Here is a 42,105-nt window from a genome sequence, read left to right as displayed (position 1 = left end):
TGTTGTCGACGGGAACCGGGTCGATCGCCGCCTTCGCGACCTCGGCCGCGAACTCCGACACGTTGTAGAGCTTGCCGGCCGACTCACGTCGCTCGGAGATGGCGCCGGGGTTGGCGCGCTCGAGAAGGGTCGCCGTGATCGTGCCCTCGATCATGTCGCCCGAGACGACGACGAAGCCGATGCCGCGCTCTTCGAGATCGGGGATCAGCTCGCGAAGAGCGTCCTCGCCCGCACGCTTCGACAGCGCGACCGGGAGGTATTCGGGCATGGTGGGCGTCGTGCGGATGAAGTGCGCCTGGTGGCTGGTCACGAACACGACGCGCGATCCCGGGCCGAGCAGCGGGAGCGCCGCCTGCAGGACGTTGACCTGGGCATCGCGGTTGAGCGTGAGGGCGTAGTCGTCGGCCATGCCCGACTCCATTCCGCCCGACGCGTTCAGCACCAGGATGTCGAGCTTGCCGAACTCGCGCGCCACCTCCGAGAGCATGAGAGCGACGGATGCGGCATCCGTCAGGTCGGCGCCCACGACGAGGGCACGCACACCCGACGCTTCGCGAAGCTGCGCGGCGAGCTTCTCGGCGCGCGGCGCCTTGTTGCGGTAGTTGATGACGACGTCGGCGCCGGCCTCCGCGAGATAGCGGACGGTGTCGGCGCCGATGCCGCGGGACGACCCCGTGACGAGGGCGGTCTTGCCGCTCAGCGATCCGGGTGCAAGGGGCTCGGACACGGGTGGGACTCCTCGAGGTTCGGGGCACGGAGGCCCTCTCCACACGCGGGAGGGGGCCACGTCGACCCTACCAATCGGGTGCCGTGCCGCGTGGCGTCGGGCGGGCTCGAAGCCTGCTGGGAAACGGATTCCGCGGCGGGCCGCGTGATAGGTTGACGGGCAAAGGGAGGCACGACGTGGAGCTCATCCAGACACTCGAGCAGTACGCCTGGATCGGGTGGCTCGTGCTCATCACGATCTTCCTCGTGATCGAGATGCTCACCCTCGACTTCACCTTCCTGATGCTCGGCATCGGCAGCGTGGCCGGGTTCTTCTCCGATTTGGCGGGCGCGCCCATCTGGCTGCAAGTTGTCGTCGCCGCCGTGGCCGCCGCCCTTCTCCTCTTCTTCCTGCGCCCGCCCCTCCTGCGACGGCTGCGGCGGGGTGAGGATCCCGCCAAGAGCAACGTCGAGGCACTGATCGGCCTGCACGGGCAGGTCGTGTCGACCATCTCCCGCGTCAGCGGCCAGGTGCGATTGAGCAACGGGGATGTCTGGACCGCTCGCACGCGGGCGAACGGCGAGATTCCCCCGGCCACGGCCGTGACCGTGCTCGCCATCGACGGCGCCACCGCCGTCGTGGCACCCACAGACGAGAGCACCACCGAGAGTGAGGACGACGCGTGAGAATCGCTGCGAGCGTTGACGACATGACCGCCGCCATCCCCGCGGTGATCGGATGGCTGCTGGCCATCGCGATCTTCATCTTCGTGCTCGTCGTGATCGTGCGCTCGATCCGGATCATCCCGCAGGCGAGCGCCGGCATCGTCGAGCGGCTGGGCAGGTACCACAAGACCCTCATGCCAGGGCTGAACCTCCTCGTCCCATTCATCGACCGGCTGCGGCCCCTCATCGACATGCGCGAGCAGGTCGTCTCCTTCCCGCCGCAGCCCGTGATCACCGAGGACAACCTCGTTGTCTCGATCGACACCGTCGTCTACTTCCAGGTCACCGACGCGCGCGCTGCCACCTACGAGATCGCCAACTACCTGGGCGCCGTCGAGCAGCTCACGACCACCACGCTGCGCAACGTGGTCGGCGGGCTCAACCTCGAAGAAGCCCTCACCAGCCGCGACAACATCAACGGCCAGCTCCGCGTCGTGCTCGACGAAGCCACGGGCAAGTGGGGCATCCGGGTCGGGCGCGTCGAGCTGAAGGCGATCGATCCGCCGCACAGCATCCAGGACTCCATGGAGAAGCAGATGCGCGCGGAGCGCGACCGACGCGCACTGATCCTCACCGCGGAGGGCACGAAGCAGTCGGCCATCCTCACTGCGGAGGGCCAGCGGCAGGCCGAGATCTTGAAGGCGGAGGGCGACAAGCAGGCCGCGGTCCTTCGCGCGCAGGGCGAGGCCGAGGCCATCGCGATGGTGTTCGGCGCGATTCACGCGGGAGACCCCGACGAGAAGCTCCTCGCGTATCAGTACCTGCAGACCCTGCCGAAAGTGGCGGACAGCCCTTCGAGCAAGCTCTGGATCATCCCCAGCGAGCTCACCGAGGCGCTCAAGGGCATCGCGGGCGGATTCTCGTCGAAGCGCGACATCGACGGCGGGCCCGCTTCTCCCGCTCCGTGAGCGCACACCCCTATCTCTCAGGCGGGCCGCATCCCCGAGTGCTCGCCCATCGCGGGCTGGTCACACCGGATGCCGGGCGCCACGGCATCGCGGAGAACTCGTTCGCGGCCGTCGCCGCCGCGCACGCGGCGGGTGCCGCGTACGTGGAATCAGACTGCCATCGCACGAGCGACGGAGCGATCGTGCTCTTCCACGACGAGAGCCTCGAGCGGATCACGGGAGACGCCCGTCTCGTGGCGGACGTCACCGCCCGCGAGCTCGAAACCCTCATGGAGGGCAGGGGCGGCCTCATCACCCTCGTGCAGGCCCTCGACGCATTCCCCGGCGTACGGTTCAATCTCGACGTCAAGGCCGCCGACGCGGCCGAGCCCGTGGGCCGGCTGATAGCCCCGCACGCCTCCCGCGTGCTCGTGACGAGCTTCTCGGACGTCCGCCGTCGCGCCGCCCTCGACGCGGCTGCGGCGGCGGGAGCCGGCATCCGCCCCGCGACATCGGCAGGCACCCGCACGATCCTCGACGTCGTCGCCGCGGTCTCGCTGCGATCCCGCCGGCTCGCCGCACGGGCGCTGAGCGGAATCGATGCCCTCCAGATTCCCGAGCGTCACGGGCGCCTCCGCCTGCTGAGCCCCCGCCTGCTGGATGTCGCCCACGCGTTCGGCGTGGAGGTGCACGTGTGGACGGTCAACGACGTCGATCGGATGCTCGAGCTCGTCGCGATGGGGGTCGACGGCGTCGTCACCGATCGCTCGGACCTCGCGCTCCGGGCGCTCGGCGTCGCACCCTAACCCGAACTCTCGACCCCTTCGACCGAGCGGCTGTGCATTCACTGGGAAAGAGCGACGAAGCGGCCCCGTTCGGATGATGCGCTCAGGCTAGGACGTTATACCTGGGTAGCGACGAGAGGACCACACAATGGCAGACCGCAGCCTGCGCGGCATCCGACTCGGCGCCCAGAGCTTACAGAGCGAAGAGGGCGTCGTGTTCATGGAGCGCACCCAATACACCTACGCCTGCACGTCGTGCGGGCGCGACACCACCTTGACCTTCGCGGCCGACGCTGAAGCGCCCGAGGCCTGGGAATGCCGCACGTGCGGCGCCGAGGCCGTGCTCCGCGTCGGCGACAAGACGGCGGTTGTCGACCACAGCGAAGACAAGATCCCGCGCACCCACTGGGACATGCTCCTCGAACGGCGTTCGCGCCCCGAGCTCGAAGAGCTCCTCGAGGAGCGTCTCGCCTTCATCCGTGCCCGTCGTGGCGCCGGTGAGGACGTCACCGCCCAGAAGATCGGCGCTTAGCCGACCGCAGCGTTCAGAGACGCCGGCCCCGTTACGGTCGGCGTCTCTTCGCGTCGGCGCACGCGGGCGACGATGCCGACGGCGATCAGCGCGGCCAGGGCGCCCCACCCGAGCAGCAGGTTCACCCAGGGTCCGAGCACGACCGCAGGGGTGAGTCCGGTGCGCAGTTCGACGTCGGTCAGCATGTGTCCCGCCTCGCCCGCGGCGAGTCCGTCGATCGTCGTGCCGTCGGGGGCGATCACCTGGCTGGTGCCCACCGTCGAGATGTTCACGACGGAGCGGCCGGTCTCGATCGCCCGCATCCGTGCGAACGCCAGCTGCTGGAGGTTCTCGTCGGTCTCGCGGAAGTCGGCGTTGTTGGTCTGGAACATGTAGACCTCGGCACCGTCGCGGGCGCCCTCCCAGATGACCGAGTCGTAGATGACATCGAAGCAGATCGCGAGCCCCACGCCGACGCCGTCGAGGTCGAGCAACGGCGGATTGGTGCCCGGGGTGTACTCACGTTGAATGAGGCCGATGAGATCCGGCACCAGCGCCTCGAAGAACCAGCGATCGGGAACGTACTCCCCCATCGGAACCGGGTTGCGCTTGTCGTGCAGCTGAACCGCACCCTGCCCTTCGACCCACAGCATCGAGGTGTTGAAGATGTCGTCGCCGCGGGTCGTGGCGGCGTTGACGATGAGCGGCGCAGCCACCCTCGAGGCCAGCGCATCGAGGGCCTTCGCGGTCGACGCGTTCGACAGCGGGTCGGAGTCGATGCCGCCCTCCGGCCACAGGAGCACGTCGATGTCCTTGCCGAACAGGGGCGCGGAGGCGTTCAGCTGCGCCTGGAGGACCGCGTTGGGCTCGCGGTCGTCGAAGTACCCCGATGGGCCGTTCCCCTGCACGCTGCCGACTCGCAGGGCGCCGGCCGGGGCCGTCTGCCACGCCGGTGTCACGACGAGCAGGAGGGCGAGCGCGGCGGCGGGTAGAACGGTGCGGAGGTCGCGCCAGCGGCGGGCCCGCACCCACTCGATCACGGCGGCGCAGAAGACCACCATGACGAAAGTGAGGCCGGTCACGCCCGCCCACGACGCGAGGTGAGCGAGCGGGCTCTCGGATTGGCTCATGCCGATGCGGGCCCACGGGAAGCCCGTGTATGGCCACGACCCCATGAAGAGCTCGCGCGTGGACCAGAGGCCCCCGACGAGCAGCGGGAGAATGGTCAGCTGCGCCCAGCGTGCCGGGAGCACCCGCGGCATCCATCGATACGCGAGGGTGATGGGGATGGCGCCGAGCCCCATGAACACCGTCTCGAGGCCGGCCAGGGCGAACCAGGGGACGATGCCGAGGTAGCGCGTGATCCAGGCGATGTGCACGAGGTAGAAGCAGACCCCGAAGACGAGCCCCACCGCCAGCGAACCCCACGCGCTCCGCCCGATGAGAGTGACGAGCGAGAGGCCGACGCCGACGAACGCGAGCGGCCAGATCCCCACCGACGGGTAGGCCATGTCGAGAATCGGGCCGGCGGCCGCGGCGACGAGCAGCGCCGCCCACAGCGGGAGCAGCGGCCGCACGGCGGGGGCGGGCGTTTCGGGCACGAGCACCACCCTAAGCGGGCCCGGCTGACACGGCGCTGAGCGCCTCGTCAGACACTGCTGTAGGCGACGATTCCGCGCCGCACGGAGTCGAGCGCGCTCCGCGACGTGCGCGCGAAGTCGGCGTCATCCGCAACGATCGAGAGCTGGTCGAGCAGGTCGATCGTCTGCTTCGCCCAGCGCACGAAGTCGCCCGCGGCCATGTCGGCCTCATCGAGCACGCGGTCGAGGGGAAGGCCGCGCGCCCACGAGCTCATCGCCTGTGCGAGCCCGGCCGACGGGGGCTCCGAGCCCGGCAGGTGGTGGTCCTGTTCGAGGTCGTCGAGCCGCGCCCACAGTTCGAGCGTCTCGTTCAGGGCCGCGCGGAACGGCCCGCGAGGCCACCCCCGCTCCCCCGTGCCGCCGTCGTCGCGCCGGGGCTCGTACACGAGGCAGCAGGCCAGCGCGGCGAGGGACGGCGCATCCAGGCTCTTCCACAGCCCGAGACGAAGCGACTCCGAGACGAGCAGATCGCGCTCGCCGTAGATCCGCCGCATCGTGCGCCCGGCGGGGGTGAGGCTCGTGTCGCCCTGGGCATCGACCGAGACGTAGTCGAGCGCCGCGAGCACCTCGACGACGCGGTCGAAGACCCGCGCCACCGTGCCGGTGCGCTGCTCGATCTGCCGGCGCAGCTTGTCGGCCTGTCGCTTGAGCTTCCAGTAGCGCTCCCCCCAGCGGGCGTGCTGCTCCCGTTCGGGGCATTCATGGCATGGATGCCGCTGCATGCGCTTGCGCAGCGACGCGATCTGGTGCTGCCTGCGCTCACGGGTGGCTTTCGACTGGTTCTGGTCGGCGCGGTTCTGCTTCTCGAGATCGCTCAGCTCGCGACGGATGCCGGAGTACTGGGCGTAGTCGCCGCGATCGCAGGTCATCGCCTTCTCGTAGCCGGCGAGGGACTCCTCGGCGTCGCGCACCTGGCGGGCGATGCCGACGACGGCGCGGTCGGCCTGGAACTGCGCGAACGAGGACTCGAGGATCTCTCGGGAACGCGGGCGACCGAACTGGTCGATGAGGTTGACCGCCATGTTGTAGGTGGGGCGGAAGCTGGAATTCAGCGGGTAGGTGCGGCGGGATGCGAGCGCCGCGACGGCCTGCGGGTCGACGCCCTCGGTCCATTGCACGACGGCGTGACCCTCGACGTCGATCCCTCGGCGCCCGGCGCGGCCGGTGAGCTGCGTGTACTCCCCCGACGTGATCGCCACGCGCGCCTCGCCGTTGAACTTCTCGAGCTTTTCCAGCACGACCGTGCGCGCGGGCATGTTGATGCCCAGCGCGAGGGTCTCGGTCGCGAAGACGGCCTTGACGAGCTTGCGCTGGAAGAGCTCCTCGACAACTTCCTTGAACGCCGGCAGGATGCCCGCGTGGTGCGCGGCGACACCGCGCTCGAGGTTCTCGCGCCACTCCCAGAAGCCCAGCACCGCCAGATCCTCGTCATGCAGGTTGCGGGTCCGCTCCTCCACGAGCGCCCGGATCTCGGCGCGCTCCTCCGGGCTCGTCAGGCGCACGCCCGACCTCCGCACCTGCTCCACCGCCCCCTCGCAGCCGGCCCTGCTGAAGATGAAGAAGATGGCGGGCAGCAGGTTCGCGCGGCGCAGCAGCTCGACGACCTCGGGACGATCGAGGCGCTCAATGCGCTGGGCATTGCTCGGGCGCACCGGGCGACGGCCGCCGCGGTTCGGGCGCCGGGCAGTCTCGTCGAGCTGGCGCCGGCTGGACATGCTCTGCGCACGCCGGTTCTCCTCGAAGTGCTGGCCCTTGAACGAGCGGATGCGCATCAGCTCCTGATTGACCTGCGCCGTGGCCACCCCCGCTCGATCGTCGAAGAGGGGCAACAGGTCGCTGCGCACGAGCACATGCTGCTCGAGGGGCACCGGACGGATCTCCGAGACGATCACGGCGGTGTCGCCGCGCACGGTGTCGAGCCAATCGCCGAACTCCTCGGCGTTCGAGACGGTGGCGCTGAGGGACACGAGCCGCACGGTCTGCGGCAAGTGGATGATGATCTCCTCCCACACCGCCCCGCGGAAGCGGTCGGCGAGATAGTGCACTTCGTCCATCACCACGAAGCGAAGCCCCCGCAGCGCCGAAGAGTCGGCGTAGAGCATGTTGCGGAGCACCTCGGTCGTCATGACCACGATGCGCGCGTTGCCGTTGATGTTCGTGTCGCCCGTGAGCAGGCCCACGTTCTCGTGGCCGTAGACGTCCTGCAGCTCGCGGAACTTCTGGTTCGAGAGCGCCTTGATCGGCGTCGTGTAGAAGGCCTTCTCGCCGTCCTCGAGCATCGCGAGGTGCACGGCGAACTCGCCGACGATGGTTTTGCCGGCGCCCGTCGGGGCGGCCACGAGCACGCTGCGGCCCTCTTCGAGTGCGCGGCACGCCTCGACCTGAAAGGGGTCGAGTTCGAACCGCTGGGATGCCGCGAACGCCGCGGTGACCGGGTGGCGCCGACTCTCGCCGGCGGCGGCGTACCGCTCTGCGGGAGTGGGCAAGCTCACGCGGGGGGTCCGTCGGCCAGGAGCTGGCGCTCGCGCTTGGCCCGGCGGCGGTCGAAGAGCAGAGCCACGCCGACGGCGGCGAAATACAGCACGATCATGATGCCGGCGAGCATCAGCATCGAGACGACGTCGGCGGCCGGAGTGGCGATCGCGGTGAACACAGTGATGACCAGCACGGCGACACGCCACCCCTTGAGGATCGCCTTGCCGCTCATCACGCCGGCGACGTTGAGCAGCACCAGGAAGACCGGCAGCACGAACGAGACCCCGATCACCAGCAGCAGCTTCAGGATGAAGTCGTAGTAGTACGTCGAGTCATAGAACAAGCCGGCATCCTCGGGCACGAACGACGCCATCAGTTCCACGACGTGCGGCATGAGCAGCCAGCCCACGTACGTTCCGGCGAAGAACAGCGGGATCGCGGACCCGAAGAATGCCCACGTGTACTGGGTCTCCTTGCGCGTGAGACCGGGCATCACGAACAGCCACACCTGCGCCAACCAGACCGGCGCCGACAGGATCAGACCCACCGCGACCGAGATGCGGATGCGCAGCTCGAACCCGCTCGTCACGGTGCTGAACATCAAGGTGACGAGGTCCTCATCGCCGCGGGACGCCGAGACCACGCGGATGGGTTCGGTGAGCAGGTGGATGATCGGCTCAGTGACCAGGAACGCCACGACCATGGCGACCACCAGTGCGATGACGGAGATCAGCAGACGCTTGCGCAACTCGACGAGATGCGCGCCGAGCGACATGCGCTTGTCTCGCCGCGGAGCCCCCGGTTGCGGCACCTGCAGCGGATCGGCCGTGGCCACGACCGCCCTACGGCTTGGGTTCGGCGGTGCCGCCGGAGGGCTCCGCCGGTGCGCTCACGGGTGTCGCCGTCGTCGGCGGAGCGGTCGTCGCAGCCGGCGGGGTATCGATGGCCTGCGCCCTGGGCGCCTCGACGGACTGCGCCGCGGTGGCGTCGTCCTCCTTCATGGCCTTCATCTCGCCCTTGAAGACGCGCGCCGACTGGCCCATGCTCTTGGCGAGGGCGGGGAGCTTGGCGGCACCGAACAGCAGCAGGACGACGGCAAGGATGATCAGAAGGTGCGGCCACCCGAATGCGTTGCCCAACATGGTTTCTCCTCCGATTGGCTGGCTTTCATTCTAACGCGGTAACACCGCGTCATCCGGATGCGGCGCCTGCGCGCGGCCGATCGGTACGGCGCCGTTGGTGAACATTGCGTGCTCACGCATACCGCGCGAGCCCGGCCTCGGCCCACTCCACCGCGGCCGCTCGGGCGGCTTCCGGCTCTTCGATGACGACCGCGCCCCCGCGGCGGGCGGCAAGCCGCTTGAGCGCCTGCTCGTCCGCGACGCGGAGTGTCGCGGACGACCTTTCCGGCCCCTCCTCGATCTCGGCGCTGTCGAGGTACTGGCCGAGCAGCGGGGTCAGCACGGTCGGATATGTGACGCGAATGGCGAGGGCACCGCCTTCGCCGGAGAAGACCTGCGTCTGCGGGTCGTCGTGCTGGCCCGACGGGATGTCGGTGACGACGAGGTCGCTGACCCGGTCGAGGTGGAAGGTGCGGATGTCTTCGCGCATGTGGCACCAGCCCCGCAGGTACCACTGTGCGTCGTTGATGAGCACGCGCACCGGGTCGACGGTGCGCGTCGTCGAGGACTTCGCGTCGAGGCGACGGTAGGTGAACGAGACGGCGACGCCGCGATCGAGCGCGTCCATCACGGCGGTGCGCACGCCGTCGACGGGGTCGGCGGTCAGCACGAGCTCGGCGGGCGTCGCTCCGGCGCCACGGGCGAGCTTCGCGATCAAGCCCGAGACGACACCGCGACTGGCCACGCCGGGCAGCGCCTGAGCGAGCTGCAGCCCGGCGAGCAGCGCCGCGGCCTCGCGGGAGGTCAGGCGCGGTGCGCGCTCGAACGCGACGATGTGATCGAGATCGAGCGCGAGCTCATCGTGCTCGTCGAGGAGATCCCAATCGATCCCGAAGAGGTCGTTGTCCATGCCGTTCGGCAGGCCGATCAGGGTGAGTCCCTCGGCCATCGCGCGCATGACTTCGGGCGATACCTCGAAGTCGGCGGCCGCCTGGGCTACCGGCACGGGTCCCTTCTCGATCAGGTAGGGAACCAGCGTCATGACGATGGAGACGCGATCGGAGGCGAGCAGCGGCGTCTTGCGGATCGTCATGGGGCGTCGCTCCCCCGGCCGCCGGCCGAGTGCGCGTCGATGGTGCCGCGCAGACGCGCGATGACCTCGTCGCGGAGCGCGGCAGGCTCCATCACGCGCACCTCGGGTCCGTACGATGCGAGCTCGTCGGCGAGCACATGGATGTCGACGAAGGGCACCCGGACGGTGTCACCGTCGACGCTCCCCCGGCGCAGCCGCAGCGCGGCCTCGGTGTCGGAGCGCACCTCGAGCACCGCGATGTTGCGGCGCGCGACATCCTGCAGCCCGTCCTCGGCGCGAGTTCCCGCGCCCTCCCTGAGCGTGGGGTCGAAGGCCTCGCGAGTCACCTCGACCGCGCCGGCGATGCGAGAGAGCAGGAACGTGCGCTCCTCGTCGATGTCGCGGTCGATGCCGAACACGTGCCACCGGCCCTCGAACTCGATGAGCGCGAGCGGCGCGACCCGGCGCACGCGTGGCGCATCGTCCCCGGGCTTCATGTAGGTGAAGCGCACCACTCGCGACTGCTCGTGCGCGGTCTGCAGCGCAGCGAACGACGGCTCGCGGAGGCTCACCCGAGGGGCGTAGCCGATGATCGGCTCATCGACATCGATGCCGAGCGAGCGGATCTTGCGCAGGGCGCTCGCCGCGTCGACCGACATCGAACTCTCGCTCCACACCGCCCCCGCCAGGTTGAGCACCGCGACCTCGGCCGACGTGAACTCGATGTCTTCGGGGAGCACATAGTCCGTCTTGGGGATGAGGTACCTGGCCTCGCGGAGGTCGTCGGGGTCCGCATGGTCACCAAGGGTCTGGATGGGGACCCCCAGGCGGCGCAACTCGTCCTTGTCGCGCTCGAACATCTTCTCCAGCGCGTCGGCGCTGGCGCCCTCCTGCCGCTTCTCGCGGTATCCCGAGACGCTCGAGAGCACCTGCTCCTTGGTGAGCCCGAATCGGCTCGCCATGAGCGCGACCGTAAGGCTCAGCAGGCGCTCCTCGGGCGGGATCTTCGTGGGCACGACCCCATCCTAGGGCGGGGGCTCGCGCCGGAGGCCGCCCCTACTCGGCGGGCGCGGCATCGACTCCGAGGATGTCGATCACGAAGACGAGCGTCGAGCCGGCCGGGATGCCGGCCTGCTCCTGATCGCCGTAGCCCGCATCCGGCGGGATCACGGCGAGGATCTGCGAACCCACCGTCTGGCCCTCGAGCGCCTGGGCGAATCCTTCGACCACGCCCTCGAGCGAGACGGACTCCGGCGCGCCGCGTTCCCAGGACGAATCGAACGGCTTGCGCGGCTTGCCCGGGTTCGGGTTCTCCCACGTCAGTCCCGTGTAGTGGATGCGCACCGGCGCATCTGCGGTCACGACCTCGCCGTCGCCCTTCTTCAGCAGGCGCACTACGACATCGTCGGGCGGCGTGGCGTCGGGGATGATGACGCCGGGCGTGCCATCGGGTGCCCGAACGACCGTCGGCAGGCCGTGGCCTTCGACGAACTGGTCGGCCCCGTCGGCCTTCGAGAGGTACACCTTGCGCACGTCGACGACGGCGACGGTGGACTGATCCGCGGTGAGTCCCAGCTGTTCGGCCTGGGCCTCGGTGAGTCCGTCGGGGGGAAGCGCCACGACGACCCGGCTGCCCTCGGTGGCGCAGTCCAGGAAGTCGGCGATGCCGGGAAAGGACTGCTCCCACTGCGACAGCGCCGCAACGCGGGACAGGTCGCCGTCGTAGGCGGTGGCAATGAGTTCCTCGCCCGTCTCGCCATCGAAGAGGGTGACATCGAGCACCACCGACTGCGAGGGCGTCACGATCGCATTGCCGTCGCCGGCCACTTCGTCGCGGTACTCCGTGGCGTCGGCGACGAGCGGCGTGTACATCTTGACCTCGGGCCGCTCACCGAACTCGCCCGACACGGTGATCAGATCGAGGGTCTCCGACTCGGCCGTCGCCGAGCGCGTGCACCCGTCCGAGGTCGCGGAACCGGCCGGGGCGCACCCCGCGAGAGTCAGGGCTGCGAGGGCCGAAACGGCGAGGACAGCGGGGATCTTACGCACGGGTGAGAGTCTATTCGGTCGGGTCGGCATCGAAATCCGGTGTCGCCTCGGCGATGGTCTCGGCGCCGGTGACGTCGGCGCCGGATGCCGCGATCCGGGCACCGTCGGCGGCGCGCTGCGCCTCACGAACTCGCTTGCGGAGGTTCTTGTCGGTGATGTCGCGGTCGCCCACCGCTCCCGGAGTCCAGAGCTCGACGTCGTGGTCGCCGTAGCTGCTCTTCGATGCACGGCGCTTGAGCTCGGGAAGCACGGATCCGGGCGCGAGCCGGCGCGCGGTGAGCAGGAAGCCCGTGTGCGCCACCATGCGGTGGTCGGGGCGCACGGCGAGGCCCTCGACGTGCCAGCCGCGCACCATCGTCTCGCTCGCGTCGGGCTCGGTGAAGAGCCCCGTGCCGCGAATGTACTCCGCGACACGCGAGAGCTGGGTGGCGGTGGCGATGTAGCAGAGCACCACTCCGCCTGGCGTCAACGCTTCGGCGACGGCGTCGATGCACTCCCAAGGGGCCAACATGTCGAGCACGACGCGGTCGACGGTGCCGGCGGGTGCCACCGAAGCGAGGTTCTCGACGAGGTCGCCGACCACGATCTCCCACGACGCGGGCGTGACTCCGAGAAAGGTCTCGACGTTGGCGCGCGCGACATCCGCGAACTCCTCGCGACGCTCGAACGAGAGCAAGCGCCCCTCGGGGCCGATCGCGCGCAACAGCCACAGCGCGAGCGCGCCCGAGCCGACACCGGCCTCCACGACCGTGGCGCCGGGAAAGACATCCGCCTGCGCGATGATCTGCGCGGCATCCTTCGGGTAGATGATCGCGGCCCCGCGCGGCATCGACATCACGAAATCGCGGAGGAGCGGCCGCAATGCCAGGTACTCGTGACCCGAGCTGTTGGTGACGACGGAGCCGTCGGGCAGTCCCACCAGGCTCTCGTGCTTGAGCACGCCGTGGTGCGTGTGCAGTTCGCCGCCGGTGCGCAGCGTCACCGTGTGCAGGCGGTTCTTCGGCCCCGTCAGCTGCACGCGGTCGCCGAGGCGGAACGGCCCGCTCGGCCGGGTATCGGCATCCGTCATCTCTTGACTCCCGTGTGCGCGGCGTAGAAGGCCGCGATGTCGTCGACGGTGCGTCCGTCGAGCGTCGGCCAGATCGCGGCCGCCCCCGCTCCTTCGAGCGAGACCATGTGCGGCACGCCGAGGCTCACGGCACCGGAGGCGACCGCCGAGCGGAGCCCGTTCGGCGAGTCCTCGATGGCGACGGCATCGGCCGGGTCCATCCCGAGGGCGGCGCAGGCCTGCAGGTAAGGGTCGGGGAAAGGCTTGGGGCGGGTGGAGTCGTCGCCCGCGACGATGACGTCGAACGCATCGAAATCGATCAGATCGACGACGCTCTGCGCCATGCGACGCAGCGACATGGTGACGAGGGCGGTGCGGATGCCGGCCCGCTTGAGGCTTTCCAGCAGTTCGCGCGCCCCTGGTCGGAACGGCACGCCCTTGATCGCGAGCTGGCGCATGACGTCATCCGTCAGGGTGTCGATGATGTCGTGCACCGCCATGCGCACCCCGGCGGCCTGAAAGATGCGCGCGGCGTCCTCGAGCCCCATGCCCACGAGCTGGAGGCCCTGTTCGTGCGACCACGTGCCGCCGAAGCTCTCGACGAGCGGGAACTCCGCCGCCATCCAGTACGGCTCGGTGTCGACGAGCGTCCCGTCCATGTCCCAGAGCACGGCGCGCGGAGTGGTGGCTGTCACTTCATCAGGGTACCGGCCGGGATGCCTCGGCCCGGCCGGGAGGCCGTGCGCCTATCCTGGAGGGAACCCGCGCGGCGGGAGCTGGAGGTGCAGTGGACGGACTGGGACGCAAGGTGATCGTGGCGGCGTTCGACGGCTGGAACGACGCCGGCGAAGCGGCATCGGCGGCCGTCGCGCAGTTGCGCGACGAGGGCTCCTACGAGCCCGCGTTCTCCGTGGACCCCGAGCTCTACTTCGATTACCAGTACACGCGCCCGAGCATCGCCGCCGACGGCGAAGGCAACCGCGCGCTGCGCTGGCCCGAGGCGACCCTGCACCGGCCGGTCAAGCCCGGCCGAGGGGTTCAGCTGTGGCTGCTGACGGGCGTCGAGCCGGCCCGGGCGTGGCAGGCGTTCGCCGCGGAGTTCATCGACGTCGCGCTGCGGGAGGACATCACCGGTTTCGTCGCGCTCGGCTCGATGATGTCGGACGTTCCGCACACGCGCCCCATCTCGATCTTCGCCGGCAGCGACAACGAGCGGATCCGTGACGACCTGCGACTCGAGAAGAGCACGTACGAGGGCCCCGTCGGCATCCTGAGCGTTCTCGCCCACTCGGCCGAGCGCGCCGGCATCCCCGCATCCACTCTGTGGGCGAGCATCCCGCACTACGTCGCCGGGCACACGCCCTCGCCCAAGGCAACGCTCGCCCTCCTCGATCGCCTCGAGGACATCACCGGCGCGAAGGTCGCCCGCGGCGACCTTGCCACGCAGTCGGCGGCGTGGGAGGCATCCATCGATGCGGCCGCCGCCGACGACGAGGAGATGACGGAGTACATCCGCCAGCTGGAGCGCACCCGCGACACATGGGACTCCCCCGACGCGTCGGGAGACGCGATCGCCCAGGAGTTCGAGCGCTACCTCCGCCGCGGCGGCGACGGTCCGTCGAAGCCCGGCCGCGACGAGCCGCGCCGCTGACCCTTCGACAGGCCCAGGCCCTTCGACAGGTCCAGGCCCTTCGACAGGCTCAGGGACCGACGCCCTGCATGTGTCAGTAGGGCTGCAGCACGCCCACGCTGAGCAGCACGATGAGCAGCGCACCCAGCGCGAGCCGGTAGATGACGAACGGCAGGAAGCTCCCGCGCTTCAGGTACTGCATCAGGAACGCGATCACGGCGAGGCCCACGCCGAACGCGACGACCGTGGCGACCGCCGTATCGATCGGTCCGTACGGACCGCCCGGCTCCTCGAAGCTCTGGATGAGCTCGTAGAAGCCGCTGCCGAAGACCGCCGGCACCGCCAGCAGGAACGCGTACTCCGCCGCTGCCGGGCGCGTGTAGCCGAGCGCGAGGCCGAGCGTCGTGGTGGCGCCCGAGCGCGAGACGCCCGGGATCAGCGCGAGCGCTTGAGCGAAGCCCAGCGCAAGACCGTGCGGATAGGTCAGATCGGTGAGCTCGCGCGTGCGCTTGCCGTACCTGTCGGCCGCGCCGAGCAGCAGGCCGAAAACGATCATGACGACCGCCACGAGCCACAGATTGCGGAAGGTGCCGCGGATGACGTCCTGGAAGAGAAAGCCGAGCACGCCAATCGGGATCGTGCCGATGATGATGAGCCAGCCCATCCGGGCGTCGGGGTCGTTCCGCGGGATCTTGCCAGACAGCGACCGGAACCACGCCCGGATGACCCGCACGATGGTGCCCCAGAAGTACACCAGCACCGCCGTTTCGGTGCCGATCTGGGTTATCGCGGTGAAGGTGGCACCGGGATCCTGTGCCGAGGGCAGGAACTCGCCGATGATGCGCAGGTGCGCACTGGATGAGATCGGCAAGAACTCGGTGAGGCCCTGGACGAGGCCGAGGATGATCGCTTCGATCAACTGCATGGACGGCGCCTTTCGGTGGGACGCGACGGTGCGAGGGGGAATCCGGATGCCGATGGCGCGGCATCCGGGAGGTCAGTAGCTTCGCAGCAGGTCGGTCAGCACGCGCTGCCCGAAGACGAGCGCGTCGATGGGCACGCGCTCATCCACACCATGGAACATACCGGTGAAGTCGAGGTCGGCGGGAAGTCGCAGCGGTGCGAAGCCGTACCCGGTGATGCCGATCACCGAAAGAGCCTTGTTGTCGGTGCCGGCCCCGAGGAGGTACGGAATGACCGGGATCCCGGGGTCGTGACGCCCGAGCGCCTCCACCATCGCATCGACGAGGGAGCCCTCGAACGGCACCTCGAGCCCGACGTCGCGCACGACGATCTCGATTTCGATGTCATCGCCGACGATGCGGCGGATGTCGGCGAGGGCGGCGTCTTCGGTGCCCGGCAGGGTGCGCACGTCGATGAGGGCCTCGGCGGTGTCGGGGATGACGTTGTGCTTGTAGCCGGCACTCAGCCCGGTGGGATTCGTCGTGGTGCGCAGCGTCGACCGGATGAATGCCTCGGCGGCGCCCGTCGTCTGCGCGAGGGCGTCGGGATCGGTCTCGTCGGAGCCGCTGATGCCGGCCAGCCCCGCGAGCAGCGCCTCCGTCGTCGCCGTGAGGCGCACCGGCCACGGCGTGCGGCCGAGCGCGGCGACTGCTTCGGCGAGGCGGGTGATGGCGTTGTCGGGGTGCACACGGCTGCCGTGCCCCGCGCGGCCGCGCGCTCGAAGGCGGATCCAGATGAGGGCCTTCTCGCCGACCTGGAGGAGGTACGCGCGCCGGTCGCCCACGGAGATCGAGTACCCCCCGACCTCGCTGATGGCCTCGGTCGCACCGGCGAACCACTCGGGGCGACCGGACACGACGAGGTGCGATCCCTCCACGCCGCCGTTCTCCTCGTCTGCGAAGAAGACGACGACGATGTCGCGCTCGGGCCGCTCGTCCGCGCGCAGGATGTCGGCGACGGACGTGAGGATCATGGCGTTCATGTTCTTCATGTCCACCGCGCCGCGGCCCCACAGCATCCCGTCGCGTACAACGCCGGCGAAGGGGTCGACGCTCCAGGCCTCGGCCGCCGCGGGCACGACGTCGAGGTGCCCGTGCACGACCAGGGCGGGCTTGCCGGGGTTTCGCCCGGGGATGCGGGCCATGACGTTGGTGCGGCGCGGGATGGGCTCGTAGTACTCCGGCGTGAGCCCGAGGTTTTCAAGGTACGCGCCGACGTACTCCGCCGCTTCGCGCTCGCCCTTCGCGTTTCCGCCGCCGTAGTTGCTCGTGTCGAAGCGGATGAGCTCGGCCGCGACGCGTGCGACCTCGGGAAGTGATGCGAATTCCGCGTCCCGCGCCTCGTCGTTTCGGGGTTCGGCGGGCATGCGCTCCAGGCTACCGGCGTTCGGTCGGACATTCGAAACGTGATAATGTCGTTCTTCGGTTGGGAACAGCCGAGACACCCTTTGCGCGGGTGGCGGAATAGGTAGACGCGCTAGCTTGAGGTGCTAGTGCCCGAAAGGGCGTGGGGGTTCAAGTCCCCCCTCGCGCACAGATGTGATGTCTCAGGACATCGTGAACGGATGAACCCCCGGTTTCGGGGGGTTCATCCGTTTTTGCGTTGGTAGCCGTGGGCGGGGTTGAGGGGTTATCGGCAAGAACGTGTGGATGGGTTCGGGCGTGTCACGAGCGGCCTGGCCATCCGGTGCGGTTCCAGTGTCGCGTCCTTTCGCGCTTAGCGCGGGCGTTTCAAGGCGAACGACGGTGGTGGCAGTTGCGTTGTGATTTTCACCTCGTCCATCACTTGATAGAGGCATCGAGCACGCCCCTTGCTTCAACGAGGTCGTAGATGACCCGCAACCGTTCCATGTTCTCGGACAGAACTCAGTCAGCACATCCGCCCCTGTCCGAACTACGTGCGGGGGCTCGCTTTGCCCCTACGGCCCTCCCCCGCCAGGTACTCCATCGAGCTCGTTGACGAGTTCACCAACCGACGCAGTCTGCCACCGGGACCGGCTCGCGGGTCGCTCGCAGGCAGGTAAGCACGCTGAAGCGCGCCGCCGATGCTAGCCGCACACTTCGTAAGCGATTCGACGATACCCATCCACGGTTCATCGTCATTCGGCACCACCGCCGAGATCGCTGCGACGACGGCGTCGCCCGAGCCGAAGACTGGCACCGCGATCCCGCGTGCATCCGGATGGATAAAGCCGTTCCCCACCACGAAGCCCTGCACCCTGACTTCGTGAAGCACGTGGCGAAGGCGGTCGGGTGAGGCAATGGTGTCATGGGTGAACCGCGCCATGGGTTCCCTGAGAATCTGCTCCTGAAGCTCGCGCTCACCGAAGGCGAGGAGCACGAGCCCGGACGATGAGGCGTGAAGCGGAAGCCGACCGCCGACGGTAGTGATGTTCACAACGGCATCGCGAGTGGAGAGACGTTCGAGGAATATCACTTCCGATCCGCTGAGCACGCCAAGTTGGATGTGCTGCCCTACGACCGCGTGCACCTCTCGCAGATGCGGGACCGCGATCTCGCGGATGCCGAGAGCGCCGGGGGTGCGGCAGGCGAGTTCCCACAAGCGCAAACCGAGCCGGAACGTCTTGTCGTCTCGTCTCTCCACCAGACCGTGGTGCACAAGTTCGCTGAGGAGGCGGTGACACGTGGAAAGCTGCAGGGCCGACCTTCGCGAGACCTCCGCCAGGGTAAGGAAAGGCGACTCAATGTCGAATGCCGCGAGGATGTCGAGATGGCGGCTTAGTGTGGATCGCCCATCGGACCCGTTCGCCATGATGCCTCCCCCGCGTCTTTGCAGGTGAATAGTAGCGCGACATCCTACCGTTCAACGAAATGCTTCGATTGAACGGTAGACCGGCCGAATGTCCCTTCCTAGCGAGTTACGTTTCGGACAGCTTGTCGACGATGACCCGCGGGAGGACCGATGCGACGCTACTCATCACTCTCACGACCCTGGTAGCCCGAGCGCTGGCGCTCGGCGGATGCGCTAGCACCCCGGATGAGCCGACGGCCAGTCAGGGGGACGCTCTCTCCGAGACCTATCAGGTCGGGTATCTCCCGCAGGCACACACTGCCAGCATCGTCAATGCAGTGGAGTCCGGAGCCTTCGAGGAGGCAGTTTCAGATAGCGGGCGACCCCTGCGCCGACATGCCACGGATCGCGCAGCCTTCCCTCTTACAGCATTGCCGCTGTCGCGACTGCGTGGTCGCGACAGCGGCATTGATGTACGTCAGGCGGAAGCGCCAACCCCTGTCTGGACCACACGGTACTCGCGGGCGACGTCGCTAATCGGCGACGGAGCGACGGTCACCCGAACGTGCACCTGCTCATGCGGCTCAATCCACGGCTCGCTTCGTTTACCGCCGCCGTCCTCGCCCCACACCAGCGTGAGCTGGGTGCCGGGCTCTGCCCAGGCCGCATCGACGCTGCCCAGCGACATCTGCGCCCGCTCGTTGTAGCTGTACCCCGGGTAAGTGCCGAACCCGACATGGTTGCCGTCGGCGTCGAGGATTTTGTCGTAGTGGACGCGCGCCGTGGCCGACACAGGGAGGTCGACATGCATCGCCGTCGGCCCATCGTTCACGAGCCGCTGGAAAATGTTGGTGAAGTCCTCCGGGTGCCACAGCAGGGTCACCTTCTTGCGGTGCGGCTGGTCGACAAGCCGCTCCAGCGCCTCACGTCCCACGAACTCGTGGTCGAACTTGACGATGTGGCCGTAATTCAGGTCCCACGGGGTCAGGTAATAGTCCTCGGGATCCGAGGAATAGAAGCTTCCGCCGAGCGACATCCGGGCCGAAGAGCTCTTGGTCGACAGCCATTCCCGATACTCACGCAGGCCGGGGCTGGTGTACACCGCCGAGAACGGCACAGCCCACCAACCGGATTCGATCACGGTACTGAAGTACGCGAGCGACCCGATCTGACGGAGACCGTGCTTCGTGCCAGCCTCCACAAGCGCCTTCTTCACTTTGACGCGGTCATCCCACGGTCCCGACAGCTCGAGACCCGGCACGCCACCCATGCTGTGACGCATGGCGACGACTTCGTGTCCGGCGATGCTGATCGCTCCCGACCGGAAGAACTTGATCTCCGGCAGCGAGCCTCCGTGTAGCTCCTCGAGCAGGTCGTACGCGTTGGGCCCTTCCACCTGGAAGCGGTAGACGTCGCGGCGCTTCTCCGGGTTCAGCACCCAAATGGGGTCGAGCGACACCTTCACATCGAAGTCGCCCTTCTCCCCGTTGAACTGGACCCAGTCGGTCGTCGCCGGGTTGCCCACGAGCAGCAGCTCGTTCTCGGCGATGTAATAGAGAATCGCGTCACCGATCACGTACCCCTCCGGGGAGACGGCGATGAACTGCTTAGCCGCGCCCGGCTTGAAGGTGGCAAAGGAGTTGATGCCCAGGTAAGTGAACAGTGCGAGCGCGCCGGGACCCGTCACCCGCAGGTTGTTCATGTGGTAGCTCTGATCGTGCAGCGCGATGCCCTTTCTCCACGACTGTTGCTCGTCACGCCACGTCGTGAACTCGGGCCTCACCACCTCCGGCGGCATCATGACTCCGAATATGTTGAGCGCGGACTTGGGTGGGTTCTTGAAAAGGCGATCGACGATGCTGGTTTCAGATTCCACGAGGGACTGGAGCGACTGTTGCTCGGCCATAGGCACCTCCATTGGTGAGTTCTAATTGAGAACCCAATCTACCACGGCTCAATCCTTCCTGTCACTCCTCCTCACCATCGAGCTTGTAGTGCATCTCGCGCGCCTTGACTGGTTCTCCGCAGTGATCGCACGTCATAGCAGGCGTGGACCGATGGCCGCAGAGCTTATGGAAGAGCACGACTTCCCTCGCGTCGTCACCGAGCCACTTGTCACCCCACTGCTTCATCGCCAGAAAGATGGGATACAGCTCGAGGCCCGCATCCGTCAACAGGTACTCGTAACGGTCGGGACGTTGCTGATAACGGCGCCGCTCGAGGATGCCGCCCTCGACGAGAGTCTTCAGCGTACGCGCGAGCACCGATCGCGAGAGCCCGAGAACTCGTTGGAAGTCGTCGAATCGACGCACCCGAAAGAATGCCTCCCGAAGCACGAGAGACGCCGCGCCTTGTCGAAGCAGGTCCCCGGTGCGCTGGACGGAGGTTGTACGTGATTCAGGCATGCCGTGAACCTATCAATCGACAGCGGCGAAAGCTGGGCGCCTCGGTCTATTCATGCTCGGATGCCTCGCGTTGAGGCTACGGGTTTGTCACGGTCGGTCCGTGAAGACGATGGTCTGGTTGCCGTGTCGGATGACGCGGTCCTGGGCGTGCCATTGCACGGCGCGGCTCAGGACGGCGCGTTCGACGTAGGCGCCGCGGGATTGCAGGTCGGCGGCATCCATCGCGTGGTTCACGCGCGCGACGTCCTGCTCGATGATCGGGCCCTCGTCCAGGTCCTTGGTCACGTAGTGACTGGTCGCGCCGATGAGCTTCACCCCGCGCTCCTTGGCCTTGCGGTACGGCGCGGCGCCGATGAAGGCGGGCAGGAACGAGTGGTGGATGTTGATCACCGGGACGCCGATCTGGTCGAGGAAGTCCTCGGAGATGATCTGCATGTATCGGGCCAGCACGATGAAGTCGACGTTGTCTTTGAGCAGCTCGAGGATCCGCCCTTCGGCCTCGGATTTGTCCGGCCCCTGGGAGGGGACGTGGAAGAACGGGATGGCGAAGGAGCGGACGTCTTCGGCGGTGTTGGTGTGGTTGGAGATCACCATCGGGATCGTCACCGGCAGCTCGCCACGGCGGTGCCGCCACAGCAGCTCGAGCAGGCAGTGGTCCGAGGTGGACGCGAGGATCGCCATCCGCTTCGGCACGGACTGATCGGTGAGGGTCCACTCCAGGCCCAGCGGCGTGACGGTCTCGGTCAGGTCCGCTTCGATCTCGGGCATCGCCGCGGCCAGGTCGGGACGGTGGAACACCACGCGCTGGAAGAAGTTGCCGCCGTTCGCGTCGTCGGAGTACTGGTCGAGCTGGACGATGTTGCCCTTGCTGCGGGTGATCAGCGCGCTCACCGCCGCCACGATCCCGGGTTTGTCGGGGCCGTGGACGATCAGGCAGGCGTGATCACGCAGAGCTTCGTTGTGCACAGTCATGGGTAAAGCCTGTCAGGACTGGGCGCGGGAGTACTCACGGGCCCAGTCTGCGGTCGCCAGGAGGCCGCCGAACGTGTAGAAGTGCAGCTTGACCGGACCCGCCGTCGTGCCGGCCGGAGCATCCGTGTTCTTGTCGGCGAGCATCGCCGACAGGTCGGTGACGAATTTGTCGGGACCCGCGGTGCCCATCAGGTTCGTGAGGGAGAAGCCGTACTTCTTGACGATCATCGCGTTCGCGCCGATGCCGAAGCGGCGCGCGAAGCCGAGGAGTCGCTTGATTCCCGCGGGACCGGGGGTGCCGATCCGGATCGTGCTGTCGATGCCGCGCGCGCGGACCTGATCGATCCAGGCCAGCACCGGGTCGGTGTCGAACGCGAACTGTGTCAGAATCGTCGCCTTCAGATTCTGCTGGGACAGCGAGAGCGACTTCTCCTCCAGTGCGCGCCAGAGCACTTCGTTCGAGATGTCGGGGTGACCCTCGGGGTACCCGGCGATCGAGACCTCTTTCACGCCGTAGTCCAGCAGCAGCCCGGTGCGGATGACATCGTACGAGTCCTCGTACGGGCCCTCGGGAGTGGTCGGGTCTCCGCCCACGACGAAGACGCTCTCGGTCGCTCCGACATCCTGCAGCCGCGAGAGGAACTCCTCGAGCTGTGCGCGGGAGGCCAGCCGGCGTGCGGAGATGTGCGGGACCGGGACGAAGCCGAGTTCGCGGACGGCCTGGGCGGCCGAAACCCGCATCTCGAGGTCTTCGTTGCCGAGGAACGTGACGTTGATCTTGGTGCCGGCCGGGATGCTGTCTTTGGCCTCCATGAGACCGGGCACGTCCTTGCCCGTCATCTCCAGCGAGAAGCCGTTCAGCAGTTCGAAAGCCGCGGGCTTGTTCGTTGCAGGTGCGATACGCGCCACTTGAGGCTCCTTTCGGTCGTTCAGCGCATCATCACGTCGGACGTGCGCCGCTTCCCCAGCGGCTGACGAGCCGGGAATGGTGAGTTCTCTGAGAGAATGTACTCCGACGTTAGTGGAGGGCAGGCCGGCACAGGAAGTTTCCTTCCGATCAACGGAAGGAGCGCTTTACACCGCGCTGACATTTGTGAGGCTTGGTTCCCCCGGTCAAGGAGGACAAGTGGCTAAATCAGGCGTTCGGGCAGATGAGACGCGCAACACGTGGAAGAGGGTGCTGGAGAAGTACCATGAGAATCGCGGGACGCCCCTCTCAGCGGACTATTGGTCGCCGAAGGACACCTGGTCACGGGACCGCATCCGCGACGTGCAGAACGAAAAGATCAAGGCTGTCGCGCCGTTTCTGTATGAGAACAGCGCCTTCTACCGCGCACGATTCGATCGCCTCGGCCTCGCACCCACCGACATCACATCGGTCGACTCGATGATTCGCAACTGGCCTGTCGTGACCAAGCACGAGATGATGGAGGACGCCACCGCTCATCCGCCCTACGGCACCTACTCCACCGCAGGAGATCGCGAGTGGGACGACCGCGGGTGGATGCTCTTCTCCTCTTCCGGCTCAACGGGCATTCCTCGGGTCTTCCGATACACGCACTTCGACCGCAAATACTGGGAGCAGGCGAATGCGCGAGCCCTCTACTCCGGTGGTCTCCGTCAAGGCGACAGCGCCTTCCCCATGGTGGGCTTCGGTCCGCACGTTTTCGCCTGGGGAGTGCAGTACGCACTAGCCAAGATGGGTCTGCCAGTGATCCCTGGTGGTGGGATGGACGGTACGGCCCGAGCGCGAATCATTGAGCGGTTCCAACCCAAAGTCTTGGTGTGCACGCCCTCCTATGCCCTCTACCTGGGCCGCAGCATGCAATCGATGGGCATGGACCCCGCGGACTCGTCCGTGAAGTGGATCGTTCAGGGCGGTGAGCCCTTCTCGGGCGTCTCCGGGACCCTAGAGCGCATCCAAGACCTGTGGGGCGCGACGTCAGTGGAGTTCTACGGTTGCACGGAGGCCTCGCCTCACTGCGGGGGATACTCGTGTCCCGAATACCAGGCCGGCGACGAGCCGTTCATCCATCTGATGGAGGACATTCAAGTCTGGGAGACAGTCGACCCTGACACCCTGGAACCGGTGGCTGAGGGCGAGCGAGGCATCTCAGTCTGCACGAACCTCAACTCGGAAAGCTCTGCCCAGCTTCGATTCCTGGTGGGTGACTACACGCGGCTGTCATACGAGCCCTGCGGATGTGGGCGTAATCATGTACGCGGGATGGGGTGCATGACAGGCCGATCGGATGACCTCATCAATCTGCGTGGCATCAAGTTCTTCCCGGTGCAGATTGAGGAGGCAGTACGCTCGATCCCCGGTGCCGGGGACGAGTTCCAGATTCGCCTGCAGACTCAGGAAGGTGGACTGGACACCATGATCGTGGTCGTAGAGCACATAGATTCCTCCGTTGCCGAGCGCGTCGCGCAGGAAATCCGGACGCGTTGTGAAGTGCGTTCTACGGTCGAGATCGTCGCGCCGAACACCCTCCCCAAGAGCGAGATGAAGGCCAAGCGAGTCTTCGATGAACGAGTAAAGGATTGATGATGCTCTCTAACACTTTGATTCGCCGCATCGAATGGGGGGACTGCGACCCCGCGGGCATCGTCTTCAATCCCCAGTTTTTCCGATGGTTCGATCACGGGACCACAATGCTGTACGAGGCAGCCGGATGGCCGAAACCACAGATGCTCGCGCATTTCGGCGGGGCGGGGTGTCCGTTGGTCGAGACCCGCGCGACCTTCCGTGCTCCATGTCGGTATGGCGATGACGTCGCCATCAAGACGGAGGTCGCACTCGTGAAGGATCGGAGCTTCGATATCCGTCATACGTTGACGAAGGACAATGTGATGTGCGTGGAAGGGTTTGAGACGCGCGTCTGGACCGTGGCAGACCCGGAACGCGGCCTGAAGTCGGCGCCCGTCCCCGAAGAACTGGCGGCGCGCTTCAAAGGAGACTGAGTCAGCACCTTGACTCGGTGGCGCAGTAGATGATTCTGAGTCGCTTGATCGCTGCGTGAACTGGGGGTCTGCGGCCTAGCCCTCTCTGAGGAGAATCTAGCCATCGACCCGAATGAAGAAGGCCCCCGGTGAGGGGGCCTTCTTGTTCCGGCGCCGACCCGGGCGGGTCAGCCCATCGAGACGCCGAAGAGCGAGCCGAGCGCGTAGGTGATGGCGGCGGCGCCATAGCCGATGAGGAGCTGCCGCAGCGCCCGCCGGAGCGGGGGGCCGCCCGAGAGAAGACCGACCATCGCGCCGGTCGCCAGCAGGGCGATGCCGACGAGCACGAGCGCGAGCACGACGGCGGTGACGCCCGAGAGCCCGAAGATCCACGGGAGGACAGGGACGATCGCGCCCGACGCGAAGAACAGGAAGCTCGACGCGGCCGCACTCCAGGCTCGGCCCACGACGTCGGTCGCGTCGGCGCCCTCGACGATGGGAGCCGGTGCCTTGCCGTCGTGCGCCGCCTCGACCATGCGGCGGGCACTGGCCATCGCCTCGGGGTGCCCCATGCCGCGGGTGCGGTAGACGAGTGCGAGCTCGTTGGCGTCGAGATCGAGGTCGGGCAGCACGTGATAGGCGTACCCGTTCGGTTCGGTCGCCGCGAGCAGCTCCCGCTGCGAGCGCACCGACACGAACTCCCCCGCCCCCATCGACAAGGCCCCGGCGAGCAAACCCGCGATGCCGCTGAAGAGCACGAACTGGGGGACGACGCCCGTCGCCCCGATGCCGAGCACGAGCGCGAGGTTGCTGACGAGTCCGTCGTTGGCGCCGAATACGGCCGCCCGGAACGTTCCCGAGAGCCGCCGGCGGCCGCGCGCGGCGAGCCCGCGGACGACCTCGTGGTGGATCTTCTCGTCTGCGCGCATCGCGGGCGTCGCCGCGTGATCGGTGTCGTAGGGCGAGCGACCCTCCGCCTGCTGAGCGAGGGCAAGCACGAAGATGGTTCCGAAGCGGCGCGCCATCCAGGCGAGGGCGCGCGTGCGGAGGTCGGGCTTCGGCAGGCGGGCCGGCTCGCCGTTCAGCAGCGTCAGCCAGTGCGCCTCGTGCCGACCCTCGGCGGCCGCGAGCTCGAGGAGGATCGACCGCTCCTCCCCGGTCTTGCGAGCGGCGAGCTCGGTGTAGACGCGCGCCTCGGCGCGCTCGTTGACGAGGTAGCGCGCCCAGAGTCGCCGATCGGCGGCGGTGGGTGCGGCGGGCGCGCTCATAGTGCCTCCGGGGACGGCCATGACGAGGGGGGACCCCTCAACGCTACCGACGCGCCTCGTCGCGACCCCACTCGGACCCCGGATTGTCAGTATTTCGGAGCCCCGAAGCACTCGCCATCCGATCATCCGCCCCGCGGTGTCAGTTGAAGTCGCCTCAGGTCGGGCGGATGCGGCACGAGCTGCCACGTCGCGGGTAGGGCGAGCGCCGACGTGTCAGTCGTGGTCGCCTCAGGTCGGGCGGATGCGGCACGAACTGCCACGTCGCCGAGCGACTAAGACCGTACCCGCGCCCGGAGGACGTCGATGCGGGCCTGGAGCTGGGCGACGGTCGCCTGCGCCACCGCCGGTCCCCCGCAGATGCGGCGGAGCTCGGCGTGGACGGCCCCGTGCGGCTCGCCGGCCTGACGCGCATAGAGCCCGACGAGGCTGTTCAGCAGCTGGCGCTGCTCCTTGAGCGTGCGGTGCAGGGCGACCGGCAGCGTGGATGCCTCGGCGGCCGGGTTTTGCGCGGCGCGGTGCTCGCGCGCCTGGCGGTGGCGCGATTGCCGCGCCTGCCGCTGCATGAGCAGGTCGTGCACGTGCTCGGGCTCGAGAAGCCCGGGCAGACCGATGAACTCGAGCTCCTCCTCGGTGCCGGGTTCGGCCAGCTGCCCGAACTCCTTGCCCTCGAACACGACGCGATCGAAATGCGCGAGCGACGAGATCGCCTGGTACGTGAACTCCTCGGTCAGCGCGTCAGAGGTCTGCTCCTCGCGGTTCGCGGCTTCGAGCAGGTCGTCGTCGAGGCCGTCGTCGTCCTTCTCGCCGCGATCGAGGGCGTGGTCGCGCTGGCGTTCGAGCTCGCCGGCGAGGGCGAGGAGGGCCGGCACATTCGGCAGGAAGATGCTCGCGGCCTCACCGCGGCGTCGCGCGCGCACGAAGCGGCCGACGGCCTGCGCGAAGAACAGGGGGGTGGAGGCGGATGTCGCGTACACACCGACCGCGAGACGGGGGACATCGACACCCTCCGACACCATCCGCACGGCCACCATCCACCGCGACGTGGACTCGGAGTACTTCTCGATGCGGGCGGATGCCTCGGCCTCGTCGCTGAGCACGACCGTCGGGCGCTCGCCGGTGATGTCCCGGAGCAGGGCCGCATACGCCCGCGCGTTGGTCTGGTCGGTGGCTATCACGAGGCCGCCCGCGTCGGGCACGTGCGCGCGGATCTCGGTCAGCCTCTGGTCGGCCGAGCGCAGCACCGCCGGCATCCACTCCCCCGCCGGATCCAGCGCGGTGCGCCATGCCTGCGCGTTGACGTCCTTCGTGTTGTCCTGCCCGAGGTGGGCCTCGAGCTCGTCGCCGGCCTTCGTGCGCCAGCGCATCTTGCCGGCATAGACGTGGAAGAGCACGGGGCGCACGACGCCATCGGCGAGCGCGCGCGCGTAGCCGTACGCGTAGTCGGTGCTCGACACCCGGATGCCGTGCTCGTCGGGCAGGTACTCCACGAACGGGATCGGGGCGGTATCGCTTCGGAACGGGGTGCCGGAGAGGAGCAGCCGACGGGTCGCGCGCGCGTACGCCTCGCGCAGAGCGTCGCCCCAGCTGAGCGCGTCGCCGCCGTGATGCACCTCGTCGAGGATCACGAGCGTGCGCTGATCGAGGACCAGTCGCTCGTGCACGGACGGCTTTACCGCCACCTGGGCGTAGGTGACCGCGACGCCGTGGAAGTGCCGGGCGGGCGCGGAGTAGCGGTTGGTGAACGCGGGGTCGAGGCGGATCCCCACGCGCGCCGCGGCATCGGCCCACTGCGCCTTCAGGTGTTCGGTCGGGGCAACGACGACGATGCGATCGATCACCCGACGGCGGATGAGCTCGCTCGCGAGCCGCAGCGCGAACGTGGTCTTGCCCGCGCCCGGGGTCGCGGCGGCCAGGAAGTCGCGGGGTCCGGATCCGATGCCGTCGGGTCCGTCCATCCCGAAGTAGAGGTCGAGTGCTTCGGCTTGCCAGGCGCGCAACCGCTGTGCGGTGCCCCACGGGGCGCGTTGCGGGTACGAAGGCGACAGGTGCTCGGCGGCGAACGATCCGAGATGCGGTGCTGCCTCGGCATCCGCCATGCGCGCCCCCTTCCCGTGCCCGTGCGCCGCGCGACGCACGAGGGTCAACGATAGACGAGGCGGGCGACCCCGGGGTGTCGGACTCCCGCGGTAGTCTCTGAATCGGTCACGAACCGAGGAGTCACATGTCCCTGAACGACACGGATCACGCGCCCGCCGGCGCGGTCGTGCATCCCTGGCGACGCTACGTCGCAGTCGGCGACTCCTTCACCGAGGGGATCGGCGACCCCGAGCCCGGTCTTCCCGACGGCCACCGCGGGTGGGCCGACCGCGTCGCCGAGGTGCTCTCACAGCAGGTCGACGATTTCGCCTACGCGAACCTCGCGGTGCGCGGCAAGCTCATCACGCAGATCGTCGGCGACCAGATCGAACCCGCGCTCGCCCTGAAGCCCGACCTCGTGAGCTTCTCGGCGGGCGGCAACGACGTCATACGTCCCGGCAGCGATCCGGATGCCGTTGCCGACCAATTCGAGGACGCGGTCGTGCGACTGCGCCGCGACGGAGCGACGGTCGTCGTCTTCACGGGCATCGACACGAGATTCACGCCCGTCTTCCGCAACATCCGGGGCAAGGTCGCGATCTACAACGAGAACATCCGCGCCATCGCCGACCGCCAGGACTGCATCGTCGCAGACATGTGGTCGCTCAAAGAGGTGCAAGATATGCGCTTCTTCGATCAGGATCGACTGCACCCCAATCCGCTCGGACATCACGAGATCGCGCGGATGGTGCTGCGCGCGCTGAACGTTCCCAACGACCTGCAGCCCATGCAGCCCGATCCCCTTCCCGCGACGACATGGCGCGAGGCCCGCGGAAGCGATCTCGTGTGGGCCCGGTCGCACCTGGTGCCGTGGGTGCTGCGACGCCTTCGCCACGAATCATCCGGAGACCTCATCAAAGCCAAGCGACCGGAACCCCTGCCGATCGTGACCCTCGCGCCGGGGCAGGATGCCGCGTCCGGGCGCGGCGACGGGGTCTGACCGATCCGCGGCTTCGTGCGCGTGACCGGTCCGCTCAGGCCCGCAGCGCCCACAACGTCACCGCGCTCGCCGCGGCGACGTTGAGCGAATCCACGCCTCCGGCCATCGGGATCGTGACGATCGAGTCCGCGGCCTCGAGGGCGCGCCGACTGAGCCCGTCGCCCTCCGCACCGAACACCACAGCCACGCGCTCGTGCCGCGCGGCGACGAACTCATCGAGCGTGACGGCACCGTCGGCGAGCGCGAGGCCGGCGATGTGCAAGCCCGCGGCGTGCAGCATCTCGCGGGCATCTCGCCACTCGGGCAGCCGCGTCCAGGGCACCTGGAAGACGGTCCCCATGCTCACCCGCACGCTGCGCCGGTAGAGCGGGTCGGCGCAGCGCGGCGTGACGAGCACCGCATCGGCGCCCAGCCCCGCGGCCGCGCGAAAGATCGCCCCGACATTCGTATGGTCGACGATGTCCTCCAGGATGACGACCAGTCGCGCTGCGGCGACGACCTCTGCGACGGGCGGCGATTCGGGCCGGTGCATCGCAGCGAGGGCCCCGCGATGGATCGCATATCCGGTGAGCTCTTCGGCAACCGCGGCGGGCACGACGAAAACGGGCGTCCCTTCGGGCAGCAGGGGCACGACATCCGCCGCCCACTTCTCCTGCACCAGCGCCGACCGCGGCCGGTGGCCGGCCGCGATCGCCCGTTCGATGACCTTGGCCGACTCGGCGATGTACAAACCGCCCGCGGGCTCGAGCACCCGGCGGAGGGCGACGTCGGTGAGGTCGCGGTAGTCCGCGAGCGCGGGGTCCGCGGGATCGTCGATGCGGATGATGCCCATACGGTCTCCCTCCGTCGCTCGTGCCGGTGCGTCCACTCTGCCTCATCGCCCCTCTGCCTTATCGCCCCACTGGCAGTGCCCCGTAACATCCCCGAAAACCGCGAGCCGTAGAATCACCCAGACGCGAGGGGAGACGAATCGGATGACGACCGTCACGCAGCTCGACGCCGAGGCGGCCGCCATGGTGGAGCTCGCCGTCGCCACGCTCGCGGGGCGGAAGATCGCGGTGCTCACCGGCGCAGGCGTCTCGACCGATTCCGGCATCCCCGACTACCGCGGTCATGGTGCACCCGTGCGCACCCCCATGACGGCGCAGCAGTTCCTCGCCGACGAGGCGGCACGCCGGCGCTATTGGGTCGGCAGCCACCTCGGCTGGAAGGCATTCTCTGCGGCGAATCCCAACGGCGGACACGAAGCGCTCGCGACACTCGAGGCACGCCGGATCGTCGCGGGAGTCATCACTCAGAACGTCGACGGCCTGCACCTGCGGGCCGGCAGCAGCCGGGTGGTCGAGCTGCACGGCACGATGCGCCGCGTCTTCTGCACCCACTGCGGCCAGGTCTTCGACCGGCGCGACATCGCCGCCCGCGTGGAAGCAGACAACCCCTGGATCACCGTTCCCGAGAACATCGAGCTGGCACCGGACGGCGATGTGCTTCCGCAGAGCACCGACGGCTTCGTCGTTCCCGTCTGCAGCGTGTGCTCCGGGATGCTGAAGCCCGACGTCGTCTTCTTCGGCGAGTACATCCCCGTGGAGCGCTTCCGCGATGCGGAGGCGCTCGTGCGCGCGAGCGACGCGCTGCTGATCGCCGGATCCTCCCTCGTCGTCAATTCCGGCATCCGGCTCGTCGAGCGCGCTCGCCGCCGCAAGATCCCCGTCGTGATCGTCAACCGCGGAACCACCCGCGCCGATGCGCGCGCGACCGTCAAGATCGACGCGGGCACGACCGAGGTCCTGACGTCCCTGGTCGAGTCGCTTCCCCGCTGAGGGCCCGTAGGCTCGATCCGTGACAACCCTGACGCTCGTTCGCCACGGCCAGACCGATTGGAACCTCGCGCGCCGCATCCAGGGCGCCACCGACGTTCCGCTCAACGACACCGGCCGCGGACAGGCGCGCGACGCGGCGGCAGCACTCCGCCCCGACCTGGCGCCGGATTCGACGGTCGTCGTCGCGAGCGACCTCTCGCGCGCTCGCGAGACCGCCGAGATCATCGCCGCGGAACTCGGGCTCGATGCACCGCGGCTCTACCCCGAGCTGCGCGAACGCGCCTACGGCGAGGCCGAGGGCGTGCTGGTGGAGGAGTTCCCCGAGCGCTTCGGCGGCTGGGACCGCGACAGCATCCCCGGGGCGGAGTCCCGCACGGAGCTGCGCCGGCGCGGCGTCCGCGCCGTCCGCCGCGTGGCGCGCGACGTCCGTCGCGACACCGCGCCGACGGCGGTCTCGGTCATCGCGGTGTCGCACGGCGCGCTGATCGGCGAACTCATCCGGCACGCGAGCGGCGATACGCTCCCGCTGCCCGGAGAGCGGCTCGACAACGGCTCGCTGCACCGGTTCGTCATCGAGCGCGAGAGCATCCGGCTGCTGCGCTACGCGGGTGCCGTCGTCTAGGAGCCCGCGCGACGCAGCAGTGCCCGCGCGTGCCGCAGCACGGGCTCGTCGACCATCCGGCCCTCGAACGCGAACACTCCGCGCTCCCCCTCGGCGGCCGCGAGCACGGCCCGCGCCCACGCGAGATCCTTGTCGGCCGGGCGGTACGCCGCGCGGATCACCTCGACCTGCGAGGGATGGATGCACGCGGTGGCCGCGAAGCCGGATGCCGCGGCGTCGGCCGCCTCGATGGAGAGGCGCTTCGCGTCCGCGATGTCGAGGTGCACGGCGTCGATGGCCACCTTCCCCCGCGCGCCCGCGGCGAGCAGCACCCGGGCCCGTGCCTGCCGGGCGACGTCGCGATAGCGCCCGTTCGGCTTGCGCGACGACGTGCCCCCGAGCGATGCCACGAGATCTTCCGCCCCCCACATCAGCGCCGACACGCGATCGCTCGCGGCGAGCCGCTCGGCCGCTGCGATGCCGCGGGCGGTCTCGCACAGGGCGATGAGCGAGAAGCGCTGGTCGATCGCCTTCAGCGCCTTGACGCCCTCGGCCTTGGCCACCATGACGGTGCGGTAGTCCGTCTGCGACAGCGTCGACAGGTCGGAGGCGAACTCGTCACTGCCCGGGGGGTTGATCCGCACGATCACGCGGGCGGGATCCAGATCCGACTCGATCAGCGCGCCGCGGGCGGCCGCCTTCGCGCCGGCGGCGACGGCGTCCTCGAGATCCAGGATGACGGCATCCGCCCGCTCGAGCGCTTTCGCGAACCGCTCCGGCCGGTCGGCCGGGCAGAACAGGAGGGCCGGCCCCAGGGTGAAATCGCTCACGCGCCCGCCGGCCGATCGGCGTGGGCGTCGGCGCACCACATGAGCGCCACCCGGGTGGCCGTGGCGACGACGGTGCCGTCCTGGTTGCGGCCCGTGTGCCGCATCGTCACGAGCCCTTGACCCGGACGCGAGGACGAGAGCCGCTTCGATTCGATCGTCGTCTCGGTGTACAGGGTGTCGCCCGCGAACAGGGGATGCGGAAAGGTGATGTCCGAGAGCCCGAGCTGCGCGACGAGTGTTCCCTGCGTCAGCTGGGTTACGGATGCGCCGACCATGGTCGCGAGAGTCCACATCGAGTTCATGAGCCGCTGCCCGAACGGCTGGGTGGCCGAGTACGCGGCGTCGAGGTGCAGCGCCTGCGTGTTCATCGTGAGCGCCGAGAAGAGCATGTTGTCGGCCTCGGTGATCGTGCGGCCGGGGCGGTGCACGTAGCGGGCGCCCTCCTCGAACTCCTCGAAGTACAGCCCGCGCTGCACGAACTCGCGATCGGAGCTCGCGCGGGCGGGCTCGGGATCCGGGTCGGGGGTGTGCGGCACGGTCGCCACGCTACCCGTGCAGGCCCAGCGCGCGCGAGATGACGAGCAGCTGCACTTCGTTCGTGCCCTCTCCGATCTCGAGGATCTTCGAGTCGCGGTAGTGGCGCGCGACGGGGTACTCGTTCATGAAGCCGTTGCCGCCGAAGATCTGAGTGGCATCCCGCGAGTTGTCCATCGCGGCGTCGCTCGAGGTCAGCTTGGCGATCGCCGCCTCGACCTTGAACGGCATGCCGGCGTCGCGCAGGCGCGCGGCGTGGTGCCACGCGAGGCGGGCATTGTGCACGCGTGCCTGCATCCGCGCGATCGTGAACTGGATGTGCTGGCGGCTCGAAAGCACCTCGCCGAAGACCGTGCGCTTCTTGGCGTAGTCGATCGCCGCCTCGAGGCATCCCTCGGCTGCGCCCGTCGCGAGCGCCGCGATCGCGATGCGTCCCTCATCGAGGATGTGCAGGAAGTTCGCGAATCCGCGCCCCTCCTCCCCCAGCAGGTTGCCCGCCGGGACGCGCGCGTTCTGGAACGTCAGCGGGTGCGTGTCGGAGGCATTCCACCCGACCTTGTCGTACGCCGGCTCGACCGTGAAGCCGGGCGTGCCGTGCGGCACCATGATGGTCGAGATCTCCTTGCGGCCACCGCTCTCGCCCGTCACCGCCGTGACGGTGACGAAGCGCGTGATCTCGGTGCCGGAGTTCGTGATGAACTGCTTCGACCCGTTGATGACCCACTCGTCGGCGCCCGATGACGACACCTCGCGACGCGCCGTCGTGCGGGTCGCGCCGGCGTCGGACCCGGCCTCCGGCTCCGTGAGCCCGAACGCCGCGAGCGCTCGCCCGGCCAGCAGGTCGGGGAGCAGTTCGCGCTTCTGCTCCTCGGTGCCGAAGCGGAACACCGGCATTGCGCCAAGGCTGACCCCGGCCTCGAGCGTGATCGCGATCGACTGATCGACCCGCCCGAGCGCTTCGATGGCGAGGCAGAGTGCGAAGTAGTCGCCGCCCTGGCCACCGACCTCTTCGGGGAACGGGAGCCCGAAGAGCCCCAGCTCCCCCATCCTGGCGACGACGTCGAGGGGCAGGGTGTGCGTGCGGTCCGCCTCGTAGCTGCGGGGAGCGACGACCTCGTCGGCGAAGTCGCGCACCAGGGCGGCGAGCTCGCGCTCGTCGTCGCTGAGTTCTTCGTACATGGTGGTCTCTCCTGGTTCTCAGTCGATGGATGCCGCGGCGTCGGGTTCGACGCGGGCAAGGAGCTGGTCGCGGCGCACCTGGTCGCCGATGGCGACCTCGATCGACGCGGTGCCGGCGTGCGGAGCGAGCACGGGCTGCTCCATCTTCATGGCCTCGATCGTGACGAGGCGGTCGCCGGGCGCGACGGCTGCGCCGTCGGCGACGTGCACGGCGACGACCGTGCCCGGCATGGGTGCGAAGAGGTCGGGATGCGCCGCCGCGATGTCGCCGTCCAACGCGGCGAGGCGGCGCTCGAGCGCCTCCCGGCGGGTCAGCGGTGTGAGGCGATGGGTGGCGCCGTCGGCGTGCACCCACACGGCGCCGTCGGCGTCGATCGCGACCCGTGCGCCGTCCGCCACGCCCGCGGCGCCGGTCACCAGCTCGCCCGCGTCGGTCGCGAAGCTCTGGGTGGCAGGGCGCGGTGACAGGCCGGGGCGCCAGCCGGACCCCGTCATCCACAGGGCGCTCGCGGGCGGTGTGCGACGGTGAGACATGGCATCCCGTCCGAAACGCGGTGCATCGCGCCGTGTTTCGGACGAAACGGCGTTTCTCACGCACGCCGCCGCCGCCGCGGCCACGGCCGACGCGGTGGGGGCCGGCGCCGTGAACGCCGGCATCCGGTCGATGAGGCCCGTGTCGAGGTCGCCCGCGCGTACGGCGTCATCGGCGGCGAGCGCCCTCAGGAACGAGATGTTCGTGTCGAGGCCGAGGACGACGGTCTGCGCGAGGGCGAGGTCAAGCCTCTCCAGCGCTTCGGCGCGATTCCCGCCGTAGGCGATCACCTTGGCGATCATCGGGTCATAGTCGGAGGTCACCCGGCTTCCGGTCTCGACGGCGGAGTCGGTTCGCACCCCCGGCGCCGGGTGCCAGGCGAGCACGGGTCCGCTGGCCGGCAGGAAGCCCCGCTCGGGGCATTCGGCGTACACCCGCGCCTCGATCGCGTGGCCCGTCAGCCGCACATCCTGCTGCGTGAACCCGAGCGGTCGGCCGGCCGCCACCCTGAGCTGCAGCTCCACCAGGTCGAGGCCCGTGACGAGCTCGGTGACCGGGTGCTCGACCTGCAGGCGCGTGTTCATCTCCATGAAGAAGAACTCCTCCGGACGCGCACCCGCCACGATGAACTCCACGGTGCCGGCGCCGCGGTAGTCGACGCTCGCCGCCGCGGCGCACGCGGCCGCACCCAGTCGCTCGCGCGTGGTGGCGTCGACGATGGGCGACGGAGCCTCTTCGATGACCTTCTGGTGGCGACGCTGCAGCGTGCACTCGCGCTCGCCCAGGTGCAGCACCGTGCCGTCGGCCGCGGCGACGACCTGCACCTCGATGTGCCGCGGGCGCTCTATCAGCCGCTCCAGCAGCAGGGCATCGTCGCCGAAGGCCGAGATCGCCACGCGCCGGGCGGTCGCCAGCGCCTCGGGCAGTTCGGATGCCGCGCGCACCACCTGCATTCCCTTGCCCCCGCCGCCGGCAGAGGGCTTGATCAGCAGCGGATAGCCGACGGCGGCCGCGGCATCCGCGATCTCTTCGTCGGTGAGGCCCGTCGCGTCGATGCCCGGCACTACGGGCACGCCGCTGCGGGACACGTGCGCCTTCGACCGGATCTTGCCGCCCATGACGTCGAGGGCACGCTCCCCCGGTCCGATGAAGACGACGCCGGCGTCGTGGCACGCCCGCGCGAACGCGACGTTCTCGGAGAGGAACCCGTAGCCGGGGTGGATGGCCTGGGCGCCGGCATCGCGAGCGGCGGCGAGGATCGCGTTCGCATCGAGGTACGAGAGCGCGGCGGCCGGGGGGCCGATGCGGTACGCGGCATCCGCTTCTCGCACGTGCGGTGCGTCGGCGTCGGCGTCGCTGTAGACGGCGATCGAGCGGATGTCGAGACGGCGGAGCGTGCGGATGATCCGCCGGGCGATCTCCCCGCGATTGGCGACGAGGACCGTGTCGAAGATCGGGCCCGCGTCGACGATCGGGACCGTGTCGACGATCGGGACCGTGTCGGGCATCGCAACCGGTTCATTCACGTCGCTCACATCCGGAAGACGCCGAAGCGCGGTTCGGGCAGGGGCACGCGCGAGACGACATCGAGAGCGAGCCCGAGCACGTCGCGCGTGTCCAGCGGGTCGATCACGCCGTCATCCCACAGCCGCGCCGTCGCGTAGTACGGGTTGCCCTGGCTCTCGTACTGGTCCCGGATGGGTTCCCGGAACGCGGCCTCGTCGTCGGCCGACCACTCCTCGCCGCGCGCCTCGAGCTGGTCCCGCTTCACCGTGGCGAGCACGGACGCGGCCTGCGGCCCGCCCATCACGGAAATGCGGCTTGCCGGCCAGGTCCACAGGAACCGCGGCGAATACGCCCGCCCGCACATCGAGTAGTTGCCCGCGCCGAACGAGCCGCCGATCACGACGGTGAGCTTCGGCACCCGCGTCGTCGCGACGGCGGTGACCATCTTGGCGCCGTCCTTCGCGATGCCCCCGGCCTCGGCATCCCGCCCCACCATGAACCCCGAGATGTTCTGCAGGAACAGCAGCGGGATGCCGCGCTGGTCGCACAGCTCGATGAAGTGGGCGCCCTTCTGCGCCGACTCGGCGAACAGCACCCCGTTGCTGGCGATGATCCCCACGGGGTGTCCGTGGATGCGCGCGAAGCCGGTCACGAGCGTCTCGCCGTAGAGACGCTTGAACTCGTGCAACTCGCTGCCGTCCACGATCCGCGCGATGACCTCGCGCACATCGTAGGGCTGGTTCACATCGACCGGCACGACACCGTAGAGCTCCGCAGGATCGACCGCGGGCGCCGCGGGGGCCGAGACATCCCAGGCGGGCGCGAGAGGCGGCGGCAGGGTCGCCACGATGTCGCGCACGATCTCGAGGGCGTGCTCGTCGTTCTCGGCGAGATGATCGACGACCCCGGACGTGCGGGCGTGCAGGTCTCCCCCGCCGAGCTCCTCGGGCGTCACGATCTCGCCGATCGCGGCCTTCACGAGCGGCGGCCCGCCGAGGAAGATCGTTCCCTGGTTGCGGACGATGACGGTCTCGTCGCTCATCGCGGGGACGTAGGCGCCCCCGGCCGTGCACGAGCCCAGCACTGCGGCGATCTGCGGGATGCCCTGCGCCGAGAGCTGCGCCTGGTTGTAGAAGATGCGCCCGAAGTGGTCACGGTCGGGGAACACCTCGTCCTGCTTGGGCAGGAACGCTCCCCCGGAGTCCACGAGGTAGATGCACGGGAGGCGGTTCTCGAGGGCCACTTCCTGCGCGCGGAGGTGCTTCTTGACGGTCATCGGCAGATAGGTTCCGCCCTTGACCGTGGCGTCGTTGCACACCACCATCACGTGGCGCCCGTGCACGAGTCCGATGCCGCCGATGACCCCCGCGGCGGGCACCTCGTCGTCGTAGAGCCCGTTCGCCGCGAGCGGGGCGAGTTCGAGGAAGGGGCTGCCCGGATCGAGCAGGCGCTCCACCCGCTCGCGTGGCAGCAGCTTGCCTCGGGCGACGTGGCGCTCGCGCGAGGCCTGGGATCCGCCGAGGGATGCCGCGGCCAGCCGTTCCCGCAGCTCGGTGGCGAGTGCGGCCTGGGCATCGCGTGTGCGCGCGAAGGCCGCGTCGTGCGAGACGCCGCTTGCGAGGGTCGTCATGCTGCTGCGGGTCGGCATCCGGTCTCCGTCGACGTCACGATCTCATCACGCGGCTTGTTAGCCGCGCAGGCACCCGGTTAGTGTTCACTAACTGAGCTCTCAGGTTAGCGAGGATTAACTGAAATGGCAAGTGCCCCCACGGGACGCGAGCGCGCGAAAGCCGACCGGCAGTCCGCCCTGGTCAGGGAGGCGGCCCGCCTCTTCGCCGAACGCGGTTTCTCGGGCGTGAGTCTCGAGGAACTCGGCGCCGCGGTCGGGATCAGCGGCCCCGCCGTCTATCGTCACTTCGCCGGCAAGCAGGCGCTCCTGGGCGCGATCCTGGTGCGGGTCAGCGAGGGGCTGCGCAATGGGGGCAGTGAAGTCGTCGGCGCGGGTGGCACCGCAGAAGAGCGCCTTGCCGGCCTGGTGCGCTTCCACGTCGACTTCGCGCTGACCCAGTCCGACGTCATCCGCGTGCAGGACCGGGAGCTCGCGAACCTCATCGATGAGGACCGGCACGCGGTGCGCCGGCTGCAGCGGGAGTACGTGGAGACCTGGGTGCGCGTTCTCGCGGAGGCGCACCCGGACTCGAACGAGCGGGAGCTCCGCGTGCGGGCCCATGCGTGCTTCGGGCTCATCAACTCCACGCCCTACAGCGTCCGGGGACTCCGCGACGCCCCCGACGAGCAGACCGTCCGCGGGCTGCTCGAGACGATGGCGCTCGCCGCGATCTCGTAGCGAGGCGCACCCCGCCCACCGCCAGTACCCTGGGGCGATGGTGAGCGACGACGAAGAAGCGCGCGGAGCGGATGCCGCCGGCGCCGACGCGGCCGGCGTGGCGTCGCGGCGGGATTTCCTGAAGGCGGGAGGCCTCGCGGCCGCCGGGCTCGTCGTGGGCGGCACGGTGGGGGCGGCGGCCGGCGCGGGCATCGGGCACGCGGCCGGCTACCGGGAGGGCGCGCTCGACTACGGCGCGCTCTCCCCGCGGGAGGTTCCCGGCTTCGACCACGTGGTCGTGCTGATGGGCGAGAACCGCTCCTTCGACAACCTTCTGGGCTGGCTCTACACCCCCGACAACCTGCCCGAGGGCGAGACATTCGACGGCCTCGCGTTCGGGGACTATTCGAACCCCGACCCGAGCGGTCGCCGCGTCTCGGCGCACGTCTACGAGGGGCCGACCGACATCGTGATGGGGCTGCCCAACCCCGATCCCGGCGAAGAGTTCCCGCACGTCAACACCCAGCTCTTCGGCACGGTGGATCCGGCATCCAACGCCGACCTCTGGGTGGAGTCGATGGCTCCCCCGTACAACGCACCCGCAGCCGGGGCGGCCGCGACGATGGAGGGCTTCCTCAAGGACTACTACATCAACATCGAGCGCGCCCGTCAGGGCACTCCCCCCGAGCCGTTCGAAGCGGACGACATCATGGGCGGCTTCTCCCCCGAGATGCTGCCGGTGCTGTCCACCCTCGCGCGGGAGTTCGCGGTCTTCGACGCGTGGTTCGCAGCGGTGCCGTCACAGACGTACTGCAATCGGTCGTTCTTCCACGCGTCGACATCCCACGGGCACGTCACGAACAAGCACGGCGGCGGCTACGACAAGTGGCTCGACGCGCCCGCAGCCCCGACGATCTTCAATCGCCTCGACGAGGCGGGGGTCTCGTGGAAGGTGTATTACGACGAGCAGCAGCTCGTCTCGCTGACGGGCGTCATCCACGCCCCCGTGCTCGAGACGCAGTGGCGCACCAAGCACTTCGGCTTCATGAGCGAGTTCTACGAGGACGCGAAGAACGGCGATCTCCCCGCCTACGCGTTCATCGAGCCGCGGCTGGTGTACAACCACAACGACTTCCATCCGCCGTTCGGAGTGTTCCGCACCAGCCAGGTCGATGGCAGGCCCGTGCTCGATTCTGCCGTCTCGGACGTGCGGGCCGGTGAGGCCCTCGTCGCCGACGTCTACAACGCCGTCCGCAAGAGCGCGACGCCGGACGGATCCAACGCGCTCAATACGCTGCTCCTGATCACCTTCGACGAGCACGGCGGCACCTATGACCACGTGCCGCCGCCCAGCGCCACCCCGCCCGATGCCGACGCCCCGCCGGGAGAGATGGGCTTCGGGTTCGACCGACTGGGAGCGCGCGTGCCGGCAATCGCGGTCTCGGCGTACACGCGCGCCGGGACGATCGTGCACGACGAGATGCACCATGGATCGGTCATCGCGACGCTGTGCCGCCAGCACGGACTGAGGCCGCTGACGCGGCGGGATGCCGGAGCCAACGACCTCTCCCCGGTCATCAACCTGCAAACGCCCCGCGACCCGCGGCTCTGGCCCGACGTTCACCCGATGTACGTGCCGGCGAACCCGGAGGCGAGCAATGCACCGGATCCCAGCCAGCATCCGCATAGGGACAAGCCCCTGAGCCCACCCGGAAAGGGGCTCGTCGGAATGCTCCTCGCGCGGTACGGCGACGGCACAGAGCCCGAGCCGGAGACCTACGCGGACGCGTACCGCGTGCTTCAGCAGCATGGTCTGGGCCTGTTCTACCCGAAGCTCGCGTAGCGCTACTCCGCAGCCGAGGGGGGCGAGTCGTTCCCGGCCCCGAGAAGGGCGTCGCGCGGAAGGTGTCGAGTCGTCTCTTCGATGACGGCTGCCGTGGCGCGGAGGGCTGGAAGGTACTTCTTGAGCTGTGAGACTCGAAAGGCCTCCGTCACGATCGAGAGCGACGCGGCGATGTGTCCCAGATGGAACACCGGCACGGCAATGGCGCTGGCACCTGCCCGCACCTCTTCAAGGCTCTGCGCATAGCCGTCTTGAGCGGCAAGCGTGAGTTCGCGCTCGAGGAGTTCGCGATCCACATGAGTCTCACGCGTCAACCGCTGAAGCGGCTCCGCGAGATAAGCCCGCTTGATCCACTCCGCCTCGAACGCGAGAAGCACCTTTCCGGCAGCGGACGCGTGCAAGGGGAGGCGTGAGCCGACCTTCGACATCCTCGCCGCTTGCCGGTCGCCGTGCGCACGCTCGATGAGAAGGGAGTCGCGACCTTGGCGGACAGATATCAGAACGCTCTGATTCGTTATCGCCGCGAGGTCCTGAACCCGCGGCCTCGCGGCCTCCCGCAGCTGGCGTCCGGCCTTTTGCGCCAGCTCCCACAGTCGAATCCCGACTTGATAACGTCCACTCGACGTGCGCTCCAGCACGCCGAAGGATGCGAGCTCGGCCACCAGGCGATGCGTCGTCGAGATCGGCGTCCCGCTGCGCACGCTGATCTCAGCGAGGGAGAGCGAGCCAGGAGCCGACTCGAACGCCTCGAGGACGCTGATCACTTTCGATGTGACCGTTCGCCCAGGTTCCCTGCTTCCGCCTGCCACCCTGGATCACCTCCCTGCCGGCACCGTGTTCCGGGAGTTCAAGAGGGGCGCGAGAACCGTCGAGAGATCGAACATCGAGTCGACGATATGGTGCGGCGATGCTTCGCCATCGGCGGCTTCGGCCTGCGCCCGACTCGTCATGCCAGTGGTGATCAGAATCGCCAAGGCCCCATGACGTCGTGCCATGCTGCACTCGAGCGTCAGGTCATCACCGACGATCAGGATCTCGTCGGGTTCCGCCGACAGCCGTCGCGCGATCTCCGTCATCGCCGCGTCGGCGGGCTTCCCGACGAGCTCGTAGGGCACGCCGGTCACGTGCTGCAGGCCGACAGCGATGAAGCCGGAGACGCCGACATTGAGCCGACCGCGAGATGCGAAGGCCGGAGCGTCGGAGGTGCAATACAGGGCCGCGCCTCCGTGGAGCGCTTCTGCGGCGGCCTGGATCTTCGCGCGCCCGAACTCGGTGTCCCAGCCCACGACCACGGCCGCGACGTCCTCCGCCTTCCGCGAAATCGCCGATTCGACATCCATCACGTCGATGCCCGCGGCGAGCAGCGGCCCTGTCACGCCCGTGCCGCCGAATGCCAGAACGCGGCCACCCGGATGCCGGTCGCGCAAGACCTGGGCGGCAACGATCGCGGGGGTGAGGACCTCATCGTCACGGACATCCAGCCCCACCCGGCGGAGTTCATCGGCGATGGCGGTGGGAGTGCGAGAGCTGCCGTTGGTGAATACGACGATCGGAATCTCGGCCGCGCGAAGCTCTCGGAGCAGTTCTGCTGCTCCGGGGAGGGCTGTGCCGGACTCCCCGCTGGGCTTGTCGGAGAGCACCAGGCATCCGTCGACATCGAACATGATGCCCTTGATCTGCTCCACGGCCGGACCGGACCTGGCATCTGCTTTCGCACCGATCATCGGCGGACCTCCTTTGGGCGTGTGCCCAGTTTGCCTGATTCTGCAGCCATCGCCTCTATGATCATTCCGCTCAGTGGGAGCCACCCCCTCCCTCTTCGACGGAGCAGAATCCTGCGAAAATCCTGCGGCAGCTCCGGACCATTGAAGTCAATCCCATCCAGTGGAAGAGTGCGGCTACGGTCG

General features: G+C 68.7%; 39 protein-coding genes and 1 tRNA gene. 13 read left to right on the top strand and 27 right to left on the bottom strand.

Going from position 1 to position 42,105, the window contains the following annotated elements; genetic code table 11:
- Positions 1-727, bottom strand: a 727-nt coding sequence (locus VNT50_RS13245) for an SDR family oxidoreductase (protein ID WP_325485575.1), incomplete at its 3' end; no start/stop codon positions are given.
- A 176-nt stretch (positions 728-903) separates the two neighbouring features.
- Here VNT50_RS13245 and VNT50_RS13240 point away from each other — a divergent pair.
- The 4 genes from VNT50_RS13240 (at position 904) to VNT50_RS13225 (ending at position 3,635) form a co-directional block, all read left to right on the top strand.
- Complete coding sequence (locus tag VNT50_RS13240; RefSeq protein WP_325485574.1) at positions 904-1,392, top strand: NfeD family protein; 489 nt, start codon at positions 904-906, stop codon at positions 1,390-1,392.
- Between the two features lie 23 nt (positions 1,393-1,415).
- Positions 1,416-2,339, top strand: coding sequence for an SPFH domain-containing protein (locus VNT50_RS13235; protein WP_325485573.1), 924 nt, complete (start codon positions 1,416-1,418; stop codon positions 2,337-2,339).
- Positions 2,340-2,377: 38 nt separating this feature from the next.
- A complete protein-coding gene (locus VNT50_RS13230; RefSeq protein WP_325485572.1) occupies positions 2,378-3,124 on the top strand; it encodes a glycerophosphodiester phosphodiesterase family protein in 747 nt (248 codons plus the stop codon).
- 127 nt (positions 3,125-3,251) lie between these two features.
- Positions 3,252-3,635, top strand: coding sequence for an RNA polymerase-binding protein RbpA (locus tag VNT50_RS13225; RefSeq protein ID WP_325485571.1), 384 nt, complete (start codon positions 3,252-3,254; stop codon positions 3,633-3,635).
- Here the strand turns inward: VNT50_RS13225 and lnt are convergent.
- From lnt to VNT50_RS13180, 9 genes are all read right to left on the bottom strand, one after another.
- Positions 3,632-5,215, bottom strand: coding sequence for an apolipoprotein N-acyltransferase (gene lnt, locus VNT50_RS13220; protein WP_325485570.1), 1,584 nt, complete (start codon positions 5,213-5,215; stop codon positions 3,632-3,634). The genes VNT50_RS13225 and lnt overlap by 4 nt on opposite strands.
- Positions 5,216-5,262: 47 nt before the next feature.
- Positions 5,263-7,740, bottom strand: a complete 2,478-nt coding sequence (locus tag VNT50_RS13215; RefSeq protein ID WP_325485579.1) for a DEAD/DEAH box helicase — start codon at positions 7,738-7,740, stop codon at positions 5,263-5,265.
- 2 nt (positions 7,741-7,742) lie between these two features.
- Positions 7,743-8,504 carry a twin-arginine translocase subunit TatC gene (tatC, locus tag VNT50_RS13210; protein WP_325485578.1) on the bottom strand — a complete coding sequence of 254 codons (762 nt, stop codon included), beginning with the start codon at positions 8,502-8,504 and terminating at the stop codon, positions 7,743-7,745.
- A gap of 67 nt (positions 8,505-8,571) precedes the next feature.
- Positions 8,572-8,871: a Sec-independent protein translocase subunit TatA gene (gene tatA / locus VNT50_RS13205; RefSeq protein WP_325485569.1), complete on the bottom strand. Its 300-nt coding sequence runs from the start codon at positions 8,869-8,871 to the stop codon at positions 8,572-8,574.
- 112 nt (positions 8,872-8,983) lie between these two features.
- Complete coding sequence (locus VNT50_RS13200) at positions 8,984-9,943, bottom strand: helix-turn-helix transcriptional regulator (protein WP_325485568.1); 960 nt, start codon at positions 9,941-9,943, stop codon at positions 8,984-8,986.
- Positions 9,940-10,938 carry a helix-turn-helix transcriptional regulator gene (locus tag VNT50_RS13195; protein WP_325485567.1) on the bottom strand — a complete coding sequence of 333 codons (999 nt, stop codon included), beginning with the start codon at positions 10,936-10,938 and terminating at the stop codon, positions 9,940-9,942. Before VNT50_RS13195 ends, VNT50_RS13200 begins: the two co-directional genes overlap by 4 nt.
- Before the next feature lie 40 nt (positions 10,939-10,978).
- Positions 10,979-11,971: an FKBP-type peptidyl-prolyl cis-trans isomerase gene (locus tag VNT50_RS13190; RefSeq protein ID WP_325485566.1), complete on the bottom strand. Its 993-nt coding sequence runs from the start codon at positions 11,969-11,971 to the stop codon at positions 10,979-10,981.
- Between the two features lie 10 nt (positions 11,972-11,981).
- Positions 11,982-13,040 carry a tRNA (adenine-N1)-methyltransferase gene (locus tag VNT50_RS13185; RefSeq protein ID WP_325485565.1) on the bottom strand — a complete coding sequence of 353 codons (1,059 nt, stop codon included), beginning with the start codon at positions 13,038-13,040 and terminating at the stop codon, positions 11,982-11,984.
- The gene (locus VNT50_RS13180; protein WP_325485564.1) at positions 13,037-13,714 is read right to left on the bottom strand and encodes an HAD family hydrolase; all 678 of its coding nucleotides are present in this window, start codon (positions 13,712-13,714) and stop codon (positions 13,037-13,039) included. Before VNT50_RS13180 ends, VNT50_RS13185 begins: the two co-directional genes overlap by 4 nt.
- A 92-nt stretch (positions 13,715-13,806) precedes the next feature.
- Here VNT50_RS13180 and VNT50_RS13175 point away from each other — a divergent pair, with 92 nt between their 5' ends.
- Positions 13,807-14,670, top strand: coding sequence for a PAC2 family protein (locus VNT50_RS13175; RefSeq protein ID WP_325485563.1), 864 nt, complete (start codon positions 13,807-13,809; stop codon positions 14,668-14,670).
- A gap of 73 nt (positions 14,671-14,743) precedes the next feature.
- Here VNT50_RS13175 and VNT50_RS13170 read toward each other — a convergent pair whose 3' ends face one another.
- The gene (locus VNT50_RS13170; protein ID WP_325485562.1) at positions 14,744-15,574 is read right to left on the bottom strand and encodes an undecaprenyl-diphosphate phosphatase; all 831 of its coding nucleotides are present in this window, start codon (positions 15,572-15,574) and stop codon (positions 14,744-14,746) included.
- Between the two features lie 72 nt (positions 15,575-15,646).
- Positions 15,647-16,978, bottom strand: a complete 1,332-nt coding sequence (locus VNT50_RS13165) for a M20/M25/M40 family metallo-hydrolase (RefSeq protein ID WP_325485561.1) — start codon at positions 16,976-16,978, stop codon at positions 15,647-15,649.
- A gap of 83 nt (positions 16,979-17,061) precedes the next feature.
- Here VNT50_RS13165 and VNT50_RS13160 point away from each other — a divergent pair.
- Positions 17,062-17,145 (top strand) — tRNA-Leu (locus VNT50_RS13160).
- Positions 17,146-17,505: 360 nt separating this feature from the next.
- On the opposite strand, the gene VNT50_RS13155 is transcribed toward VNT50_RS13160, so the two are convergent.
- The 5 genes from VNT50_RS13155 to VNT50_RS13135 form a co-directional block, all read right to left on the bottom strand.
- Positions 17,506-18,384 (bottom strand): IclR family transcriptional regulator, encoded by an 879-nt coding sequence (locus VNT50_RS13155; protein ID WP_325485560.1) that lies wholly within the window; start codon positions 18,382-18,384, stop codon positions 17,506-17,508.
- 457 nt (positions 18,385-18,841) lie between these two features.
- Positions 18,842-20,269, bottom strand: a complete 1,428-nt coding sequence (locus VNT50_RS13150) for an aminomethyl transferase family protein (RefSeq protein ID WP_325485559.1) — start codon at positions 20,267-20,269, stop codon at positions 18,842-18,844.
- Between the two features lie 61 nt (positions 20,270-20,330).
- Entirely contained in the window at positions 20,331-20,768 is a 438-nt protein-coding gene (locus VNT50_RS13145) for a winged helix-turn-helix transcriptional regulator (RefSeq protein WP_325485558.1), read from the bottom strand.
- 87 nt (positions 20,769-20,855) lie between these two features.
- Positions 20,856-21,740 (bottom strand): formyltetrahydrofolate deformylase, encoded by an 885-nt coding sequence (gene purU / locus VNT50_RS13140; RefSeq protein ID WP_325485557.1) that lies wholly within the window; start codon positions 21,738-21,740, stop codon positions 20,856-20,858.
- A 12-nt stretch (positions 21,741-21,752) separates the two neighbouring features.
- On the bottom strand, positions 21,753-22,580 hold the full coding sequence (locus VNT50_RS13135) for a methylenetetrahydrofolate reductase (RefSeq protein ID WP_325485577.1): 828 nt from the start codon (positions 22,578-22,580) through the stop codon (positions 21,753-21,755).
- A 286-nt stretch (positions 22,581-22,866) separates the two neighbouring features.
- On the opposite strand from VNT50_RS13135, the gene VNT50_RS13130 reads away from it, so the two are divergent.
- The gene (locus tag VNT50_RS13130) at positions 22,867-24,288 is read left to right on the top strand and encodes a phenylacetate--CoA ligase family protein (RefSeq protein ID WP_325485556.1); all 1,422 of its coding nucleotides are present in this window, start codon (positions 22,867-22,869) and stop codon (positions 24,286-24,288) included.
- A gap of 2 nt (positions 24,289-24,290) precedes the next feature.
- Positions 24,291-24,704 (top strand): acyl-CoA thioesterase, encoded by a 414-nt coding sequence (locus tag VNT50_RS13125; RefSeq protein ID WP_325485555.1) that lies wholly within the window; start codon positions 24,291-24,293, stop codon positions 24,702-24,704.
- Between the two features lie 167 nt (positions 24,705-24,871).
- Here the strand turns inward: VNT50_RS13125 and VNT50_RS13120 are convergent, their stop codons facing one another.
- Both VNT50_RS13120 and VNT50_RS13115 read right to left on the bottom strand, forming a co-directional pair.
- The gene (locus VNT50_RS13120; protein WP_325485554.1) at positions 24,872-25,951 is read right to left on the bottom strand and encodes a VIT1/CCC1 transporter family protein; all 1,080 of its coding nucleotides are present in this window, start codon (positions 25,949-25,951) and stop codon (positions 24,872-24,874) included.
- 272 nt (positions 25,952-26,223) lie between these two features.
- On the bottom strand, positions 26,224-28,047 hold the full coding sequence (locus VNT50_RS13115; protein ID WP_325485553.1) for a DEAD/DEAH box helicase: 1,824 nt from the start codon (positions 28,045-28,047) through the stop codon (positions 26,224-26,226).
- 125 nt (positions 28,048-28,172) lie between these two features.
- On the opposite strand from VNT50_RS13115, the gene VNT50_RS13110 reads away from it, so the two are divergent.
- Positions 28,173-29,027, top strand: a complete 855-nt coding sequence (locus VNT50_RS13110) for an SGNH/GDSL hydrolase family protein (RefSeq protein ID WP_325485552.1) — start codon at positions 28,173-28,175, stop codon at positions 29,025-29,027.
- 34 nt (positions 29,028-29,061) lie between these two features.
- Here VNT50_RS13110 and VNT50_RS13105 read toward each other — a convergent pair whose 3' ends face one another.
- Positions 29,062-29,859, bottom strand: coding sequence for a TrmH family RNA methyltransferase (locus VNT50_RS13105; protein WP_325485551.1), 798 nt, complete (start codon positions 29,857-29,859; stop codon positions 29,062-29,064).
- A gap of 142 nt (positions 29,860-30,001) precedes the next feature.
- On the opposite strand from VNT50_RS13105, the gene VNT50_RS13100 reads away from it, so the two are divergent.
- Complete coding sequence (locus VNT50_RS13100) at positions 30,002-30,847, top strand: Sir2 family NAD-dependent protein deacetylase (protein ID WP_325485550.1); 846 nt, start codon at positions 30,002-30,004, stop codon at positions 30,845-30,847.
- A gap of 19 nt (positions 30,848-30,866) precedes the next feature.
- Positions 30,867-31,469: a histidine phosphatase family protein gene (locus tag VNT50_RS13095; RefSeq protein ID WP_325485549.1), complete on the top strand. Its 603-nt coding sequence runs from the start codon at positions 30,867-30,869 to the stop codon at positions 31,467-31,469.
- Here VNT50_RS13095 and VNT50_RS13090 read toward each other — a convergent pair.
- The 5 genes from VNT50_RS13090 to VNT50_RS13070 form a co-directional block, all read right to left on the bottom strand.
- On the bottom strand, positions 31,466-32,278 hold the full coding sequence (locus VNT50_RS13090) for an HpcH/HpaI aldolase/citrate lyase family protein (protein ID WP_325485548.1): 813 nt from the start codon (positions 32,276-32,278) through the stop codon (positions 31,466-31,468). The two genes, VNT50_RS13095 and VNT50_RS13090, sit on opposite strands and share 4 nt — an antisense overlap.
- Positions 32,275-32,754, bottom strand: coding sequence for a MaoC family dehydratase (locus VNT50_RS13085; RefSeq protein WP_325485576.1), 480 nt, complete (start codon positions 32,752-32,754; stop codon positions 32,275-32,277). Before VNT50_RS13085 ends, VNT50_RS13090 begins: the two co-directional genes overlap by 4 nt.
- Before the next feature lie 70 nt (positions 32,755-32,824).
- Entirely contained in the window at positions 32,825-33,991 is a 1,167-nt protein-coding gene (locus VNT50_RS13080) for an acyl-CoA dehydrogenase family protein (protein ID WP_325485547.1), read from the bottom strand.
- 18 nt (positions 33,992-34,009) lie between these two features.
- On the bottom strand, positions 34,010-36,031 hold the full coding sequence (locus VNT50_RS13075; protein ID WP_325485546.1) for an acetyl/propionyl/methylcrotonyl-CoA carboxylase subunit alpha: 2,022 nt from the start codon (positions 36,029-36,031) through the stop codon (positions 34,010-34,012).
- Between the two features lie 23 nt (positions 36,032-36,054).
- On the bottom strand, positions 36,055-37,659 hold the full coding sequence (locus VNT50_RS13070) for a carboxyl transferase domain-containing protein (protein ID WP_325485545.1): 1,605 nt from the start codon (positions 37,657-37,659) through the stop codon (positions 36,055-36,057).
- 123 nt (positions 37,660-37,782) lie between these two features.
- Here VNT50_RS13070 and VNT50_RS13065 point away from each other — a divergent pair, with 123 nt between their 5' ends.
- Both VNT50_RS13065 and VNT50_RS13060 read left to right on the top strand, forming a co-directional pair.
- Positions 37,783-38,376 (top strand): SACE_7040 family transcriptional regulator, encoded by a 594-nt coding sequence (locus VNT50_RS13065; protein ID WP_325485544.1) that lies wholly within the window; start codon positions 37,783-37,785, stop codon positions 38,374-38,376.
- A gap of 37 nt (positions 38,377-38,413) precedes the next feature.
- Complete coding sequence (locus VNT50_RS13060) at positions 38,414-40,198, top strand: alkaline phosphatase family protein (RefSeq protein WP_325485543.1); 1,785 nt, start codon at positions 38,414-38,416, stop codon at positions 40,196-40,198.
- A 2-nt stretch (positions 40,199-40,200) separates the two neighbouring features.
- Here the strand turns inward: VNT50_RS13060 and VNT50_RS13055 are convergent, their stop codons facing one another.
- The gene (locus VNT50_RS13055) at positions 40,201-40,962 is read right to left on the bottom strand and encodes an IclR family transcriptional regulator (RefSeq protein WP_325485542.1); all 762 of its coding nucleotides are present in this window, start codon (positions 40,960-40,962) and stop codon (positions 40,201-40,203) included.
- A 51-nt stretch (positions 40,963-41,013) separates the two neighbouring features.
- On the bottom strand, positions 41,014-41,883 hold the full coding sequence (locus tag VNT50_RS13050) for an HAD-IIA family hydrolase (RefSeq protein WP_325485541.1): 870 nt from the start codon (positions 41,881-41,883) through the stop codon (positions 41,014-41,016).
- Positions 41,884-42,105: the final 222 nt, after the last annotated feature.

This window comes from Microbacterium sp., from assembly GCF_035554235.1.
GTDB lineage: Bacteria > Actinomycetota > Actinomycetes > Actinomycetales > Microbacteriaceae > Microbacterium.
This window is presented reverse-complemented; position numbering and strand designations above follow the sequence as displayed.

Bases quoted from the DNA above. Each gene is read 5' to 3' on its own strand.
- VNT50_RS13235 (WP_325485573.1), top strand. From the start codon at position 1,416: ATGACCGCCGCCATCCCCGCGGTGATCGGATGGCTGCTGGCCATCGCG.
- VNT50_RS13225 (WP_325485571.1), top strand. From the start codon at position 3,252: ATGGCAGACCGCAGCCTGCGCGGCATCCGACTCGGCGCCCAGAGCTTA.
- tatC (WP_325485578.1), bottom strand. From the start codon at position 8,504: ATGTCGCTCGGCGCGCATCTCGTCGAGTTGCGCAAGCGTCTGCTGATC.
- tatA (WP_325485569.1), bottom strand. From the start codon at position 8,871: ATGTTGGGCAACGCATTCGGGTGGCCGCACCTTCTGATCATCCTTGCC.
- VNT50_RS13200 (WP_325485568.1), bottom strand. From the start codon at position 9,943: ATGACGATCCGCAAGACGCCGCTGCTCGCCTCCGATCGCGTCTCCATC.
- VNT50_RS13185 (WP_325485565.1), bottom strand. From the start codon at position 13,040: ATGACGGATGCCGATACCCGGCCGAGCGGGCCGTTCCGCCTCGGCGAC.
- VNT50_RS13170 (WP_325485562.1), bottom strand. From the start codon at position 15,574: ATGCAGTTGATCGAAGCGATCATCCTCGGCCTCGTCCAGGGCCTCACC.
- VNT50_RS13165 (WP_325485561.1), bottom strand. From the start codon at position 16,978: ATGCCCGCCGAACCCCGAAACGACGAGGCGCGGGACGCGGAATTCGCA.
- VNT50_RS13155 (WP_325485560.1), bottom strand. From the start codon at position 18,384: ATGGCGAACGGGTCCGATGGGCGATCCACACTAAGCCGCCATCTCGAC.
- VNT50_RS13150 (WP_325485559.1), bottom strand. From the start codon at position 20,269: ATGGCCGAGCAACAGTCGCTCCAGTCCCTCGTGGAATCTGAAACCAGC.
- VNT50_RS13145 (WP_325485558.1), bottom strand. From the start codon at position 20,768: ATGCCTGAATCACGTACAACCTCCGTCCAGCGCACCGGGGACCTGCTT.
- purU (WP_325485557.1), bottom strand. From the start codon at position 21,740: ATGACTGTGCACAACGAAGCTCTGCGTGATCACGCCTGCCTGATCGTC.
- VNT50_RS13135 (WP_325485577.1), bottom strand. From the start codon at position 22,580: ATGACGGGCAAGGACGTGCCCGGTCTCATGGAGGCCAAAGACAGCATC.
- VNT50_RS13125 (WP_325485555.1), top strand. From the start codon at position 24,291: ATGCTCTCTAACACTTTGATTCGCCGCATCGAATGGGGGGACTGCGAC.
- VNT50_RS13120 (WP_325485554.1), bottom strand. From the start codon at position 25,951: ATGAGCGCGCCCGCCGCACCCACCGCCGCCGATCGGCGACTCTGGGCG.
- VNT50_RS13115 (WP_325485553.1), bottom strand. From the start codon at position 28,047: ATGGCGGATGCCGAGGCAGCACCGCATCTCGGATCGTTCGCCGCCGAG.
- VNT50_RS13110 (WP_325485552.1), top strand. From the start codon at position 28,173: ATGTCCCTGAACGACACGGATCACGCGCCCGCCGGCGCGGTCGTGCAT.
- VNT50_RS13105 (WP_325485551.1), bottom strand. From the start codon at position 29,859: ATGGGCATCATCCGCATCGACGATCCCGCGGACCCCGCGCTCGCGGAC.
- VNT50_RS13100 (WP_325485550.1), top strand. From the start codon at position 30,002: ATGACGACCGTCACGCAGCTCGACGCCGAGGCGGCCGCCATGGTGGAG.
- VNT50_RS13080 (WP_325485547.1), bottom strand. From the start codon at position 33,991: ATGTACGAAGAACTCAGCGACGACGAGCGCGAGCTCGCCGCCCTGGTG.
- VNT50_RS13075 (WP_325485546.1), bottom strand. From the start codon at position 36,031: ATGCCCGACACGGTCCCGATCGTCGACACGGTCCCGATCGTCGACGCG.
- VNT50_RS13070 (WP_325485545.1), bottom strand. From the start codon at position 37,659: ATGACGACCCTCGCAAGCGGCGTCTCGCACGACGCGGCCTTCGCGCGC.
- VNT50_RS13065 (WP_325485544.1), top strand. From the start codon at position 37,783: ATGGCAAGTGCCCCCACGGGACGCGAGCGCGCGAAAGCCGACCGGCAG.
- VNT50_RS13060 (WP_325485543.1), top strand. From the start codon at position 38,414: ATGGTGAGCGACGACGAAGAAGCGCGCGGAGCGGATGCCGCCGGCGCC.